This window comes from Catenovulum agarivorans DS-2 (assembly GCF_000568405.1).
GTDB classification, from domain to species: Bacteria; Pseudomonadota; Gammaproteobacteria; order Enterobacterales; family Alteromonadaceae; genus Catenovulum; species Catenovulum agarivorans_A.
On sequence record NZ_ARZY01000024.1, the window covers coordinates 1 to 57671 of the forward strand.

A 57671-nucleotide genomic window follows, 5' to 3' on the forward strand; every position below is an offset into this window, starting at 1 on the left:
CAATCGATGGTACAGCAGCGGTTACGCAAATCACTGACACAATAAATGACACCACATTAGATTTAGCGGTCGACAAGTCGACACTGACAGAAGCGGGCGGCACCCTGGTGTATACGGCAACCCTGTCGAATGCAGCGGGTAGTGATGTCTCCATACAACTCAGCAATGGACAAATCATTACAATTGATGCAGGTGAAACACAAAGCAGCGTTGAATTCACAGTTGCAGGGGATGAAGATGCAATATTAGATGCTAGCAGTGTCACAGCATCGATAGCGTCATTGGATTCAGTCACGGGCGGCAATTTCGAAAACCTTGTATTAGGCACTTCTGAAGCGACAACGCAAATCACCGATACAATCGACACAACCGAATTAGGTATGTCAGTTGACACGAGTAATTTATTGTTTGGAATTGTTACGGTTGACTTTAACCTTACGAATGCTGGTGACTCAGATGTTGTAATCACACTTGCAAGTGGCGAGGAAATCACAATTGAAGCCGGTGAGCAATCGGCGAGCACCACAATTCAAGTCAACACAGGAAATGACTACTTCACAGCTCAAATCGTTTCAATATCTGGTGGAAATTTCGAAAATCTACAATTGCCTGAAGCAATCGAAGTTAGATTGCATGATGCGCCAATTATTCAAGTTAGTGATGAGAACTCTGAAGCAAGTGGTCATATCACTGTAGATGAAGCTGGTATTGGAAACGAGAGTTCTTCCAATATAGCTAGCGGTAGCATAACCATTTCTACCACTGCAAACATAGCGAATATTACCATAGGTGACGAAAGTGTAAGCTTATTAGAGCTAGTCGGACTAACACTAAATCCAATTAGTATTGAGTTGCCAAACGGACAAATGACATTAACCAATTACAATGCGGTTACTGGTGAGTTGTCATACGAATACCAGCTGACAAGTTCGTTAGATCATGAAGATGCTGATAGCTTGATTGAAAATGTACAAATTAATGTTACAGATATAAATCAACAAGCCAGTTCAGCTGATTTGGCAATACAGGTACTAGACGATCAGCCTAGCTTTACCATCAATCAGCCCGATACAATTGACTTCAAAACTATGGACCATAATATCATTTTTGCGATTGATATATCGGGGTCTATGGATAGTGAACTAGGTGACACCACTATTTTACAAGCGACTATTGATGGTATTACTCAGCTGTTAAATAAATACGAAAAGATGGGAAATGTGCAAGTTAAACTTGTACCGTTTTCAACAAATGCAACAGAATCTGAATGGGCTAATATCAACGAAGCGACTTCCTTGTTAGAAGGTTTAAATGCTGGCGGCACGACTGACTATGATGATCCATTAGCAGCAATTGTTGATAACTACAGTACTCCTCAAGATGCTAATACCAAGGTCTACTTTATTTCAGATGGTAACCCATATGGTGCAAGCGAAAATGAGGACAACGTCAGTGCAATAACGAATTACCAACAAACTTGGAAAGATTTTATTGAAACGAACAATGTTGATGTTGAAGTGATAGGTATTGGTTCTGCAGTACAATACCAATACCTAAATATGGTTGGTGCACCAACAGAAACTTTGACAAATGACAGTGGTAATTATGTTGCAGCAGAAAATGTTGTTTCGGTTGATACGGCTAATGAGCTTGTTGATGCTTTATTAGCCACTGTTGGTGGCAAATCTGTCGGCGAAATCGGCTCATTACAAAATAATGTAGGCGTAATTGATTTTGGCGCTGATAGTGAAGGCAGTATTTCATTTGTAACAATCGATGGTGTTGACTATTCACCCGAAAGTGAGCAAGTGACAGATAATATTCTTACAGTTACAACTGAAAATGGCGCAACTGTTAAATTTAACTTTGCTACTGGTCAATATGAATACGACGTGTCGATTTCTGCTGAAGAAAATGCGGATGAAAGCTCCACAAGCTGGAGTAAAGTCGAACTAGGAGATGATGTAACTCAGTGGGTCTTAACAGAGAGCATCACTATTACAGTTAAAGATGGTGATGGTGATACAGCATCTGGCCAGTTAACTTTAACAACTCGATTCCCTGAAAATGCGCCAGAAATACTACCTGAATTACAAGATGATTTAGCTCAAATTGATGAATTAGACGGTACGGTAGCCAGTTATATGTCTAAGGCTCAAATAACAGGCAATGTAATAGACAACGATACCTTGACGCAAACTAACAAACCAATTGTTGGTGTAACAACAGGAAATGGCATTGTTAGTGAAGGAAATGTCGGTCTTGTTTTAACAGGCTTATATGGCAGTCTCGTTCTTCAGGACAACGGCAGTTATGTCTATACTTTGGATAACACCAATAATGCAGTTAATAGCCTAAATGATGGAGATTCATTATCCGAAACCTTCAGTTATTTGGTACAAGACGCTAATGGCAACTATGATAGTGCGGTTCTGAATATTCAGATTAATGGTGTAACTGACGAGTTGCCTGATTTGTCCGAAAATGCTGCATATGGATTTAATGGTAATGATATTATCTACGCATTTTTAGATCGTATGGTAATTGGAAGCTTTGGTTCGTACAAAGATCCTTTGGATCCAGATGGAATACAAGGTTTCCATACCTTCAACAAAGACGAAATTGCAGATGCTGGATTCGGACTTTCTAGAATAGCGGGTAGCACAATGGTTGCGACAGGTTACACTGCCTATAATGTAAATGAGGGGGCAACTTTGATTGGTGGCGAAGGTGCTGACTTTATTGCGGGCGGTTCCGGAGATGATGTCATTATTGGCGGCAGCAACGGCAATGGCGAATCGGGCTTAGTATCCAATGTTTATGCCGGTGATGTTATGTCTGGTGGTGAAGGTGACGATATGTTTGTATGGTTAGCAGGGGATGATATTGATAAAGGATTTGCAGATCCAATTAACAGCCCTGATGTTGCAACTGACTACATAACCGACTTTAGTGGTGGAGACTCATTAAACCTTGCAGATCTGCTTCAAGGAGAAAACCACGACAACTTAGACAGTTATTTAAACTTTGAAGTTGTAGATGGTGATACCATCATTTCCGTTTCAAAAGATGGTGATTTCACAGGAGACAGTTCAGACCAACACAAAGCAGATATGAAAATAGTATTAGAGAATACAGACCTGACCATAGAAACTAACGGTACAGACGCTGATATTATTCGCAAACTGCTAGAGGACAACCAATTAATCACCAACAACAATAACAACTTTTAACATAAAAATGCCTTATCGCCTGCAACAATCGCGGTAAGGCATTTTATTATGTTTAAATACACTATAAACTTAAACAATACAGCTGCTTAACTAAAAGGCCCCTTATGCAGGAGCATGCGCGAAAACAAAAACAAAACGAGAACTTGCAGTTAGCCGCCGAGCAAACAGATCAACTATTAGGTTGCTTAAGTTTTATTAGTAAATATTATGGCAAACCCTTTTCTGCACAATCCATGAGCGCTGGGTTGCCGTTAGTTAATGGATACTTAACGCCTCAATTATTGCCAAGAGCCGCGAGCCGAGCCGGTTTAGACGCCAAAATCGTCAAAAAACCACTGAACGATGTCTCTAGTCTGCTGTTACCCTGTATTTTATTGTTAGACGACAACCGAGCATGTGTACTGATCAGCTACAAAGATAACCAAGCTGAAGTGGCGTGGCCTGAATTACCTGATGGGGTCGACGAAATTTCGTTAGACGACATAGCCCCACAGTACACAGGATATTGTGTACTATTGAAAAAACGTTATCGATTTGATGCGCGCTCGCCAGAGGTTTTAAAAACCAAAGATGGTCATTGGTTTTGGGGAACACTAAAACAAAATATTCCGTTATATCGCGACGCGTTGTTTGCCGCCTTTTTTATTAACCTAATAGCGGTTGCGACTCCACTGTTTGTTATGAATGTATACGACCGAGTGGTTCCCAACTCAGCGCTCGATACATTATGGGTCATGACCATAGGCATGATAGTCGTGATGGTGTTTGATTTTGCACTTAAACAATCAAGGTCATATTTGCTCGACTTAGCCGCGAAAAAATCAGATGTATTGCTATCAAGCCGCATATTTGAAAAAGTACTTGGTATGAATATGTCCGCAAAACCTCAGTCTGTCGGAGCATTTGCGCGAAATATACAAGAGTTTGACTCAATTAGAGATTTTATAACATCCGCAACGATTGCCACAGTAATAGATATTCCTTTCTCGTTGATTATACTCACCGTTGTCGCCATTATCGCAGGTCCTATTGCGATAGCACCATTGGTTGCAATTATTGTCATGCTGGCATATTCAGCATGGGTTAAACACAAAATGCGCTTGTTAGTCGAGCAGGGCGGTCGCTATACCACAATGAAAAATGCGCACCTAATCGAATCTTTAAGCGGCTTAGAAAACTTAAAGCTCAACTGCGCAGAAAGCCAATTCCAGCAAAAATGGGAAGAGGTTAACGGTAACATCTCAAGCTGGAATTTAGGAATCAAAAAACTAGCAACGACAGTGTCCTCGTTTAGTGCGTTTATGCAGCAACTTTCTTCCGTGGTTGTCATTGTTATTGGTGTGTATTTAATTATTGAAGGTGAAATTAGCATGGGGGCGCTTATTGCCGCCGTAATGTTGAGCAACCGAATTATGCAGCCATTTAGCCAAATATCCTTATTAGCAACACGCTACAATCAGGCAGAATCTGCACTAAAAACGCTGGATGAGATCATGCAATTGCCTGATGAATCCGTCGAACAATATCTACATCGTCCATATCTAGACGGGCAAGTGGAATTTAACCAAGTGTCATTTGTTTATCCAAACAGTGAAAATAAGGTGGTTAAAAACCTAAGCTTTAATATTAAAGCCAAAGAAAAAGTTGCCATAATAGGTCGCATTGGCGCTGGGAAATCGACAATCGAAAAATTGCTTATGGGATTTTATAAGCCAAATGAGGGTGCAATTCGGGTTGATGGCATCGACATAAATCAAATCAGCCCAGCTGACTTGCGTTCAAAAATTGGTTGTTTGCCCCAAGACATCAACCTATTTTACGGCTCAATTAGAGACAACATCACCTTAGGTGTTCCCCACGTTGAAGACGAACGTATTTTAAGAGCGGCGCGTTTAGCAGGTGTCACGTCATTTACCGATACCGACCCTGATGGCTTAGACCGTCAAGTGGGTGAGCGTGGCGCATTTTTATCAGGTGGGCAACGTCAAGCAGTTGCACTTGCTAGAGCTTTGCTGTTTAACCCGCCAGTCTTAGTATTAGACGAACCAACATCCAATATGGATAATTTTTCCGAGCATAAAGTAAAACAGCAATTAGCAATCTTGGCGCAAGACAAAACCTTCGTGCTCATCACGCACAAAATGTCTATGCTCGAGTTGGTAGACCGAGTCATTGTGGTAGAGCGAGGGCAAATTGTTATCGATGGTCCTACAAAGCAGGTTATGCAGCAATTGCGTAGCGGTAACGTTAAAGCACCGCAGGCATAAACATGAACAACACAATAAAAGAAAACGAAATTAATTATATTAACGATATAAATGCCGCATTGTTATTAAGTTCACCAAAACGAACTCGTCAAGCATTATATCTAATATGCGGCTTTTTAGCTTCGCTACTACTGTGGGCAGCATTTGCTAAAGTTGATGAAGTAACAGTTGGCGCAGGCAAAGTAATACCGTCACAACAAGTGCAAGTTATTCAAAATTTAGAAGGCGGGATATTAAAAGAAGTATTTGTCAAAGAAGGGGATATCGTTAATCCAGGTGATAAATTACTCAGTATAGATGAAACCCGATTCTTATCAGAGTTTCGCGAGCAGCAGGCACATGCATATGGGTTAAGAGCTGAAATTACGCGCCTGCGCTCAGAGCTTGATAGTTTAGAAGCCGTTGGAAGCCAATTTAATATTGAACCGGTAGAATTGAAATTTGCCAATGAAAAAGCCTACCCTGAGCTGATTAATCGGCAAAAAGCACTATACGCAGAGCGAATGCGCAACCTAGCGAATCAAGTGAAAATTTTAGACCAACAAGTGATGCAAAAGCAGCAGCAACTAACTGAGCTAGCATCTAAAATTGAACATGCTCAGCGCAGCTATCAATTAGTGAGCAAAGAGCTCGACTTAACCCGACCATTGGCCAACAGTGGTGTGGTGTCAGAAGTTGAATTAATTAAATTAGAACGTGCAGCAAATGACGTAAAAGGAGAGCTCTCAAGCTTGAGATTACTACGGCCGAAAATTAAAGCCGAAGTAGAGGAAATGGAAAACAAGCGCACCGAAGTTGTGCTAAAGTTTAGAAGCGAAGTGCAAAAAGAGCTCGCCAAAGCGGAAAACGAATTAACCCCATTAGACGAAGCGTTAGTTTCTAGCCAAGACAGGCTAACTAGAACCAATGTTTTTTCGCCAGTGCGAGGCACAATAAAAACCATTAATATCAATACAGTCGGTGGTGTTATCCAACCAGGAATGGACTTAATTGAAATTGTTCCACTAGCCGACAGTTTATTAGTTGAAGCGAAAATACTGCCAAAAGACATTGCGTTTTTACGCCCAGGCTTACCGGCGGTTATCAAGCTAACGGCGTACGACTTTACCATCTACGGAGGTTTAAAAGGTACAGTAGAGCACATAAGTGCCGATACCATACAAGACGAAAAAGAAAACAGCTTTTACCTAATTAGAGTGCGCACTGAAGACAGTTATTTAGACAAAAATAATAACCCTTTACCCATAATTCCTGGTATGACGGCAAGCGTAGATGTATTGACTGGTAAAAAAACCGTGTTAGATTACCTACTTAAACCTATAGTTAGAGCAAAACAAAACGCAATGCGAGAAAGATAAAATTGTGGAGACGAATAAACATAAATGAATAATTTTATCAAAAGCGTTGTTTCTACAGTATTTGCAGGCACATGCCTTAGCTTGCCTGTTACTGCTAAATCGCTAGAAGAAGCCGTTGCAACGGCGTTTAATACAAACCCCGAACTCAAAGCGGCTTACCATAGGTATAAAAGTGCATATCATGCTCACGAGGGCAGCCAAGGCGCTTGGTTACCGAGCATTGATTTGCGTGCAAATATTGGCCAAGGCAAACAAAATACGCCCGAATCACGCGCTGGTATCGAAAAAGAACAAATCAAACCAATAGAATACAATTTGTCACTACAACAAATTTTATTCGATGGTTTTTTCTCATCTAATGAAATAGAGCGAAACGAACAAGAAATGCGCTCTGAATTTTTTGCACTAAAAGAAACCGCAGAAAACAAGGCGCTCGACACCGCGAATGCATACATTGGTGTATTACGTGAGCAACAACTTTACGAACTTGCGCAAAGGAACTTACAATCGCACCAAGATATATTTGAGCAAATTAAAGTCAGAGCAGACAGTGGATTAGGCTCAAACTCCGAGCTTTCACAAGCAACGGGTCGACTGGCCAGAGCACAAGCAAACGCACTTGCGGCTGAAAACAACCTGCAAGATGCCATCGCACTTTACCAAACGGTTGTGGGTGAATATCCGACTGACTTAATTGAACCAAAAGTCAATATCGTAAAAATACCCAATACACTGGCAGACGTGCTGCGGATCTCAAGAAGCAGTCACCCAACATTGTTTTTAGCCAATGCTGATATTTCAGCTACCCAAGCACAACTCAAATCGAGCCGCTCAGGTTACTACCCAAGGGTCACGCTCGAAGTGTCAAAATCACGAATAGACGATAGAGGTTCAAATTCAGCACTACGCGACGAGCTAAGAGCCGATATCGTGGTATCGTACAACTTATTTCGTGGTGGTCGCGACAAACACAATGAGTTAAATGCAGCATACCAACTCGAGCAAGCAAAAGACATTCGAGAAAAAGCCCTACGAGAAGTAATAGAAGGTGCAAAACTGTCATGGCAGGCAAAAGAGTCGCTAGAAAAGCAACTGGGTTTTTTGCAAATTCACGTAGAACAAAGTTATTTAACTCAACAAGCATACAAGAAACAATTTGATTTGGGCCGCAGAACCTTGCTGGACTTATTAGACACAGAAAACGAATTATTTGAAGCGAGAAAATCGCACGTTAACGCCAAAAGCAGTCATATCGTGGCGCAATATCGCGTACTAAATGCGATGGGCAGGTTACTCAATAGCCTAGAGATTAACCCTCAAGAATATTGGCAGGTTAATCATGATTAAAAAGCACTTAGCATGGTCAAGCTCAATCGCGACTATATTGATAAGTGGCTGTAGCAGCTTAAACTTGCCAGACAGCTCAGAAACAGTGGCTTGGCAGCACATCTCTGAAACAGGTTATAAGCGTCTACACGATGCCGACAAAGACGGCGTAATTGCCGCCAGAGAATTGTGTAAAGGCACATTGGCAAATAGAGAAGTCAGCAACTATGGCTGTTCAGAGCAAGAAGAAAAAGAGCATCAACGTCAAAGTCGCATATATTTTGGTTATCAAGAAGTTGACCTAAACGATGTGGCCAAATTAGCCTTAGATGAATTTTTACAAGGGCTTGACAGTAACAATACTTGGGCCATAAAGCTCAATTCAGAGCAAGCACAAAACCCGTACTTCATAGAACGAACCGATAAAATTGTCGCATATATAAACAACAATTACCCACAGTTGTATCACGAGCTAACCTTAAGTCAAGCCGGTGAAGTACTAAAAAAAGTGACAGACACAGGGGAAGTAGAAACCCCAAGCGAACAAGCACACATATTGTACTTTGATCACGACAGTTCAGTTATACCAATTGCAGAGCAAGAAAAAATAGCGCAATTTATACGTCAATATAAAGCCAACCACGGAGAAGTCATTTATATTGGCGGTCATGCATCACAAAGTGGTGAAGACGACTACAATTTAAAGCTGAGTCAGCGACGAGCAGACGCGATACTGCACCTACTTACGCGTATTTTAGAGCTACCTAAAAGTAAAATAAAATTAACGGCATTAGGGGAAAAGTCACCGCTCGTTTCACCTATGTCACCACAAGCTGAAAATAAAAATAGGCGGGTAGAGCTGGTATATCAATACACACAGCAGCAAGCTGCAAATGAAGATGACACAAGAATCGAAATAACTGCGCAAACACTATTAACACAGGCTAAACTGAAGTGGCATATATACATCATGGAAGAAGCCGAGCTTGAGACCACGCCTACATCTACACAAGATCATGAAGCCTTGGGTTGGTAGTCGCCTACAACAAACCCTCATTGTATTGTTCGCTGCGCTCAGTGTTATATACGCAAGCGCAGTTGAACAACTCAACGTTGCCAAGCTTGTTGGAAAAATGCAATCTGAATATGGCGAAGCTGCAGGTAAACGCGCCAGAGCTTGGCGCAATATCATTCAGCAACAACAAAACGCAACAGACCAGCAAAAGCTCCAATCAGTTAATCGATTTTTTAACCTTTTCGACTTTGTAGACGACATAAAATTGTGGAAACAAGAAGACTATTGGGCGACGCCGTTAGAGTTTATCGGTCATAAAGCAGGCGATTGCGAAGACTTCACCATAGCTAAATATTTCACCTTATTAGAGCTGGGTGTCGACATCAATAAACTAAGATTAACCTATGTAAAAGCGGTTAAACTAAACCAATTTCATATGGTGTTGGCATACTACGAAACACCAAAATCAATGCCACTTATATTGGACAATTTAGATGGCGAAATTAAGCCTGCGATAAAACGCCGCGACCTAATTCCGATTTTCTCGTTTAATGGTCAACAACTATGGCTTAACAAACAAAAAGGTAAAGGTCAGCTTGTGGGGAGCTCGGAGCGCCTAGATCATTGGGATAACTTAAGTAAACGCTACCAGTTAGCAGAATTTAAATAAAAGTGGGTACACTATGACTTTGTTTCGACAAATACTACTGGTGATAATTGTATGTTTTTCGGTTAATTTAATCGGCGTACTTTGGTTAGAGTTTCAATCGACACGAAACTACTTAGCTAACCAGCTAGAGTCAGACTTAAACAACACATCAACTTCGATGAGTATGGCACTGCAACCACACTTGCAAGCGCAAGACAAAGTGATGATAGACAGTACCATAAACACCTATTTTGATGGTGGTTTTTACGAACGTATCGAACTAGAAATTTACCAAGACGACAGCAAGATAGTAAAAACCAATCCAGTTGCGGTCAAAGGCGTGCCAAGCTGGTTTATCAACCTCGACTTACTAAAAATACCCGAACAAGAAACCATAATTACAGATGGGTGGATGCAGGCAGCAACGCTCAAAATAGCAGGGCATCCAGGTTTTGCTTATTTACAACTATGGAATGCCTTTCTTGCCATGTGTTGGTGGATAGGTGGATTATCAGTGGCGGTCATATTGGTTTCAGCATTTGGCATTCGAATCTTATTGCAACCATTACAACGGATTCAGCTTAAAGCACAACAAATTCAAGAACGCAATTTTGGTCAACCATTAGCTTTACCAAAAACGCTAGAACTGCGCCAAGTGACAGAAGCAATCAATCGGATGACCGACAAACTACGCGACCAGTTTAACGAAGAAGCACAGCTGCACGACAAGCTCAAGCAACAAGCATTTCAAGACGCCACCACGGGTTTAGGGAATCGGTCGTTTTTTAATCGACAATTGCGGGCGTGGCTTGAAGACACACCGCACGGCGCAGTATTTTTGCTTGAACTTAATGGCTTGGAAACGATAAAAAAACGCGATGGTTTCACCAAAAGAGACGAAATAGTCAAAGCCGCAGCACAACGGGTACAAAACACCTTTAACCCAGACAATGGCCATGTAACCTGCAGATTATCAGCAAATGAATTTGCAGTACTGGTGCAAGGCGTCGACGAACCAGCACTAAAAGAAAAACTGGCGCAGCTCAGTGAAACGCTCACCTCACCCCATTTCACGCAAAACTTCTACGAAAAGCCGGTATATCATATAGGGGCAGTGGTTGTGCAGCATACAATGGAAACCCCACAATTAATGGGTTTAGTGGATAACGCATTGCAACAAGCTCGTCAAGCGGTCAACCACCAACACGTATGCAAACAAACCCTAGCAAACAAACAAGCACCCATACTCAAAACTGAACTTAGAGACAAAATGGTTGAAGCAATTAACACCGCAAGTTTAGGTTTTTCACGCCAACCCGTGTTTGAATTTGAAAACAAAGGCAATGCCTATCACTTCGAAGCATTTGCTCAACTTAAACTAGCACAAATGGGCTCAATAAACGCTGCATCCTTTATATCAGTATTAGATGAATACGAATTAGGACAAGCATTTGATAAAAAAGTAATCGACATGATTATAGGGCACATACACGCCAACCCAACGCATAAATACGCAATCAACTTAACCGCCAGCGCGTTAAAAAGTGATGACTTTATCCAATGGCTCGTTAGTCAAATGAATCAAAACAAAGACATAACAGACAACGTTTGTTTTGAATTCAGCGAAGAAAGCGTTATATACAATAAAGAGCGTATCGAAATCTTGTGTGAACAGTTTAAACTATTAGGTGTGCAGTTTGGGGTAGATAGAGTTGGACGAAACTTTTCATCACTGAGCTACCTACAATCAATTCATCCAAATTATGTAAAAATTGACCACGCCTACACACAAATGGCACTCAGCAACAAAGATGATGCCTATTTTGTCGGCTCTTTATGTACCACAATACATAATTTAGACGTTGCAGTTATTGCAACTCGTGTTGAAAATGAAGCACAATTGGAAGTTTTAAAAGAATACAACTTCGATGGATACCAAGGCTTTATATACAAGCCAGAATTCTTCGATATTTAGACAGAACAAAAGGTTTTACACATGGCCGTAAATTTTAACGAAGTAATAGACAGAAAGCCCACGCATTCATTCAAATGGGACAAATATGCAGGCCAAGACATCATCCCTGTATGGGTGGCAGACGCAGAATTTAAGCCACCACAACAAGTAATAGATGCAATAAAACAAAGAACCGACCATGGTATTTTGGGTTACACCTTACCATACGACAGCCTAAATCAGTCGGTATGTGAATGGGTCGCAAAAGAACACGATTGGCACATACTGCCAGACTGGATAGTATGGACCCCAGGCGTAGTACCCGCTTTTAACGTAGCGTGTAAAGCCTACTGCCAACCAGGTGACAAAGTAATGGTGCAAGTGCCAAACTACCCACCACTGCTAAAAGCACCGTCGCTTAACCAATGTGAGCGAGTAGACATACCAAGTATACAAAAAGACGGCCGTTGGGAATTGGACATGCAAGCACTTGAACAACAAGCGGCTGATCCAAAAACCAAATTATTTATCATGTGTAATCCAATGAACCCATGTGGTTCAGTGATGACAGAAGCCGAACTGAAAAAAGTAGCGGAAATTTGTTTGCACCACAACGTAATATTGTGCTCAGACGAAATACACTGTGATCTTATTTTAGAGCCGGGTAAAAAGCACATACCCGCGCCAGCAATTGCAGAAATATCGAATAAATCTATCAGCCTTATGGCACCAAGCAAAACCTTTAATATTGCGGGTTTAGGTGCATCATTTGCCATTATTCCAGATAGCCGAATTCGTATGCAATTTCGCAACGCAGCACTAGGCATCGTACCTTGGGTACAAGTTCTAGGATTAGTCGCAACTGAAGCCGCATTCCGTGAAGGTGGCGACTGGCACAAAGAACTACTGGTATATTTAAAAGACAACCGCGACTATTTACACCAGCAAATCAGCCAACTAAAAGGCATGGAAATGGTTAAAGCGGACGCAACTTTCTTAGCATGGATCGACTGTAGCGGCTTAGGCCTAGAAGACGTACAAAAATTCTTTGAAAGTGCCGGCGTAGGCCCATCACCAGGTCGCGACTTTGGTGAACCGCAATATGCCCGCATAAACTTTGCATGCGCCCGAAGCCAACTAGAAGAAGTTGTACAACGTATTAAAAAAGCGCACGCACAGCTAAAGCTAGACTAAAAGGCTAAACTAAATAAGCCATAAGCTTGAGTCTTATGGCTTATTCGCTACAATCTTACAATTAGACCGAAGAATAAGCTCAATTGAGGAAAAAATGGTTACCGAATCTCAAGCATATATCGAATTGATCTCATACTTTACTGACAATATAGAACTATTTCAGCAAAACAAAGGTGAGACATTAGACAAGACGGTTCGCGACCTAATTGAAGAGCATATCGCGCAAAAAATTATGGCATTTTTTTCTCAGCATGAAAGCCTAGACCAAGACACCCGCCTAGACGTTGTACGTGAAGCCGACGCCATAGTGACAGATTTAGAAGAATTTTTATCTCGCCGCTTAGACGAAAAAGCCACAAGTCAACAAGAAGCCTTTATTGTCGAATTTTCAGGTTTAATCAAAAACTTATTTGATTCAGAATTTATAAAATAACAGACTGGTTGCAAATTGGACGGCACTAAAAAGCTTAACTTACATGGGTTTAACAACCTAACCAAAAGTTTGAGTTTCTCACTTTATGACATTAGTTGGGCAAAATCTGACACACACAGAAACGACTATCTCAAATATATAGACCAACAATACAACGCAGATCGCTTAACCAATATTTTGCGAGAAGTCGTTGAAATTATTGATGCAAATATCCTAAACATAGCGCGACAAGACTACGAGCCGCAAGGGGCAAGTGTCACAATGTTAATTAGTGAACGAACCCAAACAATTGCAGCCCACTTAGATAAAAGCCATATATGTGTGCACACCTATCCAGAAAGCCACCCTCACAATGGCATAAGCACCTTCAGAGCAGATATTGAAGTATCTACTTGTGGGATAATCTCGCCGCTAAAAGCGCTCAACTTCTTAATTCACTCATTCGACTCTGACGTGGTAACGCTAGACTACCGCGTAAGAGGCTTTACCCGAGATATACGCGGGGCTAAACACTACATTGACCACGATATTTCATCTATTCAAAACTTCGTGTCGGAAGATGTTCACAACCGCTACGAAATGGTGGATGTGAACGTATACCAAGAAAACATCTTTCACACCAAAATGATGTTAAAAGAACTTAATATTCAAAGGCACGTGTTTGGCTTAGGCGTTGGTTCGTTAAGTCAATTTGAACAAAACCAAGCAAAGCAAATGCTAAGCAAAGAAATAAAAGAAATATTCTATGGCCGCAATCTAGATTGAAAACAATGAAACTAAACTAGGTGCAGAATTAATAGGCTGAAATAAAGACGACTATTGGCAAGTTAATAGCTAAAATTCCAATTTACAAATCCACTCCAACTGGGTAATGTTCATACCAAGATACTTATAGTAAAAGTACAGATATGGACATTAAACAAGAACAATATATACATTCAAATTTATATTGGTTAGGGCAAATTACTGCTAGCCCCATGCATACGCCGAATTGAGAGTTAGGGCTAATGTTTTTCCTTTTCTGAAAGGTTATAATTATCGATATCACTGCATTGAAAGTAAGAACATGGTTTATTTAGATACCGCTGCATCATATCCACTTCTACCTGAAGTGAAAGAAGTGCTTATCGAAGCTTTTGATAATTTATACGCCAACTCAGCCTCTAGTCACACTCTAGGCGAGGAAGTTTCTCATCAGATTAATAAAGTGCGAGAGCTTTTGGCAAATGAAATAGGCGCTTACCCTAGTGAAATCATTTTTACCTCTGGGGCAACGGAGTCAAATAATATTGCTATTAAGAGCATTTTGTTAACCGCAGCAGCGACAAATAATAAAAAACATATTGTAACCACACAGATTGAGCACAAGTGCATATTTGCCATTACAGAGTATTTAGTAACTCTGGGGTATGAAATTTCTTATGTTAAACCTAATTCAGACGGATTGATCACAGCTCAATCTGTAAAAGACGCTATCAGACCCGATACCGCATTAGTTTCAGTGATGCATGTAAATAATGAATTAGGGACCGTAAATCCTATTGAAGAGATTGGACAGTTGTGTTTTGAAAACGAGATCATATTTCACTCAGATGCTGCCCAAAGCTTTCAAAAAGTTGAGATTGATGTTGATGACCTGAATGTTGATGTTATGTCTTTTTCTGCTCACAAAATTGGCGGTCCTAAGGGGATTGGAGCTGTTTATATTAGAGACTTAAGGCATAGGGAGCTTACGCCTGTAATTCACGGAGCGGGGCAGGAAGGGAGTGTGCGAGGCGGAACTGTAGCCGCTCCTCTAATTATAGGATTTGGAAAGGCTATTGAGGTATTTAAATCATATTACTCTGATTTTTCAGCCAACCAAATTAAGAGAAAATTCTTAGAAAAATTGAATTTCCTAGATGTTCAATACATAGAAAATGGCATCAATACATTGCCCCATTGTATCTCGGTCACACTCCCGAATGTTGATACTGAAACATTGGTTCGAGGCAATGAAAGTGAGCTTTGCCTTGCTCAAGGCTCAGCTTGTTCATCTAAAGAGGTTGAACCATCTCACGTATTAACATCCATCGGTTTATCAAGAGAAATGGCTGATAAAACTTTTAGAATAAGCTTTCCATTAGATTTCACGAACAGTGATTTAGAGTTTCTATGCAATCAGATAAAAAGACACAGCTAAATTTGCTAGTTAAATGAAATAGAGTCTGCTAGTAAAAAGCTATTTTTTATTCAAATTCAAACTTCAATTGGTCTTTATTAAAAGGTGATTCCTGGTCTTCAAAAATATCTTCGGGGCTGGCATCAAACTGAATATTAGTAAGAGCATCTTCTATAGGAATGTCGATATAAGACCAAGAAAATATAGGGAAGTCATCATGCAAGTCTATAATTGCTAGAGTCTGGATTGTAAGCAGAACTAATCTAGTGATACTATGAATTATTTGACTATCTAAGTGAGACTCTTCTTCTTGCTGCGTTTCCGGAATACCTAACGAGCCATGAGCTAACAGGTTCCTCAATTTATAAGCTAGAAAGATACCTTTTCCGTATTCATTGACATGCTGAGGAATGTCAATATTCAAAAAAATTTCACTATAGAATGAATCTTCAATTAATAACTTTTCTAAGTTAGCTAACTCAATCAAGTAGGCTTCAAATTTGGGGTGAAAACCGCGGTTTTGCTTTAGATAAAGGCAGGCGTTACTGATTTTACCACGAATACTCTTGTCGAGTTTCGCCGGAACCGATATGTTTATCGTGGCTTCTAAAGCCGACCATATGAAATGAAACCTGCATAAAGATAAGGTAAGTATTGCTTCTAAATCATCTTGATAGCCAACACAAATGTCTCCATTGCCACACCAACCGAACGACGGATCAAATCTAACGGTATCGTATTCAATCGATTTCAATCCGCTCGCTAATTTGAGGCTCGCAAGCGGCTGTTGCCATTCACTACGTTCAATAAAATAATCTGTTCCTTGAACAATAAGGAGATATAACTCTCCACAGTGTTCATCTATAGTTCTGAGTTTCATATCTCTATTTATAACAAGTTACACAAGCTCCACCACCTTCAACTTCGTCATATATCTCATCCATACGATCTGTATCAGAAATCTTGACTTTCGCTCGCAGTAGGTTTGCTCTTCTATTCAGTTTTTTCTCTAATCGTTTAACTCTTAATTCATGGTTCTCAATGATTTCAATCTTACGTTCTTCAGTTTCAAGAGTGGATAAAGGAGTACCTTTCCCTAGCCAATAGAATGTACCATCGCCTCTATCGTCTTCGGCTTTTTTTTCGTATGACTTCGCTTCTTCAAAAGCTTGAGGATAAATCTCTTTTAGCCTTAGCCATTCGATCTTTTGTTGATAGAAGCAAAAGGTACAACCGCTTCTAGACCTCCAGCCGTAATAGCCCGGCTTACCTTGATCTTTTGCTTCAACTATCTTCAATAAAGTTTCGGGAGTTAAATTTGGCTGAATATCTTGTGAGTGCTCAGTCTGGTTCATTGAACGTTTCTTCAAAAGTTGCTCCATTAAAGCCATCTTATCTTCTTCCGAAGGCTCTAAAGGCTCACCAGTCATAGGATCAACGTATAATTTACGGTATTCGACAACTTCTTCTTCATTGCCCAGTAAATCAGCTTTTCTCAGAATTTCAAAAATATCATCTCTTTCTAAGCCATCTTCTCTGAATGGCATTTTAATGGTCAGGTATTCAGATGTGACAGTGTTAGTTAAAAAGCCTTCACGAGCTGGTTCATCAGCTCGAATTCCTACATAAGAAACGACTTTGGTATAGCCTTCTTTCTCCATTTTCATCTGAATCCATTTTTCAAATGGGATCAGTTTCATTTGGATGGTACACCATCTAGCCTGAGGGGAGGGTAAGTAGTTTTTATGTTGTCTTAAATGGTAATCAAAGTCTTTTTTCTCACGATTAGAACTAAATACTTCTTCGTATGGGTCAACAATTTTGCCAACATAGCCTTCTAAGCGGTTCACAAAGTCAATGACTTCAGGTAGCTCTTTACCCGTATCAGTGAAGTAATATTGAATATCCAAATCTGGATAGTTATCTCTCATATACATAGCAAGAGCTGCACTATCTTTTCCGCCAGAAAGACCTAATACATGTAACGTTTTATCCATTGTATTTCCTTTATACTTCCATCAAGTCATCTAACATTGTCATCAGAATTGCTTTTTTCTCATTGATTTCAAATTGATCTATTTTCTGGTCTATATCTTCAAGCTGTTGCTTAAAATTTTTCTTAATATTTTTATAATCAATATCCCCAAAATCAGACAGATACAGATCTTTCTTAAATCTTTCAATTATCTCAATCAATTCAGAATTTGCTTTAGCTAAGGCACTATCGTCCCAGTTTCTTTCTGCCTTACCTGACAGTAATGAAATTATTGACGGAACCCATTTATTAGAGCTAGCAAATTCAGATAGCCGTAATGCGAAAGTTTCAACTTTTGGGTGAGTAGTGAAAGCTGCAACTTTCTTACAGTTCTTAACTAAGTGGTGGTTAAACGTTATGTATTCTCTAATTCGACTCTCAAACTTTAACAGCTCTTTTCCATGTGCATTTTTGAGCTGTTCAAGAATACTCTTAAAATCTTCAGATTTGATATCCGAAAGCTTTGTGTTCTTTCCAAATATAGCTGGTAATTTATTGAATAAGTAATCATTTGGATCTGAAGCCACTTTGGTTTCGTCTTTAAACTTCAATAGTGTCTTATCCAATGAGCGAGTATTTCTTGTCCAAGGTGATAGTTCCGCATAAAAAGCCACTAATGATTGGGCAATAAGTAGCGGTGAGCACTCCCTTTCTGATAGTCCAATGGCTGAAGATAATTCATTCAAATAGCTAGTTGTGGAGTGATCTATTTTGACTAACTGAACGCCTAGCAATTCAGGTTGCTGGAATAGCTTCATAGCGAACTCTTCATCAGCGCCATCTATGAACGTCGGCTTACTGGTAACTCCGTTATAATCATAAAAAGCTAAATGATGAGTATTAGCTTGTAAAAATGCTAAAAGCCAAATTGGAATAACACCTTTCGCTATTCCAAACGGTTCCTTTTGCCACAGTTCAAAAATGTCTGATAACTTAACGATTCCACTTTTATCTGTTATGTAATTTAAAGTTGTTGCAAAAAGTTCTAATAAACGCTTTTGTTCATTAGAAGGCATTACAAACTTATATTGCCCTTTATATTCTGGATCTGGCACATGAAGGCCAACGTTATTTAGAGCAGAGTAGTACAGCCCTTTCTCCGCAGGAAAAGTCTTTTCAGGCATAGCTAAAACAGGTTCACATGGATCCTCAGACATAGCTCTAAGTAGTTTTTTAAGAGCCGCGTTTGCACTGCCGGATGGTTTATTTTTATTAATTAACTCATTAATAATGATTGGCGACTTATTAAAGACTTCATTTGCAACAAAAGATGCGATTGAAGAAACTGGTTGTTTCTTCAGCTCATTGTTTAAGTATAACCAATTCGCATTAGCGAAAACTCTATCTAATTCATGAGATAGCTGCTGCTTAAAAGAAATAATCCTAGAATCGAGCTCTTTCAGCGCGATCTTATCTCGCACTACGGCCGCGACTTCTTTCTTTGCTTTCTCCAGCGCGATTAGTTCGATAGATATATCTTTTAATCTATTAATTGTCGGTGATTTGCCAATAACAACACATTTATTTGAGGCTGTTTCTTTTACTAACTTGTTATAAGCCTTATCACTTACTGCTAAAACGAAATTTAAGAATACTTTACCGTGTCGCGGAGTTAAGTTGATAGACGCAAGTAACTTATTATCAACGCTATTAACCAATAACTTGTTAGCCCACCTCATTGCTCCAGTTTTGTGATAATGCGAGGTTGCTAAAACACCGTCAGTTAAATCACATACTGACGTCCAATCTATGCCTGACTCTAACTTTTCTTTTTGCTGCTTAATTAGTGTATTGATATCAATATCACTACCTTCAAATATGAAGTAGCCGTTGTGTGCTGGACGGAATATTATTACTGTCCACGATTCCAGATCCTTTATCGCCTTAGTGACTTCTGCTTTTTTAAAGCCTTTTCGTTGAAAATAATTTTCTAAAAAGTCTTTGGTTGAATGAAAGTGTTGATTGAAACCAAATAAAGTTAGTAAAGCAACAACTCTAGCTATCGACGCATGTAACTCATTACCTTTTTTTACAGCTCTATCTACAGCATCACAGCTTTCTAACCAAGCTTTACTATCTGATGAAGTAACAATTGTATGGTAGAGATTATGATGCAAGTAATTCCAAAGGTTATCTAATGTGTATAGTGAGTAATCTTTACTTTCTGCAGTGTAAAACTCAGAGAGAAATTCTCTGAAACCGTACTTTTCGTAAGATGCTATAAATCCAAATAAACTTCGTTCATTCTGTGAGAATCTGCGCTTAGATATAGGGCCTAAGAGTAAACTGACTAAAGGATCTAATGGTAGAGTTTTAAATAAGTCTGAGGTGTTTCTAGTCTTGCTTTTAAAAGAATCATTTACTATTTCAACTAAATTCTTGTATTGCTTTGATAACTTTTCGTCTAGCTGTTGTGAAGACTTACTTATAGCGTCTCCTAGCAAAAATAACGATTCATCTACTGACGGATTATATCCAAGATCTCTATATCTACCTTGTACTTTTGCCCAGTCTTCTTGCAGCTTAGATTCTTTGTTTTTAGCGTATTCAGTAAACGATTGGTGCAAAAAACCAACAATGACTATATTGTTGTCAGATTGCTGTGCGATATCGGCTAGCAGTTGGAATATATATAGATCTTTATTATTACTTGCACAGAAATCGAGTGCTTTGCCCATTTCGTCTAATAAAATTAATACACCATCTTCTTTTATTTTTTTAGAATTTAAATGTTCTTCTAATACTTCAAGGCATTCAACATCAGTAAAGTTCCTAATATCGTCTTTTTTTATTTTTATCTTTAGTGAATTTGCTACAGTGTAAAGTATTGAATGTGCAGGAGATTCCATCGCACATACATGCTTAATTGTTTTCCAGCCATTATTAATCTTAAAACGGTTAGGAAATTCTGATTTCAGTCCTTCTGCGCTATCTAGTGAGTCTTCTGCATAATCCCTTTCATCTTTATTAGTTGATAATAATAAAGATAAAAATAATGCCACTGTAGATTTACCTGAACCATACGGTCCTGTAATTGTATAAGCCCGTTGCTCACTACCCTCAAAGTCTCTACTGATAGTTTCAAGAACGTTTATAGCTGTGCCGTGAAGAATGAAATTATCAATAAATTGTTTACTATCTTCTAATTGACTATCGATTCGAGTAGAGCTTTTATATTTTTGTTTTACGTCTACTAACAAATTAGACATTGCTTGCTCCTTCGTAGTAACTGTCTAATACAACTTGCTCTTGATTAAGGTAGGCGCTATCAACGGAAACTTGTCGAAGTCCTGATGTATCTAGCCATGAAATACGGCCATTAGAATAATTTTGTGCCGCATCTAATTTTTCACCTAGTCCTTGTTCAGAAAGTCTAAATATTCTTCCAGGAGATAAAGGGTCAAGAAGTAAGGATTTAAAATTAACTTTTGAAACTTTAGATAATAACGATTCTTTCTGAACGAACTTGAGCAGAGCGTAAATGAATATTTCTATAGGCAGGTCCGACTTACTGTTTAAGTCACTTAAGTAATAATTTTTACCACTTTCCTGAATAAGCGAGAGTTCTGTTAAAGGCGACCTAAACTGTTCCTCATCCCCAGCTTTAGCTATATGCTTTTTACTGTAAGAGTTAAGGAATGTATCGATATCTTTTCGAATCGTAGAATTATTTACAGATGAATCACTAGGAGTAAGCTTTACTAAATCGTCAGACATATGAGCCAATAAAACTTGCTTTTCAAAATATTCACCATTAAAAATATTGAAAAAATACCTGTAAGATGTCATTTCGTCTTCATTAAAACATAGCCAAAAATGAACTAACCAAATTGAACCTAAATGCTCTAGGTACGGATCTTTGCCTGTTTTCTCATTAAATATGTAATTACCATTTTTAGAAGTAAAGTAATCAATATTTGATTGCTTTCTTTTACTATAAAGCAGTCCAGCGGACTCTGCCCAATAGCGAATTGCATTCACCATGTTTTTACCTACACCTAGCCGAATAATAGCTTGCTGAGTTTCATCTTCTTTACTTGTTTGTAATTTTCCACCTGAATTCAAATGGTTAACAGCTTTATATAGCCATCCATATCTAAGAGGGAAGGTATCATGCCCCGTTAACTTAGCTCTCATTCCTGTTGTACCTCATTCCTATAGCTTCGTCTGGAGAAAATCTCCAAAAGCGATCATATAACGGCATGCAAAAATAATAAAGTCAATTAATACATGCAAAGTCTGTATGCTTATACAGTTTTCTTATGATTTATTTTTTAAGTAAATATATTTATATAACTATCTGCTTTTAATAAATATTATGGTAATTTATATACGTTAACTACTGGAAAACATATAAATTAAAATTCGACTACATGTGGAAGGAGGCCTCTAATGACCTGGGTAGTAAACAAGTGGGTTAGGTATTTAGAAGGTTATTGCCAAGGACAAAACCAAATTCAAGACGAATATGTCAGAAAGGTTGCTTCTAATTTAGGATTAGAACAACCTTTGAATATAAAATTTGAATGGCAAAAACAAATCACTCAACAATTTGAATCTAAGGGTAGCCACGGAGTAATCATTCTTACAGGTACAGCTGGTGATGGAAAAACTAAGCTATGTAGGGATATCGTAAAGCAAATTGAAGGCGAGTCTTTCAATGAAGATAACTGGAATAGTAAAAGCTTCTTTAGAAGTAACGAAAAAACTATAGTTAAAGACTTTTCGGAACTGTCGCCAGAAAATACTTCAGTTATTATTACCGAACTTATAAATGTGTTACGTAGTGGGTTCTCTAGTAAGCCTATCTTAATCGCAGTAAATGATGGTATTTTAGTTGATGAAATTGACAAATTTATCACACCGAACAATGATTACGACTTAATTGGGAAAGCAAAACAATTAAAAGAAATAATCGAAGATAAAATTAATTTAGGCTTTAGCTCTTGCCATCAGCAAGAACTCATCAAACTTGTCAATCTTTCAAAATTAAATGCTAAAGAAAACTTTTCCCTAATCATTGATGAAATATTGAATCATTCTGGCTGGAGTTCATGTGATTCATGTGAGGGAAAGCAGTCTAACACTTGTCCAATTTATCAAAAATATAACCTTCTAAAATCGAACCCTCATATTAAAGAGAATCTAAGTAATATTATATTGCTACTGCAATTGAATAATGAGCACTTTACTATCCGAGAGCTTTTAAACCTGGCTACAAATACTATTTTAGCGTCTACACCTAAAGCTAAGCATTTAAAAGCGACTAAAAAGGAAACTAATTACCAAATATTCACGTGTAACCGAGTAAAAAGGTTAAATGATCGTGAGGGACTCAATTACGAATCGTCGATTGAGGTTGGCTTTTGGGGAATGAACCTTGGCCCTCATAAAATGCATAATGCTAGGCCATACTCTGAAATTAATAAGCTCAATTTCGGTGAATTGTCTACAAACTATTGGGACAACTTGTTAAAGCACAAAGATAGTAGAGATATAGAAATCCCTCTCGATGATTTTAATGAATTATTAAGTTCCAAAAAAACTCTAGAGTCAGGGCTTAACCCAGAGCTTTGGGGCGCAATTGTAAGACGCTCAAGAATGCAGCTTTATTGCTATCAAAAAAATGATACAAGGTCGTATGAACTTCAGAAGTATTCTAGCTTCACTTATTTCAAAAGTAATGTATATCAAAACCTCTTGGGAAAGGATGTCTGTGATGATATTGAACTAATTTCTCTTATTGTATTGGCCTTGAATAGAGTCTTTCATGGTAGGTATATATCTGAAGAGACAGGGAAAGATCGATTATATGTGCCAGAAAAAGATCAAGGTTCTATTACACCTATATCAATATTTCACGGTGATGACATAAGAGATAGAGATATCTTTATTAGTAAAGTTAAAGGAGATTTTGAGTTAACAGGTTCTAGAATAGAACCTGTTATAGAGTTTTATGTTGATCGTGACATTGCTCTGAAATTAACTTTGACTGTAGAACTATTCGACTTCTTATATCAAATTGCCAAAGGTTCTCCACCAAATACGACTAACCCTAGACTTTATAAAAAACTATTAATTTTCAGATCTAAGTTAGCTTCTCAAATAAGCAAAAATTCGAGAGCTTCGGGAAAGCGAATAGATACGTATACGATTAACAGTGGTGAGTTTAGACCTTCAGCTTTAAAGGTAAATCATGGATAGCTTACATAATTATTCTTCTGAATTAAAAAAACAATACTCATTAAAACATATCCCTATTATTGAAAATATCTGGGGTCATAGGTTTAGGCAAGATCAAACTCCGTCAATTTTATTTTTTGAGCTGTTATGCATTATTGAGAGTCAGCTTCGTGCTAAAGAAGCTGGATTAATTGACGCTATTTTTGCTCCTGAAAATGACACTTTATACTTTAAACATAGGCAATTTTTTAAGCTTAGAATTCTTATTTATCAAAATGAAATTTTAGAGACGGTTATTAATTCTGAACTAAGTGAAGCGAAAAAGTGGCAAAGACAGTTTGAATATCTTAAAGCAATAGAAGGTGATTTATTCAAATTTTCCGACGACGATATTGAGCATATTAAGAAAAATTTTGACTCATTCGATAGTTTTTACAATGCAATAAAAATCCTAAGTTCTCTGACTTTTGACCCGTTATCTAAAAAAAGGTGGACGTCAAAATTTATTTACCCGATATCATCAGATTATGTTTGGTGTGATTTTGATAATAAAAAAGGCACTGAAGATCGCAGGTTTTTTTGTCGAGGTGGTGAATTAGTATATCTCATGTTGTGCCGAGCTGACCAAAATACTCGAATTGAACTTGAGCAATACTTCGAGTCATGGTTAGAGACACAAAATACCTCATTCTCAACAATCGCCAAATTATTAGTACGAGAAGAAGAGCGTATTCAGTTGCCTGAATCTAACCGTAAACGTCTCGGTTACTTGCCATATAACTATCTAAATCTATTTGATGAGCTTGCAAATGACCTAAAACAGGTGTTGTCGCTAGATTTAGAGAGGTTAGATAAAGTTAAGGTTATGATAGACCTTATTGGATATCACATAGGTAATTATATTCTAGCTGTTGGAGAAACCTACCATAACAGCTCTGAACCCAAAAAGTTAAAGCAGCCGACCTATATTGCTGAAGTCTTATCTAAGGTAACCAACAGTATAAGAAAAACTTCAATTCAAAGTATCTCAGCCCAACGAAACAAATTGAAACGGTGTTTAGAAACGAGAGTTACGGATGTAATGGAGTTATACGTTTCTGAGCTTGAAAATGTTGAAGAGAGTGAGCGTGTAAATTTCAAAGAATCAGAAATTAAAAGCGCTCACAAATACTTAGCAGACCATATTTCGAATTACCCTAATGTCTGTTTTAGAGAAATAGGTTTTTTGTCTAAAAAGAACACAAGGAGCTACAGGTATGTTCTTAACGAAGACTTTCTTCATTCTCTAGTTGTTACGATACTTGGTAACAACAAACGTCTTGAATTTAACAAGTTCATTAAAGAGTTAAAAGATAAATACTCAATATTTATAGATACCGCACCCGATACGCAAAATGAATTAATTCAAAGAGATCTAAATCGAAATTCTAAAAATCTTGCTTCTTTGTTATACCAAATGGGAATGTTAAGGCATTTATCAGATGCCTGTAGCTATGTCATAAACCCGTATAGGGAGGATTCAGTATGAGATCTCTTGCTAAGTATTTTTATGAGATTATCAAAAAAGAATACCAAGATTGGTGTGATTCAAATAAAGGAAATAGGATACCAGGTCGTTTTGTTTTAAAAGAGTTTGATGCAAGGTTAGTAGAAGAGATTATCGAAAACATTAATTCAAACGATGATTTTCCAATCAAACCTATTGGTTCGGATGATGGGTTTATAGTCGTTGTTGAAGAACATGAACAATATAAAAATGTTGCTATAGAAAAGCATACTTTTTCTGAGATGGCTCATGAAAGAAATAGAGAGGGCAATTTCTTTTGTTTGATGTTGATGGCAGAAATTAAGCCGACAATGGAACAAGTTCGAGGAATTGATCAAAGTACGGTATTTGAGCAAACAGAAATAACAAAATGGATTGAGTTAGCAAAGCGACAGTATACAGAACAGGCTTTCTTTATTGACGAATATGTGGCTGAACTTTCTAAGTTTGTGTCTGAGCTAACTAACTCCAAATGGAATGCTAGACCTTTCATTGAAATAGATAAAATTAATGCTTTTATCGATGGAGTAATCGAAGAAACTATTAAGGATGGTAAATTTTATTATGCTTTAGGGAAAAGTTGTGTTCACTTGGGCGGCATAAATAGACTAGAGGAGTTCTTGCCATTAAAAAACTCTGGTGCATCATATCGTCGAACATTTAGAGCAATAGTTACTAAAACTTTATTTAAAGATATAAATTTTTGGCGTGCTATTAATAAAGATAAAGAAGTAGAGCTTTCTGAGATTAAAAGTAATATCGACATTATTAAACAATTTGGAAGTGATTATGATGAGTTTTGTGCAGATATTTCTAAATATTTTTCAGCTTTCTATCAAGAGGATAGAAAATTAGCTTCTTCTCAAAAGGAAGAATTACAAAAGCTATATGACAGTTCATATCCATATTCTTCAGTATTGCAGGCCAAAAGTGCTAAGCCAAAGTTTTTATTGGGTGCTGAAACTCAAGTATTCTTATCCGACAATGACATAGACTTACCAGAAGACTATATTGAATTACTTGGATTGGTAGACAACCCACCGTCTCAAAAGCCAGAAATTAATGACCTTAGGAAATTTTACTTTAGCTATGCAAAGGAAATTTCTGAAAACTCCAAACTAGATAAAGCATGGTTAAAGGAAATAACAGACTCAAAAGCTACTGAATGTAGCAATTTAATTACTGGTCTTTTAGAGGTTTTGTCAAAGTCTGTTTTACTAAAAGACTTAGGTGATGATGAAATAGTTCTTAGTCTAGCGAAAGATCGGACACGAAGGAGTTTAGAGCGAAAAAACTGGTATGCACTTAACTACTTCAATAATGAATATCGAGATCTAGCTGCTTTCTGGTCTCATTTCGGTGAAAACTTTAAAATTGAGTTTGGTAAAGTTTTCAATGAAAAATTTGCCTCGTCAGTTGATTCCAAAAATAGAAAAAGCGGTGAGTCAAAAGCTGCAAATGAGCTTTCATTTAGGGTTATAAGGCGAGAAAAAGGAAATGATACACCTATAGATAGTTGGGAACTCAAATGGATTTTTAACCCATTTGGGTTTGAATCCTCTAAATACTTAGATTTCACTAAGATTCGAGATCGAAAAGGCTTTTTTCACAAATACGACTTATCACTAGATCCGTTATTCATCAAGAGAGCTGAAAGCACCCCAACAATTTCTAACATTCACATGTTCTTGGCTGTAAGTACGAGCATGAAAAAAGGTGCTGTTGTTAAGAAGTCAGACAAAGAAATACGAGTTTTTGCAAAGTTATTGGAAGACTTAAGAAGCCATAATCACCTTACTCAGGACAGCTATAATCAAGTAATAGAGTCGTTCAATGACTTTTTCGAGTGTTGGAAAAATACAGTAGAATTATTCTTTCAAAGCCCTTTGTGTTCGATAAATGATGAGCTTGAAATAAAATTAAGAGCGCTGATTAAGCTTATATATTCTTTAAGTTCAAATAAAGAAATCAATAGTGCTTTAGTTTATGAGTTATTGAGCGCGCATACGATTAACGTTACAGAAAATGCGAATTACTGTATATATCTCCCGTGGTCACCTTATAGTCTGTTAATGCAATCTCAAAGAAACTATATGTTAAATAGCATTAGCTCGAAGTTTGCTAATAACACTTTAAATATAGCCAATAAAAGCGATGGCGTATTAGCAAAACTTTTCAGAGAGCTTTTTGAAAATCATGGTAAAACAATCTACCTTAAGAAGCTTGAAGATAATAGCTATTTGGATTTGGTATCAACTAATTCAAGCTCTGGTTACTATGAATTTGGACAATTAAGCACTTCCAAAAATGCTATAAATGACTCTGAAATTAAGTCAGTCATAAATGCAACAGCAACAAAGTTCTTAGAAACATATCCTAACGAACGCCACCATTTACAGATTCTGTGTATAGGACTCACATCCTATGAGCATTTACTTTCTGTATATGATGAGTTGTTAAAAATAGCAGACAATCATGAAGAGCAACTATCAATTTCTTTGGCGTTTAATTGTAGTGAAAGGAAAGCTTTAGACTGTGTATATCAAACAATATGTGAAAGTTTCGACACTAACAGAGTTGATTCTAATATTACCATTCGAATTGTTAATGATATTAGTGAAGTTGAAGACGGTGAAATAGATCTTATCTATAACTTTGATCCTTTGTTTGCCCATAACAAGGTAGCAGAAGTTGCACCTAACTATATTCAACGAGAATTTGACGGAGTGAATTGGGAGTATTGTGCTTCAAGGAAAGTACCTTCTGACCCTATTGCTCGCAAAACACAATTTTCGATGAATAATCACGTTCAAGATAGTAAAGGGCAACTTTTCCTTTCTACATTTTTAAAAATAAACAATCGCGGAGAATCAACATCGTTCTGTAGAGAAGTAAGTCAAATAGGCTTAAAAGATGAAATATCAAAAGGGTTAAGCAAGTGTAACTGGCTGATTATCTATGATTATCTACTAAGTAAAGAAACATTAAACGCATGTAGTGAGGATTCTTCAGAAGATGGTTCTGCTACCAACAGAAGAGTTTTACGATATATACAAGGTGAAGGCAGCAAACGATCCTTAGCGATTATTACAGATAAAGAAACGCAATATATTACACAGAACTTAAGCTCTGATATTCGAGCTTGGCAATTAGTTCATCCCGAAAAAGTAGAGAACTTAGTAGAGAAAATATTCACGATGTCTAATTCATTTAGCAGTGATACGCTTCTAAGATCTGTTGGTAATGGTAGGTTTTCTCACGATCTTGTCGGGACAGCGGGAGCTGCTTCGTTGCTTGAAAGTATTTATGACAAAGATTCGAAGATATCTGATATTTTTTGGGTTCACTTAGATGATTACTTGAGCTGGTTTAAATCGTCAATTGAAGATGACGCCTTTAAGTCTATTGGCCGAACCGTAAATTATATTTCTGATTTATTAGGGGTTTATATTTCTCAAGATAGTTTTGGGGTAACTACAATCAACTTAATTGTCAGTGAGTCAAAATTAACAAACGGCTCTACTGAGCAGTCAGTGAAGTCTTGCAAACAAGTTAAATCTACTGTTGATTTAATTGCATCAATGTTGCGTTCATATGAAGATATTGACTTTGAGTATTGGTTAAATAAATTCTACGAGTTTATCGTTGGACACTTTAAATTCGACCCTAGTAGGTTTAAGTTCAATGACCTTATTGCATTAGATAAACATGCCGTAAATATTAATGTTTCAGGCTTATCAGTTGTGTTTCATTATGATAATGCCCAAGCGGAGACATCTTCAGATACAGTTTTCGACTCTGATTATTTATATCAACTGAAGTTAAGTTCAGCAGATACTAAAAAAGTATTTCAGTCTTTAGTAGATGAAAGCTCATTGGAGCTATTCGAGAGTTTTAACTTTGAAAAGCTGGCTTTAAATCAATCTTGCACAGTTGAACTTCCCTCTAATGAGGTAGGGAATAACGCAACTGAAAGTGTTGATTTGATTGAAAATGCGGTAGAGCCTAGAAATAAATTGGTAGAAACTTTATCAAGTGTTGAGAATAACGAACCCATTACTGTAGAAAATGAATCTCCACCTAGCATTGAAACCAAAAAGTTTTCAGGCAATAGGTCTTCCCTTGAACTAATTAGTCATTGCATTGACTACTTAGAGACGCATATTGGTGAAGTACAAGAAGATGAAATAAATGTTGATTTAGTAAAAGCCAATATTCGTAAAATCTTTGGGCACGCAAATTTACCTTCAAATTTTGCAGAGAGCTTAGTCACTCCAAATTCGATAGTTATTAAATTGCATGGTGATGTGAATTTAAGTCCAACTAAAGTTTTAAAACTTAAAGATAACTTCTTATCAGTAGTAGGGTTATCACTTCGCCGTGTTTATCCAGACAAAGGTGTTATGGTACTGGTTTTTGATCGAGACAAGCGAGCTACAGTTTATTTCGGTAAGTTACTAAATAATACTTTAGATTCACGTCGAGCGACCATAGAGCAAGATTTTAATAACAAAATTATGCTTGGTCAGGATGAATTTAGTGAAAACAGTGTTTTCTTTAAATTAGATGGTGCAAGCCCTCATGCTTTGATCGGCGGCCAAACGAAGTCTGGTAAGTCTATTTTAATGAATAATATGATTATTGACTTATTGATGACTAATTCTCCAGATAATTTGAAATTAAGATTGTTTGATCCTAAGCAGGTTGAGTTTGCCGCTTACTCAAAAGCGCCTCATTTAGCTCACCCTGTAGTCTTGAATAAAGAAGAGGCTGTTGAGAGATTAAAAGAGCTAGAAATTTTGATGAATGAGCGTTATACGCATCTCATGACATTAAACGTTAAAGACTTTGAAGCATATAATCGTAAATATCCTAGTGAGCGAATGTCTAGAGAAGTGATCTTTTTTGATGAGCTTGCAGATTGGATATTAGATAGTGAATTTAAGGCCGAAGCTAAAGACATTATTGTCCGACTTTCTTCAAAAGGCCGTGCTGCTGGTATACATCTAGTTTTGGCGACACAGCGGCCTAGTGCAGATGTTGTCTTTCCGCTTTTGAGAGCAAATCTTGATACTAAAATTGCTTTAAAGGTAGATAGGGATCAGAACTCCGAGATTATTCTAGGAGAATCTGGTGCTGAAAACTTATTGGGTTACGGGCACGGAATTGTAAAAAGTGAAGGGGAAACTCATTCAATTCAGGTTGGCTTTACAGAGCCTCATATTTTTGATGAGCTAGTCGAACTAGTCATTAATTATTGGAATGATAGAAACTATAACCTTTCAGTGACACATGACTCTTCTTTAAAATTGAATACAGACTAGTTCGATTTAAAAAAAATTCTGCATTGTTGGAGTTGCTGAGCACTAATTGAAGGCGTTTATTAAACGCCTTTTGTTTTTTATAATCATCGAAAGTTTCATCAATATAATCAATCTTATTTAAAAGTAACGGGCGTTTCTCGGCAACAATATAATCGAAAAAGTCTACACCTTGCTCAGCCATTTTGATTTTTACACGCTCTTTCAATTGAGGTAGCGGGGTGCTATCAAAATCTTCATAACCTAATAGAGTGACTTTACCCGATGTGAGGTGAATTTTAACCAGCTGAATATCGTCTAATTCTCCGTATAGTTGCAGCGCGGCGAGCACATAAATACGGAGTAAAGGTGATAAGTCGTCTAAAAATTTTTTGTGAAACGTAAGAGAGTGAGCAATATCATTTTCATACTCGAGTTTAGACGCTGGTAAGTAATTATTTGCAAGCAGGGCCTCTTCCGTTATTTTTTTTGTATCGGCAATTTGAAATAACAAATCTTTCGATTCGATTTGGGCTATTTTATAAGTTCCAAAAAATGCCTTAATATCCCGCTTGAGGTCATTACTTTGTTGGGTGTATGGTTTGCGTTTATCAAACATCGCTAACGCAAAATAGATCAGTAAGTCTTCCTTGCGCATTTTTGCAGCCAGCTCAAATTCTTCTAACCCAAACCAATTTGAAACTAAGTTAAACGCTTTCCTGTGAGTGCCAATGATTTCTTTAATCTTTGATGACTCTGTGAATTCGCTTTCAGCCGGTATTCTACCGTATGCAAGACAGCACAGCCAAAAGCTTTCAAATAACTCTGTGTGTTTGGTAAATAAAATACGAGCATTATCTGTGTTAGTCGGTTTTGGTGCTGTTAGATGTTTCCACTGATAATGCCTCTTATGTCTATTTTGAAGAAATTCTTGTTCAAGTTGTTTATCCTTGAAAATATAGAAAATTCCCGGAGAGATAGCTACAGGCTCTTCTTGCAGTACTCTTTCTAAATAGCCTTTTAACTCCGCTTGGCTGTAGTATTTTTGAAAGGTATTTCGCGAGGTAATTACTCCGTCTTTGTATGGTGTAAACTGGGCGAGGTAACTTTCGTTGGCTAACATTGCCGATACTACGAGTAATTTATCTGCAAGCTCCCAAGCACCTAAAACAGCATCTATTCGCTCATCTTGGTCTTCTATAACATTTATTACAAAACCAAGGTTTACAATGTCGGAATGTATTTTGTCATGGTCTGGTGCAAAGTTTGGATCCCAGCCTAGTGCATCTAGCCCATGGGCTTCAAGTTCACGTAAATCATCACCTCGGCCACAACCGTAATCAAATATAGAGTAATCTCCGTTTAAAAATCCGTGTTTAGCCAAGTTTTTCATCGGGGCTGAGAGCTCATGCCTAACTAATGCTGTTTTGTGTCGGTCGATCTGTTGTTCTTCTGTATCGTGTGATGTTAACGCTGAGTTTCTAAATAACCGCCCATCTACTAATTCGTACCCATGTTTAGCTATCAGTCTTTCCCAAGTTTGTTTAAAGCCTATTAATCTTGGGTTTGCGTATAAACCTGCCGCTTCGCCTTCTTGTGTTATTAAACTAAATTCCTCAACTTTTGGGTGATTTTCTGGCAACATGGTTTCTTTTCTGTGAAGTATTGGAGGGTTGCCTTGCCCTTGGTAATTGGTTATTCGGTGGCTTAACTTCACTAAGTCTACATTTACACTTTGTTCTAAGGCTGGGTAAGCATCTTGATAAAATTTGGGGTAGTTGAGTAATGACAGCCTAAAGTCTTTTTTAAATACTTTTACCAAGTTCCATTGGCTTTCTTCAATTTTTAGTGCTTTAGCAACTGTTTTTATAAAGTTACAAAGTGGCTTTGGTGCTTCGTCAAAGGCATCTTTATGAAAGTAAATTGCGTCGGGTAGTTTTTTTCCAACTTTTAATTGTGCTACCAGTTGTTTAAATTGTTCAGCATCCATTATTGTAACCTTTCTGCCAAAAATTTTGCTTGCTCGCCGTAAGCTTTTCGCCCTGGCACGCGTCTGCCATTTTCGCTCTCAAGCATAAGTTGTAGGTGGTGCTGCGGTGAACTACTTACGCTTACATGCACTGGCCTAGAGCAGCCATAAAAATATATTTTGTCGAAGTTTAGCTTGTTGGTTATAAACTTAACGACTTCTCCCATTTTTTGTTCATAGCCTTTTACGTAAAAGTCGCATGCGAAACCATCGTTTTCCGATATGCGGTTTCCTAACGAGTTAACTTCAAAGCTTGAGTGTTGGTCTAATTTGGGGCTTGTGCCGTTTGGGTTATTTGCTTGAATGTAGGTATTTAGTTTCGCTGAGTTAAAGCCATACGTTATTGTTACTTCGCCGAGATGTTTTTCTATAGGAAGTAATATGTCTTTTATTATGCGCATTATTTCTATTTGACTGGCGCGTTGTTGTGGCGCATTGTTGAGGTCCATGGGGTGTTTGTTTTCAAACCAGTTGATTAATTTGCAGTATAGTGGATGTTTGAGCAATGCGTGGTCAAGAGGGATCTCGTATAGGTACGCGTTCCCTTTTTTTGAGTAATTTAGTTTTCCTGCCAGTCTTTGGTGCATTAATTCACAGCCGGAAATTTTTAGTATCTTTTGTATTTCTTTTGACGTGAAGTACATTACTTTGTGTTTTGCTTTTTTTTTGTAGACTTATTATTGTCTATTAATGCGATATCCAAAAGTGCTGAGAGGGGTTATTTTGAAAAAATTAGCGATTAAACCAAGCACATTAACAGCTAACGCTAAATCGTATAACGAGCGTTTGGGCGGGGATAAGTCTGTGAAAGCCTCAGATAAAACACGCGCTTTACTACAAAGCGATTTTATTGGTTGTGGTAAGGCTGAGAGCGACTTGTCTGAAAACTTTAAGTTTATGTTATTCAAAAATAAATAAGGATTGTCATGGGGGTTGCTTGGCTGAAACGATTTATAATCGTGAAATATTTTCGTGATCGTTATTATACACGTAAAGCTGAATCAATTTTAAATACGTTAGGTGATCCTTATTACGATCGATTAGGTGTGTCGAATATTGAACAACCAACTAGTCCGATAAATAGTTTTAAGCGAGATTAATTAACGGGGCGAGCAATGTCCAGCTTGTCGGTATATTGATTCATAAAAGTAATTTAAATTTAACTTTTATGGCCAAGCGCACGGGTATGAAGTTGTCGTTGGTGGATGTTTCAACACGTTTGTCTATTTCAAAGCCCACGCTGATTAAAATTGAAAAGGGATACGTTAACGTTAAGTTGGTTACTGTGTTGCGCGTTATGGAATTTTTGAGCTTACGCCAGATGAGGCTGCGCATATAGATTTGTGCATATTTCCAAGCATTATTAACACTTGTAGGCATTCCGCGTAGTTTGCAGCTATACTAAATTACAACCAACCTTGAATATCACTAACCTTTGTCATGCAAAATCAAGTTGCTTTGCTGGAAGAAAAAATCAAGAAGCTTGAAGCCGAGCTTGAAGTGGCCAATGCCGAACGGCTGAAATATAAAAAGCTGTTTGATGTATCGGGTGATGCTTTATCCATTTTAGATCTTTCAACAGGTAAGTTTGTTGAGTGCAATCAGTCAGCTATTGATATGCATGGGGTTGAAAGTGAAGACAATTTTTTACATTTGTCGCCATCGCAATTATCGCCAGAATTCCAGCCTTGCGGCCGCTCGTCTGAAGAAATGGCAATTGAGTATATTCAAAATACCTTTACCCAAGGGCCGCAGCTATTTCAGTGGGAGCATTCTAAGTTAGACGGTTCTACCTTTCCATGTTTAGTATCGCTTACTGCCTTGCCACTGGATGGACAAAATTTGGTGTTGGCAATTGGTCGTGATATTTCTGAGCTGGCTAAGGCGCAGCAGGAGTTACAAACGGCGCTAAATGACATGCAGCATTATCAATCAGCCTATTTGTACGAGAAAGAAAAATTTGAGCAGTTTGTTAATTTAGCGCCTATTGGTATTGCTATTAACCGCATGGAAGACGGTGCGTTTGAGTACGTTAATACAGAGTTTAGCCGCTTTACTGGTTACGATGTAGCCGAGCTCAATAATATGGACTATTGGCAGTTAACGCCGCAAAAATACGAGCAACAAGAGTTCGAGCAAATTCAGTCTTTAATGAATAAAGGCCGTTATGGCCCGTATCAAAAGGAATATATCAAGAAAAGCGGTGAGGTTTTTCCGGTACTACTGTCAGGTGTAAAGATAGCGCGAGATGATGGTAAAGCTTATACCTGGTCTGTCGTGCAAGATATTTCTCAACAAAAGCGCATTGAGCAGCAGCTGCAGGATGCAAAAACATCGGCTGAGCAGGCTAGCAAAGCTAAAAGTGATTTTTTAGCCAATATGAGCCACGAAATTCGTACACCTATGAATGCTATTTTAGGTGGTCTACAGTTACTGAAAACTGAACATTTAAGTCGCGATTTACAAATTATTTTAGACAATGCGTCTTCATCGGCTAAATCGTTATTGACCATTATTAATGACATTTTAGATTATTCTAAAATTGAAGATAACAAACTTGATTTAGAGCAACAGCCATTTTCACTTATTGAAGTGGTTGAGTCAGTTAAGTTTGATGTTGACTCTATTGCCAGCAATAAAGGCATTAATTTTAACTGCATAGTTGATGATAATTTTGCAGATGGTTGGGTTGGCGACATCGTGCGGGTTAAACAAATATTACTTAATTTGGTGTCGAATGCGCTTAAGTTTACGCAACAAGGAAACGTAACTATCTCGCTTAGTTGTAAGCAGGGTGCGTCAACTCGGCTTGTGTGTATAGAAGTGAAAGACTCAGGTATTGGTATGAGCGAACAAGCTCAAAAACGTATATTTGAACGCTTTGTGCAGGCTGATAATTCAACTACTCGCAAGTTTGGCGGCACTGGGTTAGGCATGTCTATTACATTAAGTTTAATTAATATGATGGGCGGTAACATAGGTATAACCAGCGTTGAGAATGAGGGAACAACTATTTTGGTTGAGCTGCCCCTGCCAAAAGCGACTCATTTTAAAAAGTCAGAGCAGCTTACTTCGGTTGCAGCTCCTATTTTACACGGGCAAAAAATCCTGATTGCCGAAGATAACGAAATTAATCAGGTCATTATTGAATCTATGATGGCGGCAACCAAAGCTGATTTAACGGTTGTTGCCAATGGCAAACAAGCCGTTGCTGCTGTCGAAAGCGAGGATTTTGATTTAATTTTAATGGATATTCAAATGCCCGAAATGGATGGCGTTGAGGCTCAACATATTATTAAGCAAAGTAAGGGGTATATTCCTGTAGTTGCGTTAACGGCCAATGTAATGGTTGATGATGTTAAACTGTATTTGCAACAAGGATTTGTTGAGCATGTTAGTAAACCTGTTGATGTAAACAAACTATACGCAGTATTGTCCCGCTTATTATCTTGATCTTTTTTATTGCTCCTTTCGTAGATTACACCATGTTTTAGCAACTAAGTTTTTGTATGCAATTAGGTGTATTTCCGTTGCCTTTGGTTTTGTTTCCTAAAGGCATTACTCAATTAAAAATATTTGAGCCTAGGTATGTGCGTTTGGTTAAGCAGGCGGCAAGTGGGCAAGGGTTTGTGTTGTCTACTTATTTGCCCGATGCTGGTTTTAGTACTTCTAGCATTGGCGCTTGGGTTGATATTATTGATTTTGAAAAAACAGCGGATGGTTTACTCATAATCGACATTTATGCGCGTGAACTGGTTGAAATTTCTAATGTGAAAGTTGAAAGCGATGGTTTACGCGTTGCTGACGTAACACCTGTGAAGCATTGGCCAGATGCGATTCCGTGCGCAAATGCCCGCCGCTTGTCTGCCGCGCTCAAAGAAATTCATTCGAGCATGCCTGAGTACGCAAAAATGTACCCTCAGCCTGAGTTTGATAATCCTAGTTGGGTGTGCGCGCGTTTTATTGAGTTATTGCCGCTCCCAGTTGAGAAAAAGCTCGAATTTTTGTCGCCCAGCAGTTATAACGAGTGTATTGAGTTTTTGGCTACTATAATTAGTGGTGAAAACAAAAGTGATCCAATTATCGAGCACTCGCGTAGATACAGCTAAACGTAAGTTAATTGGTGATTATTTTTATGCTGCAAACATCGAATGGCACTATGAATCAAAGCCAAGTGGAAAATAAGCGGTCGATGCTGACGCCGGAACAGTCAGCTGAGCTGAAAAAATGGTTAATCGCAGTTGCGTTAAAACGCGACAAGCAGGCTTTTGCTTTTTTGTTTAAGTCGTTTGCGCCCAAAATTAAGAGTTTTGGTTACAAGCAGTTTAACTCTGAAGCGCTTGCGAGCGATTTATTGCAAGAAACCATGAGTTTAGTTTGGCGCAAAGCGCATTTGTACAATGCCGATAAAGGTGCGGTAACCACTTGGGTTTATACCATTATGCGTAATTTGTCGTTTGATATGTTGCGTAAAATGCAAACCAGTAAAGAAGATTGTTTAAGTGATGATATTTGGCCGATTGTTGATGCCCATGCTGCCGACTCTGACACTGAAGCGTTTTCTGATCATTTATTAAAACAGCAGCTTGCGAAGTATGCCGATGCTCTGCCCGAAGCGCAAAAACAGGTAGTGCATGGCATGTATTTTAATGAACTTACTCAAGAAGAATTAGCTCATCAGCTGAATATCCCTTTAGGTACGGTTAAATCGCGCCTGCGTTTAGCCTTAGGTAAACTTAAACAACAGATGGAGAAAAACTCATGATCAAGCACCATCCAAAACATGAGTTGCTCACCGCTTTTGTAGCAGGTGAATTACCAGCAGCACTGAATATTGCGATCTCTGCTCACGTAGAGATGTGTGAACAATGTCAACATGCTCTAGCGGCGTTAACCGAGGCGAAAGCTGAAGAGGTTTTTTCTGTTGAAGATTTTTCAGTTTTTGAAAGCTTAAATTCGGATTTAGCAGACGAGTTAGATGAGTTGATGATAGCTAACATTACCAGCCAAAAAGGTGAATATACTGACGAGCTGGTTGATGTTCGCTCCGTTGATTATGCTGGCAAGCAGGTTGTTTTGCCACGGGCTTTGAATTCGGTGGATTGGGCAAAATTTCAAGGTGTTGGTAAGTTATCACGCGCACGTTTAGACCTAGATGAAGGTTCAGTTCGTAGTTATTTATTGCAAATTGCTGCGGGCGGTAGTGTGCCTATGCATACGCACAAGGGCTATGAAGTCACTGTTTTATTAGATGGCACGTTTGAAGATGAAATGTGTACCTACAATAAAGGTGATTTTATTTGGTTGGATGAAAGTTTTACCCATAGTCCCGTGTCTAATAATGGGTGTTTATGTTTAACTGTTGCAGATGATGCGCCAGTATTTACTGAAGGGTTGTCGAAGTTGTTGAACCCGATTGGAAGGTTTATTTATTAGGCCCTAGGGCGCTCAGGTTTGCCTTAGGCCATGACTCAAACTTAGGTGATTTATGGACAAGAACTTGGTTGAGAATTTTGTAAAAGTTTATCAGTCATTATCCAAGGATAATCTGGAAACCTTAGCGCATATTTACGATTCTGATATTGTGTTTCAAGACCCCCTGCACACTATTGCAGGGCTTGATAACTTAACCCAATATATGGCAAACATGTATGAAAATGTGCAAGAGTGCTTTTTTGACATACATGAGCATCATTTTGCCGATCAACAGATATTTTTGTATTGGACCATGCATTTTATTCATCCTAAGTTGAATAAAGGTGAGACGATTCTAGTTGAGGGTCATTCTCGGCTGAAGTTTATTGGCAATAAGGTGATCTGCCACCGTGATTATTTTGATGTCGGTGCTATGTTGTACGAACATGTACCATTAGTGGGTGGTGTTGTCAGTTTAATTAAAAATAGAGCATCTGGCTGACTTTTATTGTGATCTAACTTTTTAGCCAGCCCGTACCATAGGTTATTCTAGTTGTTTGGGTTGGTGTGGTATGAAATCAATTTTAATCACAGGCGCGTCGTCGGGTATTGGTAAAGCGGTTGCTGAACTATACGCGCGTAACGGATTCCAAGTGTTTGCTGGTGGCCGCAATAAGCGCCGTCTAGATCAATTGTGTGCTCAACATGCCAATATTAAACCTTTTGTTTGTGACCTATCCAACCGCTCTGAGCTTGCTGCAGCCGCGGCTTCTTTGCCCAAATTAGATATTGTGGTATTGAATGCTGGTACTTGCGAGTACATAGATAACCCGATGCAGTTTGACGGCGATATGTTTGCAAGGGTTATTCAAACCAATGTTGTGTCAGTAGGGTATTGTTTGCAGCATTTATTGCCACTGATTAAAAAAGGTGGTCAGTTAGCCTTGGTTAGTTCTAGTGCGCAGTTTTTACCTTTCCCCCGAGCGACCGCTTATGGCAGTTCAAAGGCGGCAATCAGTTATTTGGCTCGAACGCTGGCCATTGAGTTAAAACCGCATGATATTGCGGTCAGTCTAGTTCATCCTGGGTTTGTCGAAACACCGTTAACTGATAAAAATAATTTCGATATGCCAGGGATTATTTCTGCACAACAAGCGGCACAAGCTATATTTAAAGGTATAACCAAACGCAAGGCTGAAATTAATTTTCCATTCTCGTTTATTTGTTTTCTTAAATTATTCACTTTGTTGCCACGTTGCGTTTGGAACAAGGTCGCTCAAAGGATGACTGTGTAATGAATACGCTTGTACAAGAATCACCACGTAAAAAAGTAGCAATTATTGGCTCGGGGATTTCTGGGCTCACTGCGGCTTATTTGATTAGCCAAAAACACCAAGTAACCTTGTTCGAACAAAACGATTACATAGGTGGGCATACTGCCACCAAAGAAATTGACTACCAAGGCGAGAAACACGCCATTGATACGGGGTTTATTGTTTTTAATAACCGAACGTATCCAAATTTTTTAAAGTTATTAAGTCAGCTAGGGGTTGGTAAACAGCCAACAGAAATGAGCTTTAGTGTGACTAATCATTTTAATGGTTTAGAGTACAACGGCAATAATTTAAATAGTTTATTTGCCCAGCGCAGAAATATTGTTAACCCAAAGTTTTGGGGACTGCTTAAACAGATTGTTCGTTTTAATAAACAGTGTAAACAGCTATACGAAGGGATAAATCAAGGAGATGATTTACCACTAGACCACACTTTAGGGCAGTTCTTACAAGAAAATCAGTTTTCAGATTATTTTAAACAAAATTACATTCTGCCTATGGGGGCTGCTATTTGGTCAACTAGTTTAGTGAAAATGGAGGCATTTCCACTGCGCTTCTTTGTGCAATTTTTTTATAACCACGGTTTGCTGAACATTCAAGACCGACCGCAGTGGTATGTTGTACCAGGCGGCTCGTACAAGTATATCCAGCCGCTCATTCAAGGTTTTAAAGATAATATTCAGTTAAATGCGGATATTAAAGAGGTCGAGCGTTCTGATGTGGCCGTTACTATCCGGTTTAATTCGGGCGCGGTTGAGATTTTTGATGAGGTGGTGTTTGCGTGCCATTCAGACCAAGCGCTCGCGCTATTGGCAGACCCAACCGACGCTGAGCAACAAATTTTATCAGACATTCCTTACAGCGCGAATCAAGTGGTATTGCACACAGACACATCGCTATTGCCAAAACGTAAACTCGCCTGGGCCAGTTGGAATTATCAAATTGGGTTATCGAGCATAGAAAGTGAGTTTAATCGTCCTGCTTGCGTTACCTACAATATGAATATTTTGCAGGGGTTGCAGTCGAAACATACTTTTTGTGTCACGCTTAACCAAACAGAGCAAATTGACCCGAATAAGATTATTCAGCAGTTTGTTTATCACCACCCCGTGTTTAATCAAACCAGTATTGCAGCGCAAGCGCGTCGTGGTGAAATTTGTGGGCAAAACCATAGCCATTTTGTCGGCGCGTATTGGTTTAATGGTTTTCATGAAGATGGCGTTAAAAGTGCGTTGGCTGTTGCCGAACGCTTTGGTGTGAGCTTATAGCTCGCTTTTTGATGACAAGCTAGGGAGTTTAATATGTTGCAATCTGGCTTATTCAGTGGGTATGTACGGCATAGGCGTTTTAACAAAGCCAACCATGCATTTGGCTACAATTTGTCTATGTTTGTTTTTGACCTTGACCAGCCACTGTCTGCGGTTTGCAATAAGTCGATGTTTTTTGGTGATAAGTGGTACAACCCAGTTCGTTTTAATCAAGCTGATTATGTGAACCAGTTATCAGCAGTAACTAACTCAAGTGGTGAACCTTTGTCGCTAAAACAACGTATTCAGTTAAAAGTGTCAGAGTTAGGTGGCGATTGGTCGGGTGACAAAGTGGTGATGGTGGGCCAGTGCCGCGGTTTAGGTTTGTATTTTAGCCCTGTTAATTTTTACTTTTGTTATCAAAACGAGCAATTGCAGTATATGTTGGCTGAGGTCAGTAATACACCTTGGAATGAGCGCCACTTTTATTTGGTCGATATGCAGCATACTCAAACGACCGAAAAAGTGTTTCATGTATCACCGTTTATGACTCTAAATATGAACTACGTTTGGCGAATTAATGTTAAGCACAATAAAGTTTTGGTGCATATAGAAAACCATGCAGTCAATCACCCAGACGTGGCAGATGGCACCAAGTTATTTGATGCCACGCTAAATTTAAAACAAACGCAAGTTTCGTCAACAAAACTGGTTAAAGAGGCGTTTTTAGTGCCACTGATGCCGTTAAAGGTTGTTGCCGCTATTTATTGGCAAGCCGTTAAATTGTTTTTTAAACGAGTACCTTTTGTACCTTATCAAACCAAAGGAGAAGCACGTGGAGCGAGCGCACAATCTAAATATTAAAAATGATAGCTTAACTGGGTTAGCAGGGTTGTCTTGGTTTAACGTAAAGTGCCGCAAGTTGGTGATGGATTCGTTAAACAAAATGCAAGCTGCAGGTTTGGTGATAGAAGAAGGCGCCGAGCGTATTTGTTTGGGCAATCAGTCGAGCGATTTAGTTGCAAGTATTCGTATTTTGGATGCCACTTGTTATATCGACTTTGTTACGGGTGGCAGTATTGGCGCGTCGGAAGCTTTCATTGACCACAAGTGGACAACTGCAGATTTAACTAAAGTTATACAGGTTTTTGCTCGCTGCCAGCAAGAATTAGATGAAATAGAGGGACAATCATCGTTGTTAAATAAGCTGCAAAATAAACTGCTAAGTTGGAAAAATGCCAATACCAAAGCGGGCTCTAAGCGCAATATCTTAGCGCATTATGATTTAGGCAACGATTTATATACACGCTTTTTAGATGACAAAATGATGTATTCAGCGGCAATTTACCCGTCTGCCGAAACCAGTTTAGCTGAGGCGCAAAACATTAAGCTCAAAACAATTTGCGATAAGCTAGCGTTAACTGAATCTGATCATTTAATTGAAATTGGTACAGGTTGGGGCGGTTTAGCCATTTTTGCTGCGCAAAACTATGGGTGTAAGGTTACCACAACGACAATTTCTGATGCCCAATATGAGTATGCTTGTGCCAAGGTTGAGCAATTGGGTTTGTCGCAACAAATTACTTTGCTCAAACAAGATTATCGGTTGTTGCAAGGGCAGTTTGATAAATTGGTGTCAATTGAAATGATTGAGGCTGTCGGTCATGAATTTTTACCTACTTTTTTCAAAAAGTGTAATTCGCTGGTTAAGCCTAAAGGTAAAATGTTGTTACAAGCTATTACCATAGCCGACCAAAGATATGACCACTACCGCAAGAATGTCGATTTTATTCAAAAATACATTTTCCCTGGCGGGTGTTTGCCTTCAGTTTCGGTGATTGCCGAGCAGTTTGCTAAGTCAACCAATATGGTTATCGACAATGTGCAAGATATAGGGTTGGATTATGCGAAAACCCTGGCCGATTGGCGCAATAATTTTGAGGACAACTGGCAAGAAATTGAACAGTTTGGTTTCGACAATAAATTTAAACGTTTGTGGGTGTATTACCTTTCCTATTGTGAAGGCGCATTTTTACAACGGGTTATTTCTACCCACCATATTGTTGCCAATCAGCGTGGTTTTTGACGTGCTAATTAGTTAATCCACGATGCACTATTTAATTAAAAAATTCTGGTTGGTAAACCTAGTTCTATTTCAACTTTGTTGGCTGCTAGCTGCTTTTTACCAGCAGCAAGCCACATGGGTTATGCTGCTGGTTGTCGCTATTCACTTTGTGTTATCTCCCATTAAAAAGCTGGATTTGAAAGTACTCCCACTTGCCTTTGTTGGTATTGTACTTGACCAAGTTTTTACCTTCTTTGATGTATTGATTTTCGCCAATAGCCCCGCTGTGTTGCCTGTTTGGCTAATGTTGTTATGGGTTAGCTTTAGTTGGTGTTTAAACCATAGTTTAAATTGGCTGATCCATATTCCAATTGCTTACGTAATGTTATTAGGAGCAATTTTTGGCCCAATCAGCTATTTTGGTGGTTTATCGCTTGGCACATTTGAGACTGGCACATCTCAAGCCTTGTTTGTAACCATCTACTCTTTAGCTTGGGCCGTTTTTTTACCTTTGTCGCGATTGTACTGTCAGCGGGTGGTTAAGCTGTAACATTGCAAGCAAATATTGGGGTTGGAAATATGGCCGTTTTAAACGCTTTAATTAGACGTTTTATTTGCACAACTTTACTGCTGATGAGTAGCGCATTGATGTCGGTAGGAGCAAGTCAATCTTCGCCTTTGTCAGGTCTGATAAAACAAGGTGAGGGCACTATGAGTGTGTTGTTTTGGGATTTATATTCTGCTGAATATTATCTGCCAAGCAAAACCGACAGCGCGGTTGCACTTCCGCAAGTGCTTAAAATTACCTATTTGCGTGATATTGAAAAAGACGATTTAGTTAAAGCAACGCTTGAGCAATGGCAGCATATTGAGCTAAACCATGCTAACCAAACTAACTGGTTACAGAAACTGACGCAAATCTGGCCAGATATCAGCAAAAAAGACACTTTACTGTTGCGCATTGAACAAGACGGGAGCAGTCATTTTTATCATCAATCAGCCAACGACCGACAACTAAAAAAGATAGGCAGCATAACCGACACTGAGTTCGGTACAAGCTTTCTAGCTATTTGGCTGTCGCCTAAAACCTCAAGGCCAGATCTGCGCGCGCAGTTATTAGGCTTAAATTTATAATTCGGAGGATTTATGAGCTTTACTCGTGTGAACCTTGTTAAAGGTGCAGTTGCGTTGTTATTTGCGCTGGTATCTGTTTCGTGTTCTAGCCCAAACATTCAGGACTACGCTAACTCTCAGCCGCTTCTTAAGTTAGAACAGTTTTTTGATGGCGAGTTAAAAGCTTATGGTGTGTTGTTTGATAGGCAAGGCCAATTATCTCGTCGCTTTAAGGTCGATTTACAAGCCAGTTGGCAAGGCAACAAGGGAACAATTAATGAATGGTTTGAGTTTGATGACGGCGAAAAACAAACTCGAATTTGGCAGTTAGAGAAGTTAGCTGATAACCAATACGTGGGTACAGCTGGTGATGTGGTTGGCAAGGCGTTTGGCACAACTAGTGGCTCAGTATTGCATTGGCGCTATGTTTTGGAAATTCCTTACGATGGCGACACTATGCAAGTCAACCTTGATGATTGGATGTATTTGGTTGACGAAAGACGCCTATTCAACAAAACAGATATCATCAAGTTTGGCTTTAAAGTCGGCGAAATTGTGCTGTTTATAGAGAAAGTGTAGGCGATTTGAACTCACGTGGTCAAAGTAGAAATTGGCTTTTAAACCAATCCCAAATACCAAATGAGAAATGTTCAAACACGTTTATACCCAAAGCTGATTTGATTATATAGAGGGTAAGCAAGCTGATTAATAAAACAAAGGTGACAAAGCCTGTTAGGAAAATGGTGTTAATTAGCTTTGCCATTCTCAGTTCGGCACTTGAAAGTGTTCGTTTATTTTTACCTATTAACACAACATAGTAATACCGCCATTTAAAAATCGATACAGTACCCCTAACGTCTACCGAGTGCTCACCCCCTCGGTTGTTAATGGCGCTCCTTAGGTGTGTGATTTGTTCAGGGGTAAATGATTTGGCGACATTTGCTGGTATGCGTTGGAACAATCGCTTTATTTCAGGCGATTGCTCAACACTCTGGTTGCTTTGGTGTTTATGTTCAAGCTGAGTTTCCGTGCTATCTTCCATAGGTTCACCTAAGCTTTTGCTACTTTAGTAGGGTATGCTTCGTAGCTGGTGTAGCTATAGTGCCTTTCGAAGAAGCTATTTTTCATATTTACCTCGTTGAGTACGACTCCTGCGATTTGCACGTCCGCATCGTTTAAACGCCCAAGACCTTTATTGACGACATTTAGTTTACTTGAATCAGCTCTAAGTACATAAACAACAGAGTCAACTAATTGAGCTAATACTAGGCTGTCGCTAACTGGTAAAACAGGTGGTGTGTCTATAACGATTTTGTCGTAGCGAGTTGCTAGTTCATCCAATAAGCTTTTAAATTTGTTTGAACTTAATAGTTCTAACGGATTTGGTGCGATGTAGCCTGCAAGTAAAACGTCTAGCTTACTATCACAGTGTCTGATTATAGCTTGGTCAATACTGCAATTTGTTGCGAGTACATCAGATAGCCCTGAATTGAGGTCCTTTAAGTCTAAGGCGGATGACAGGCTAGGTCGGCGTAGGTCGGCTTCTAACAACAATGTTTTACCCATTGGTGCGTAGGCTAGCGCTAAGTTGAGCGCAATCGACGATTTTCCCTCACCTTGGATTGCTGAGGTTACGGCAATTGTTTTCGGCTGCTGATCGACATTGTATAGTGCGATTCCTGTGCGTAATGAGCGTATAGATTCTGCAAAAGCCCTACATTTTGAGTTCGTAAACCAACTGCCGGGTTTACTTGTCCGATACTTAGATTTTAATCTAGGTGTGAAGCACAACAATTTTTGTGATAGCGCTGTTTCAGCTTCTTCTGGTGTTTTAATTTGTTGGTTTATTGCTTGCTTAGTTATGACGACCATAATAGATAGGATAAGTGTAGCAATAGCAGATATACCAACATACAGCATTTTATTGGGTGAGCTTGGAAGCAGCGGTACCTCTGCTGGATCTAACACTTGCACTAATCCGGCATTAAAGTCGCTGGCTATATCTGTTTCTTTCAGCCTAGCCAAAAATATGTCGTAAAGTTTCCGATTGGCTTCTACCTCATGTTGTAATTTTAAGTATGATAGTTCTTTATTGCTAATGAGCTGAAAATTTTGCTTGGCTTTCTCTAGCTGTTGGTAAAGTTGTTTTTCATTTTCTTTAGCGGTCGTTAAGTCTTTTTCTATCCCTTGACTGAGCTTAACTATTTCAATTGCGAGTTTGTCTCTTAGCGCATTAAGCTGAGCGTTCGCGGCGATAATTTTTGGGTGTTTCGGTCCATATCGCTGAGCTAACAAAGTTAGATTTTTCTCTGCATCGATTTCAGCGCGTTTTACTTCTCGAATCACTGGGTGATTGCTTATTTCAGCTAAGCTACCAGTAGCTTCAATGTTATCACGTGAACTTGTACTGACTAATAACGCGGTACTTTCAATCGATAAGCGTTTTTCTTGTGCTTTAAGGTAGCTCGCAGTTAGACTTTCAAGTTCGTCTGCTGCAATGCTTTTTACGCCTTCAATATCCAATAGGTTTTCGTTTTGCCTAAAGTTTTGGAGTTTGAATTCAGAGTTGTCTAAGTCTTGTCTTAGTTGGTTTAATCGATCTTTTAGCCATACAATTGCGTTGTCAGTCACTTCTAGCTGCTTACTAATTTGTTGTTGAATAAACACGTCGGCTATTTTATTGGCAATTTTAGCACTGAGTGCGGCAGACTTACTTTTAAATGAAATTTTTACCACATGGGTGTTATTAACCGGTGTGATTGAAATTCGCTTTTGAAAATTTTCAATTAATTTTGCTTTTTTGGCTTGAGTCAACTGCGCTTCTGTTAGTTCATCTTTCTTATTTGCAGCAGGTAGCAAGGGTCTGAATGTTGTTTTTAGTTGACTTAATACCCCGCCGCCATTTAGTTGGAATTCAGGGTCGTTTGCCAAATCGAGTTGGTCTATTACTTCCTCAGCAATTGCTTTAGAGCGTAAAATTTCAAATTGAGTGAGCAAGTATTCCTTTTTACTGGCATCTAGAATGTACACGTCGTCTATGGAAATTGCTTTGTCTTTTTCCGGTTTTATTAATAACGAAGTTGTTGCTTGATACTGAGGGGGAAGCCCTGCAATGTAATGTGCTGACAATACGGTTATCGTGAGTACAACTAGACTGATCCACCACTTGTTTTTTAACACTGCACGGGTGTAGGCTTTTAAATTAATGATGGGTTCACTAGGTGAAATTTCTAATTTTTGCATATCCATTTCCCGCCTTGTTTAGAAAAAACTTTGGTTTATTATTACGGTGTCGCCCGGTGATATTGCGCTAGACAACTTACCTGCTTGGTTTTCTATTTGCCCTTGCAACTCAGACTTTATCGTAATCTTTTTTTCTGATGCTCTATCGGTTAAACCGCCAGCCAAAGCTATTGCTTGGTCGATATTTAATCCTGGCTGGTAGGGATACGCGCCTGGTCTTTTCACTTCTCCGTGAATATAAAAAGGTCGGTAGCTAATAACTGAAACGTTAATTACTGGGTGAAGTAGGTAATCACCTTTGAGTCCATTGCCGATTAGCCTTTGAACCTGTTGTGGGGTTTTACCAACAACTAGGATGTTGCCCAAAAATGGAAAGTTAATCTGACCATTGTCGTTGATGGTTGTTTCTATAGTAAGGTCTGCTTCGTCGTAAACGAGAATTTGAATTTGATCACCAACGCCTAGTTTGTAATCGTTCGCCATACAGTTCAACTGCCAGCAGAGAAGCGATAATAGTAGTCCGATTCTCACAATAACACCTCCAAGGTTACACTGAATATGTTTTTGTTATATTCAATCTGGTTTAAGGTTGAGTCCTTTACATCTATTTGGTTACTTGCGGTTAACCGAATTGTTTTAGTTGGCAAATAACTGAGACCCAGTTTTACGTGTCGGCTATGGTCAATTCTATCTAAGCCAACATAGTCTTCATTTGAGTAGCCGACTTGGATTTGGCTTTTAAAAAAAGCTGACCACGCATGTTCCCAAGCAAGTTCCGTGCTACTTTCTGCAATGTAGTCACCATTTGAATAAGATTCTTTAGTTGCTTTTCCTAAAGTCAATTTAAATTCTGAGTAGCTGGTTGCTTGCCAATTTAGGTTTATGTCTACTGCTAATCCATTAAAATTGGCTCTGGTTGCTGCATCAAACGTTTTGTTCTGAAAGCCGAATTTTATTTGACCCGTTAGGTGTGATTTGCCAGACCACTTTGCGCCTACGAGTAACCTGCTTTCTGTACTGTCTCGACTAGCTAAATTGCTATCACTATGTTTATAAACAATTTTTGTCTGATTTAAATCAATGGATAATGCGGTTACTTTGCCAATCTTGTAATCAAACTCGCTAAATACACGGTATTTTGCGTACTCATTGTTTTTCGTTAGCTGTTTAAAATTACCATAGTCTAGTTGGCTTAAATTTATGCCTATGGCCAGTTTTCCTTTCGCACCTTGGCTGCCATATTCGTAGCGGCTATCAATCTGATATTGGTTAAATTTAATTGCACGACTGGTTATATTGGCGTCGAATTCTGTTAAACCCGTTCCGCGGGGTTGGTGACCTTGTACAATTTTTGCTCCAATTTGGACATTATGTTTGGAATGTGCACTGTTTGAGAGCTTTGCTGCTAATCCTTGGTCGTAATAATCAGGCTCTTGGATATTTAGGTAGTGCCCGTATTTACCCACATAATCAATCTGGCTCGTGTAATTTTCGTTATGGATAGTCAATTTTAATTGAGGGGTAGTTTGGAGCACACTGCCTGTTTCACGGTTGCTCTCGGCATAGTATATGTTGTTGTCGTGACGGTAATTAATTGTGACTGCGGGAATTAGCTCAACGCCTTCTGCTAGCCGGATAGGCTGCTGTTGGGCGTGACTCGAGTAACTGGTTAGCATAAGGTAAGCTGTTGCTATTGGTTTGACTGTTTTATGCATATTCACCCCACTTTAGTTAAGCGGTTAATGAAAATTCTGGAAAAAAATAACGGAATACCAATGATGTAGCGCGCAAATAATCGTTTAGGTTCTTTGATTAATCTATACAGCCATTCACAGCCGATTTGCCTTAATATTTTAGGTGCACGAGTGAATCTGTTGGCGTAAAAATCGACAACTGCTCCACCACATATTATCAACCATGGCCCAGTTAGTTGTGTCGTTAATAATTGGCAGACTTGCTCCTGCTTTGGCATACCCATAGCTAAAATGACGATATTGAGTTGAGCTTGAGGCTGCACAGTGAGCTTGCCAACATATTGTTGTGCGGGGGCAAATCCATGGTGTGTTGTACATGTCGCGCCATTTAATAGTTGAGTTGCGCCAGTTGTTAACCAAGGTTCTTCAGTACCGAATACATAGTACTTAATTGTGCCTTGATGCGAGGTTGTTATATGGTTGATTAGTCTTGGAATAAAGTCTGTACCATTTAAGTTTGCCCCGCTTGGACATTTATTGAGTTTGCAGCACATCGCCATGCCTGAGCCGTCGCGCAGTCTGTAGGTTAGCTGGTTGAAATTAAGTTGGGTTTGGCTATCTTGTTGCATTAGGTTGTATGCATGTTGGTTAATAAACCCCAACGAGGTGGGTTGCTCAATTTGAGTTAACTGCTGTAAAAAGATATCAACTTGATGCTCTTCAAGTAGATGCATGCTTTTTAAAATTGGATCCTGTACTTCTTGAGTATTAATAAACATCTAAGTACCTCTGATTCACTTTTTTCCAGTTAAATTGATTGGCGTATTCTTTGGCTAACTGTGCTTTTGATTCATCCCATTCTTTTATGAGCTGTTTCGTTCTAAGGGCGAAATCTTGTTGGGTAACCTGAAAAGTTGCTCCAGTGTTTGACTCGGTAACAAACCGCTTGAACGATGGCACTGTTTCGTTTAGCAGTGGTATTAAGCCATAAGACATAAGCTCGACTACGCTTAAGCCGAATCCTTCATAGTTAGATGCACTAATGACGAATTTAGCTTGCGATAAGATGTCGATTATTTGTTCATCTGATTGGTCTAGCTTTAACTCGACGTTTGAGTGGAGCGATGAAAAATTGTATTGTTTGCAAAGTTGTGTACCACCAGCTTTTGATTGGCCAATTAAGTAGAGTTTCGAATTGTTGGGGGCATGTTTTTCAAACAGCTCTATTAACAGCTCTATTTGCTTGTTGCTACTAAAGCGGCCCAAATACACATAGCTATCCTGCTTGTGGGTGTGTTTTGCTGGACCAAATTTTTCTATGCTCACACCATTTTCAATCAAATAGGTTTTATTGTGTAGCGGTTTAAACATTTTATAGTCGTGGATACCACAGCAGGTTACAACTTCGCATTGGCTCAAGCTAAAAGGGGTGATGGTTTTAAAAAACACTTGCTTCAATTTGGCATTTTTATTTGTATGAAAAAAGCCGCCATGCGTTGTTAACACTAACTTACTGTTTATCAGTTTTAGTCGTTTTAGCAGGCTGATGTAATCAATAAAAAAGTCGACAGCGTGTACATGCACAATGTCATATTGGTTGAGTTGGCTAGGCGGTAAAAAACAAATAGGATAGCGCGATGAACCGAACCAGTTAAAGCGGTATATTTTGAGTGATTGGTAGTCTTGATATTTTGCTAGTGCGCTGCCAGTTTGATAGTTGCTATTTAAAGTAAAGATTGCGACTTGGTGGCCTGCTTGCTGTTGTGTTAAAGCTAAATTGAAAACCACGTCTTCTAACCCACCAACACTTGGATAAAATTGACGAACAACATGCACTATTTTCATGACGGCTCCTTTATCACATACATTTTTGCCAAGCTTGGCGAGAAACTAACGTTGCGTAACAAAATAAGGTTAAATTTATCCAGCAAATTGGCATTCTTATCATGTTGTTTGCTTGGCATTCGACCAAAAAATAGATATTGCCTAGGAAGATAAATTTTAAGAAATAGCTGATCTCAGCTTGACCAAATCGGGCGTACCAGTAGCTGGTGAAGATAAGTTTCCAAAGTAAAAGCATTAAAACAAGTAGACCAAAAATACCGGCATCAAACAGGGCGGTTAGAAATATATTTGTGCCACCTCTGCCTGAATTTATGCCTCCGCCGTATGCGTATTTTTGTCTGATTTCTTCATTGTATGCTAGGTAATTGAGCGAACCTGCGCCATTACCACTAAAGGGGTTTTGTTGAATAAAGTCTAGGGTCATGTTGATCGCGAAAAGTCGTGAGTTGATAGCGCCTGCGTCTAACTCTGGGTTCTCTAAGTTTGAAAATATGTCAAAACGAGTGATTACTGATTCGGGCGCTAGTAATAGCGCTAAGAATATGATTGGGATGCCAACAACACAGAAGCGAATGAGTTGTGATAGGTTCTGTTGAAAGCTTTGCAAGCTAATTTTGTATAATACAAATGCGACAATGACGCCCAAAATTGCAGTGCGTCCAAAGGAGGTGATTAAGGCAATTGCCAGTGTCCACAAGATGTACTTTTTATGGGCGTAAAAGCGCGAGTGGGGCGGAATAAAATACGCTGCCAGCAAACAATAACCAACAAACATTGCATGCCAATCAGTTTCTGAAAAGAAGCTTTCCGCTCGTGGTACACCTATATCGTCAAAATGACTCACCCCTATGTTTATGCCTACGGCAAATAGTAGCAGCTGTAAAATGCCGACAATTGCACATATCAAACCAAGCCATACTATGGCGTCAAACATATCAATTAGTTTAAATTGTTTGTATATAACAAAGTTATATGCAGATAGTAAAAAAACTGTCAGTAAGGCGTGGCCAGTCAGAATAACCAGGTATTGCGACCAAGATAAGACACTGCCGAATAACAAAGGTATAAATAAAGAGGCGTACCAAAGAACAAAGTAGCCGAAATGAATCGGGATTAAGATTCTTTTACTGGCCATCCATCCAAGTAATAAAAAGCAGATCAATAAGAATGGCTTTATTGAAAATGTTGTGCCCACCATAATTCGATAGCCATCGAAGATGATTAATCCAAAAAACAATACTAAGAAAATAAACTGTTTTTTCCTCAGTAGGGGTGGGGTGGTTATGTTCTTCATGTTTTTACCCTCTGGTGCATCGACACAAACAGGTTAATTAGTAAGAGGTTGAGCAGGGCTCCAAACACGCTCACTTGTAAAAACAACAAAAAGTCGCCATACCATTGTGCTGTTATGATGCCAATTGAAAGTGCGGTCAGGTAAAAGTATTGGCTTGTCAGTACTGGCCTTAAGTTGCCAAAAATTATGAAATTTTGACTCGAGATTCGACTAGCGGAGTCTAGGAATACTCTTAAAAATAGATAATTGGCTATAGTTGCAGCGTCGCTAAATTCGTCACCAAACAGTAACGGAATAAGGTAAGGCAACAACAGCACACACAACAATAGTCCTATCAAGCCTAAGACTATGTATATCGAGATAAATTTATAGGTCGCGCGGATAAACTCAGTTTCAGTCACTGACTTAAATTTGGCTAAAAAAATTGATATTACATTTTGAGTTGCGTGCTGAAGATTTAGCGCTAATGCGGCAGCTACGGCAAATAAACCAACTTCCGATTTAGTTGCAATAAAAGCAATGAGTACTTTGTCTATGTTATTAAAAACTAGCGTGTTGAGTTGCTCATACCAAGAGTTTTTACGATATTGCTTTTCAGACTCGCTTAGCCGTGTATGAATCGTATATTGCTGTTTACGAAATAAATTATTGAATAAGCGCAACACTAATGCCAGCTCAACAGCCCTTGTGATAATTTGCAGTAAAAATACCCATGCGGCATTTTCTACCTGTAAATAGTAGGCAATTGATAAGCCAATTAAGTTTAAGCTAGGCGTTAGAAATTTTACTATGTCGGCTATAACAAATTTTTCGTCTAGGGCGTTAAGACCACTTAAAAAAACAGTTACAGAAAAGGTGGCGCAAGCGAGTACAGTTAGGAATAGATAGAGATAAAATTCAATGTCTAAAACCTTACCTAAGGTGTAGTAGAATAGCCCACTCCATATCAAACCAAAGATCAAGCTAGCCATTAATGTATGTAACGAATACAAGCGAATGTTTTGTTTTTGATGTTGGCTTGCCAACATCAAACTGAGTTTTGCATAACCAAAGCTACACAGTTGTGGACAAATACTTAATGGTAAAAATAGGTAATAAAACTCTGCTCTACCTTCTAAGCCTAACAAGCGAGCTAATAAAACAGAATTTAGCGTGGCGATGCCGATACTTGTCAGCAAGATAAAGCTACTTCTTAATAATAGCTTAATCATTTTGCTCTCCGGCCTAGCTTTTGAATAAAAGTAACAGGGTCATATCTAGCTCCTTGAAGATGTTCAATAAACACCTGAAAGCGTCCGTTGACGACAATGATTCGCCTGCATTAAACGTACCAGTGCAAGTACGATTAGGTTATTTTTTGGAAATTTTGTATTTTATTTAATCTTTTCAAGCATTTAATTTAGATGTTTTTATTTATTTAACTATATGTCCTTTTGTTGGTGTTTTTTAGTGCATTTGTATTGGTATATTTTTGTGCGCTTCGCTCTGTTTTGGTGAAAAACCTTTATTGTCAGTATGTTAAATCTGTTTTTTTAATGTTATCTAAAAAATTAGACACGGTTTTTTGCTATTTATATCTCATTGATTAATAGATGAATCAGCGATTTTTGCTGTGTTATGAAATTGTTTTTTTGACTTTTTGGAGTGCTTTTTGCAGGTTTTTTAATCAACTGGAGTTGGTGCAACCAGCCTTGATAGTTTGACTGGCCATCCAAGCAGTATTCAGTGTGTAGTACTCACTCAATCATTACAACATTCTGAATGACAAGTGGAGACTTTTATGGATAGTATCTCTGTTCGCAATCGCAGTCATAAAGGCATTATTCAATCTAATGTAAATAGCTTCTCAACTTTCTATCGCATTATCGACATCTCTTTGTTGATCGCCAGCTATCTACTGCTCGTTAGTCTATTTGAAATGCAAGTAGAGCAATTAGATATATTGACCGAGTTGGCAATATATATCACTGTTTATCAGCTGGTTGCTGAATCATTTGATATTTATAGGTCGTGGCGTGCAGCATCATTGTTTTTAATGATGAAGTATGTTTCTTTGGCTTGCGGTGGTAGCGCTCTTAGTTTAATTACGGCTTCTTTTTTCCTACCTCAATGGATCAATTTTGAGCACACTTTTTTCGTATCTTGGATGGGAGCAAGCTTTGTTCTCTTGCTGGGTTGGCGCTTACTGCTAAGGGAAATGTTATTTTATTGCCGTAAGAGTGGTCTGAATTCTCGAACGGCAATCATAATCGGTGCAAATCAATTAGGCTATAGCTTAGCAAACCAATTGTTGGCAAATGACCAGCTGGGCATTCAGCTTCAAGGGGTTTTTGATGATAGGGATGAATCTAGGCTGGCTCACGAGTTTCGTAATCAAGTAACCGGTACTGTAGCAGATGCGTTGATCAAAGCTAAGAATAATGAGGTCGATTACATTTATATCGCGATGCCAATGAGTGCTGAAAAGCGAATCATGGAAATACTCAATTTATGTAGTGATACCACTGCAACTGTTTTTATTATTCCAAACTTTTTTATATATAACTTGCTAAATGCACGTTGGCAGAACATTGGTTCAATTCAAACGCTGAGCGTTTTTGATACGCCATTTCAGGGGGCGAGTGAGTTGTTAAAAAGGTTGGAAGATATTGTGCTCGCTTCAGGAATCTTAGCGGTAATTAGTATACCCATGTTGGTTATTGCTGTTGCCGTAAAGCTTACTTCAAAAGGTCCTATCATCTTTAAGCAGCGACGTTATGGCTTAGATGGTAAACCGATAACTGTGTACAAATTTCGCTCTATGTCGGTACAAGAAAATGGCAGTAAAGTCACTCAAGTAACTAAAAATGACCCTAGAGTGACGCCGTTGGGGGCATTCTTACGTCGCACATCTTTAGATGAGTTACCGCAATTTATTAATGTATTGCAAGGCAGGATGTCTGTTGTGGGGCCCAGACCTCATGCGGTTGCGCATAATGAGCAGTATCGCAAGTTAATTGAAGGGTACATGCTTAGGCATAAAGTCCGCCCTGGTATTACAGGTCTTGCTCAGGTAAATGGATTTAGAGGTGAAACTGAGACTATTAACAAAATGGTGCAAAGAGTTGAATATGATTTGGACTATATCCATAGATGGTCGGTTTGGTTGGATATTCAGATCGTATTAGCAACGGTTTTTAAGGGCGTTGTGAACAAAAACGCCTATTGATTTTACGTTCATTTAGGCTGCATGGGTTTTATTTTTTGTGGGTATCAATTATGAAAATTGTCATTCTTAATGTCAAATACAGTCCAAACTTAGGTGATGGTGCAATCGCTGAATGTTTAGAAATGCAAATAGCTTCGTCTGTAATAAATTCACAAGTGAGCTCTATAGATATTGGTGGTATGGAAGACTATGGGGTTGGCGGTAGTATCGTAAGTCAGAAATTATCATTAACACGGTTGCTCGATTGTTTGCCAGATAAATTGAGTTCATGGGTTAAGACTTATACTATGCCAACACTAGTTTCGTTAAAGTACGGTAAAATTTGGCGAGAAAAGCTTCAAAACTGTGATGCTATCATAATTGGTGGTGGTCATCTGTTCATGGATATAGACAACTACTTTCCATCTAGGCTGATGACAGCTGTTAAATCTGCCCCAGTTGGAGTTAAAATTTATGTTCACGCTGTAGGTGTTTCCCAACGTTGGACTAAACGCGGACGTAAGTTTTTTGAACGCGCATTTTCTCATGGCGAATTGTCGGGTGTTTCTGTACGAGATGCACAGTCGTTGGAAAACTGGAAAGAGGTTTTTCCTTTTATTCCCGCAGAAATTTGTCGAGACCCGGCAATTTTGGCAAGTGAGCTATACATTGATCACAAACAAGTTGTAAAGCGAAGAGGCAAGCATGTTGTTGGTCTTGGTATTGCTGATATGGAAAATATGAAACAGCATGCGGATCAGGATACCAAGGTTATTTGCGGTAATTTTGAAAGTTACATTACTATTATAGAAAAGTTAAGTAAAGCCAACTTTGATATCGTTTTATTTACGAACGGCGGCGACGATGTTTATCTAACAAAGTTGGCTAATTTTATTAAATTAAAACACCAAGAGTTGTACTCGGTGCTCTCCATTGCCCCTAAACCCAATAAGCCCGTTGAATTGGTTAACTTGATTCGTTCTTTTGATGCTGTAATAGCACATAGGTTGCACGCCAATATATTAGCTTATTCTTTCGCTGTTCCCTCTATTGGTCTAGGTTGGGACAGAAAGCTTGAAAGCTTTATGCACGCCGCAGGTAGAGAGGAGTTTTTGGTTAAGTCAGATAATGAAGCCAGTAATATTTTAAGTATGCTAGAGATGATATTTTCCAATAAACATAACTTTAGTGATCAAGTTAGATTAGAAGCTCAGGCGGGAGCAAATAGACTTGCGGCTTCTCTGTCGACGCATGGTGACATATTATGAAGATATTAGTTATTTCATCTATATTTCCTCCAAACATATTTGGAGGGGCGGAGGTTGCTGCTCATAGTTTGGCGTGTCTGCTGGTTAGACGGGGGCATGATGTCAGCGTAGCAACTTTAAAAGAAAGAGGCGAAGCTGAAACCTGGGGGGAAATACAGCCAGATGGCTACAGGTTATATAGAGTGAATTCGCCCAGAGGTTACACTTTGTTTGCGAGAAACAAACAAAAAAATCCGCTAAAAAAACTGTGGTGGCATTTTTTAGACTTGTTTGACCCCCGGAATAAAATATTGATGAATAAACTTCTGAAAATTGAGCAGCCCGATTGTGTCGATGTACATAATATTATAGGGTTTGGTTTTAACGTACTAAAAACTATCTCGCAGCGTGGCATACCTATAAAGTATTTTTTGCATGATTTCTCTTTGAGTTGTTTTCATGCATCTATGTTTTGCAATGGCGTAAATTGCCATAAGCAATGTTCGAAATGCGTTGTTGTGGGCCAACTTAGACAAAATGCATTTAAAGGCGTTCAAAATCTAGCGTTTGTTGCACCATCATCAGTTCCATACGAGAAGATGAATGTCTTGGTACCGTTGTTGAGTGCTTACCCTACTGAGGTGATTAAAAATTCACCAGAACGGGTGAGTTATATGAAACATTTGTATGCAAGTGGGCCAATACGTTTGGTTTACGTTGGGCGACTTGATCCAGTTAAAGGGATTGATTTTTTGTTGGATGTTCTTGAATCATTATCTGTTGAATATTCATTTGTATTAGATGTGCTTGGCAGTGGTCCGTTAGAAGGTGAACTTAAAAGCCGTTTTGGCACATTTCCATGGTGTAAATTCCATGGTTTTGTTTCGTCATCAGTTGTTTCTTCGTACATCTCTTCGGCTGATATATTTTGCATGCCATCTCAATGGGCTGAGGTGTACGGTTTAGGGACAGCACTTGCTTTACAGTTTGGTGTACCTGTTGTGGGCAGTGACATTGGTGGAACTTCGAGTTTGGTTCGACATGATGTTACAGGTATTTTAGTCGAACCAAATAATAAACAACAATGGCGTGATGCTTTCAGAAAGCTATTCTCTGATAGCCCAACCATGGAGAGATTGCGCCAGGGGGCACAAAAGCATCAGAGTGAGTTTAGTGACGATTACATCGCGGATAAATACGATAAGCTTTCTGCTTTGTTGCTTGGAGCCTAGTTCTCTTTTAGGCTAACAACCAATTCTATCTTTACGTGGTGCCAACAAGATTGGAGTGTAAACCACTACAAA

Annotated in this window: 47 protein-coding genes and 1 pseudogene (1 of these 48 running past the window's edge); 33 read left to right on the top strand and 15 right to left on the bottom strand. The window is 38.7% G+C overall.

Annotated elements, in window-relative coordinates:
• The 11 genes from DS2_RS12590 to DS2_RS12640 all read left to right on the top strand — a co-directional run.
• Positions 1–3233, top strand: a 3233-nt coding sequence (locus DS2_RS12590; RefSeq protein WP_035015176.1) for an immunoglobulin-like domain-containing protein, incomplete at its 5' end; no start/stop codon positions are given.
• Between the two features lie 104 nt (positions 3234–3337).
• Entirely contained in the window at positions 3338–5500 is a 2163-nt protein-coding gene (locus DS2_RS12595; protein ID WP_051479848.1) for a type I secretion system permease/ATPase, read from the top strand.
• Between the two features lie 2 nt (positions 5501–5502).
• Complete coding sequence (locus DS2_RS12600; RefSeq protein WP_035015177.1) at positions 5503–6858, top strand: HlyD family type I secretion periplasmic adaptor subunit; 1356 nt, start codon at positions 5503–5505, stop codon at positions 6856–6858.
• A 24-nt stretch (positions 6859–6882) separates the two neighbouring features.
• Positions 6883–8205: a TolC family outer membrane protein gene (locus DS2_RS12605; protein ID WP_035015178.1), complete on the top strand. Its 1323-nt coding sequence runs from the start codon at positions 6883–6885 to the stop codon at positions 8203–8205.
• On the top strand, positions 8198–9220 hold the full coding sequence (locus tag DS2_RS12610) for an OmpA family protein (protein WP_035015179.1): 1023 nt from the start codon (positions 8198–8200) through the stop codon (positions 9218–9220). Before DS2_RS12605 ends, DS2_RS12610 begins: the two co-directional genes overlap by 8 nt.
• On the top strand, positions 9201–9869 hold the full coding sequence (locus DS2_RS12615) for a transglutaminase-like cysteine peptidase (protein ID WP_035015180.1): 669 nt from the start codon (positions 9201–9203) through the stop codon (positions 9867–9869). Before DS2_RS12610 ends, DS2_RS12615 begins: the two co-directional genes overlap by 20 nt.
• Positions 9870–9882: 13 nt before the next feature.
• The gene (locus DS2_RS12620) at positions 9883–11823 is read left to right on the top strand and encodes an EAL domain-containing protein (RefSeq protein ID WP_035015181.1); all 1941 of its coding nucleotides are present in this window, start codon (positions 9883–9885) and stop codon (positions 11821–11823) included.
• A 21-nt stretch (positions 11824–11844) separates the two neighbouring features.
• Positions 11845–12996, top strand: a complete 1152-nt coding sequence (locus tag DS2_RS12625) for a MalY/PatB family protein (protein WP_035015182.1) — start codon at positions 11845–11847, stop codon at positions 12994–12996.
• 94 nt (positions 12997–13090) lie between these two features.
• Positions 13091–13429 (top strand): DUF3802 family protein, encoded by a 339-nt coding sequence (locus tag DS2_RS12630; protein WP_035015183.1) that lies wholly within the window; start codon positions 13091–13093, stop codon positions 13427–13429.
• Between the two features lie 15 nt (positions 13430–13444).
• A complete protein-coding gene (speD, locus tag DS2_RS12635; RefSeq protein WP_035015184.1) occupies positions 13445–14194 on the top strand; it encodes an adenosylmethionine decarboxylase in 750 nt (249 codons plus the stop codon).
• Positions 14195–14495: 301 nt separating this feature from the next.
• A complete protein-coding gene (locus DS2_RS12640; RefSeq protein ID WP_035015185.1) occupies positions 14496–15611 on the top strand; it encodes a cysteine desulfurase family protein in 1116 nt (371 codons plus the stop codon).
• Between the two features lie 46 nt (positions 15612–15657).
• Here the strand turns inward: DS2_RS12640 and DS2_RS12645 are convergent, their stop codons facing one another.
• The 4 genes from DS2_RS12645 to DS2_RS12660 are packed head-to-tail and all read right to left on the bottom strand — an operon-like array spanning position 15658 to position 21762.
• On the bottom strand, positions 15658–16470 hold the full coding sequence (locus tag DS2_RS12645) for a hypothetical protein (RefSeq protein WP_035015186.1): 813 nt from the start codon (positions 16468–16470) through the stop codon (positions 15658–15660).
• 4 nt (positions 16471–16474) lie between these two features.
• Positions 16475–17587 carry a phosphoadenosine phosphosulfate reductase family protein gene (locus DS2_RS12650; RefSeq protein WP_035015187.1) on the bottom strand — a complete coding sequence of 371 codons (1113 nt, stop codon included), beginning with the start codon at positions 17585–17587 and terminating at the stop codon, positions 16475–16477.
• A 10-nt stretch (positions 17588–17597) separates the two neighbouring features.
• On the bottom strand, positions 17598–20834 hold the full coding sequence (locus DS2_RS12655) for a hypothetical protein (RefSeq protein WP_051479849.1): 3237 nt from the start codon (positions 20832–20834) through the stop codon (positions 17598–17600).
• Positions 20827–21762, bottom strand: coding sequence for a DUF4007 family protein (locus DS2_RS12660; protein WP_035015188.1), 936 nt, complete (start codon positions 21760–21762; stop codon positions 20827–20829). Before DS2_RS12660 ends, DS2_RS12655 begins: the two co-directional genes overlap by 8 nt.
• Before the next feature lie 255 nt (positions 21763–22017).
• Between DS2_RS12660 and DS2_RS12665 the strand changes: the two genes are divergently transcribed.
• From DS2_RS12665 to DS2_RS12675, 3 genes are read left to right on the top strand one after another with little or no spacing between them, the layout of a single operon-like run.
• Positions 22018–23829 (top strand): hypothetical protein, encoded by a 1812-nt coding sequence (locus tag DS2_RS12665; protein WP_035015189.1) that lies wholly within the window; start codon positions 22018–22020, stop codon positions 23827–23829.
• Positions 23822–25336: a hypothetical protein gene (locus tag DS2_RS12670; RefSeq protein ID WP_035015191.1), complete on the top strand. Its 1515-nt coding sequence runs from the start codon at positions 23822–23824 to the stop codon at positions 25334–25336. Before DS2_RS12665 ends, DS2_RS12670 begins: the two co-directional genes overlap by 8 nt.
• The gene (locus tag DS2_RS12675; protein ID WP_051479850.1) at positions 25333–30678 is read left to right on the top strand and encodes an FtsK/SpoIIIE domain-containing protein; all 5346 of its coding nucleotides are present in this window, start codon (positions 25333–25335) and stop codon (positions 30676–30678) included. Before DS2_RS12670 ends, DS2_RS12675 begins: the two co-directional genes overlap by 4 nt.
• Here the strand turns inward: DS2_RS12675 and DS2_RS12680 are convergent.
• Positions 30605–32644, bottom strand: a complete 2040-nt coding sequence (locus tag DS2_RS12680) for a DNA phosphorothioation-associated putative methyltransferase (RefSeq protein ID WP_035015192.1) — start codon at positions 32642–32644, stop codon at positions 30605–30607. The two genes, DS2_RS12675 and DS2_RS12680, sit on opposite strands and share 74 nt — an antisense overlap.
• Entirely contained in the window at positions 32644–33270 is a 627-nt protein-coding gene (locus DS2_RS12685) for a hypothetical protein (protein ID WP_152537602.1), read from the bottom strand. The genes DS2_RS12680 and DS2_RS12685 overlap by 1 nt, the downstream gene beginning before the upstream one ends.
• Positions 33271–33406: 136 nt before the next feature.
• Between DS2_RS12685 and DS2_RS12690 the strand changes: the two genes are divergently transcribed.
• The 15 genes from DS2_RS12690 (at position 33407) to DS2_RS12755 (ending at position 44436) form a co-directional block, all read left to right on the top strand.
• Positions 33407–33601 carry a hypothetical protein gene (locus tag DS2_RS12690; protein WP_035015193.1) on the top strand — a complete coding sequence of 65 codons (195 nt, stop codon included), beginning with the start codon at positions 33407–33409 and terminating at the stop codon, positions 33599–33601.
• 41 nt (positions 33602–33642) lie between these two features.
• Entirely contained in the window at positions 33643–33783 is a 141-nt protein-coding gene (locus tag DS2_RS20580; protein ID WP_160168568.1) for a hypothetical protein, read from the top strand.
• 68 nt (positions 33784–33851) lie between these two features.
• A complete protein-coding gene (locus tag DS2_RS20305) occupies positions 33852–34022 on the top strand; it encodes a helix-turn-helix domain-containing protein (protein WP_152537603.1) in 171 nt (56 codons plus the stop codon).
• 101 nt (positions 34023–34123) lie between these two features.
• The gene (locus DS2_RS12700) at positions 34124–36136 is read left to right on the top strand and encodes an ATP-binding protein (RefSeq protein WP_035015195.1); all 2013 of its coding nucleotides are present in this window, start codon (positions 34124–34126) and stop codon (positions 36134–36136) included.
• 56 nt (positions 36137–36192) lie between these two features.
• Positions 36193–36792, top strand: a complete 600-nt coding sequence (locus tag DS2_RS12705) for an LON peptidase substrate-binding domain-containing protein (protein ID WP_035015196.1) — start codon at positions 36193–36195, stop codon at positions 36790–36792.
• A 26-nt stretch (positions 36793–36818) separates the two neighbouring features.
• Positions 36819–37448 carry a sigma-70 family RNA polymerase sigma factor gene (locus DS2_RS12710; RefSeq protein WP_035015197.1) on the top strand — a complete coding sequence of 210 codons (630 nt, stop codon included), beginning with the start codon at positions 36819–36821 and terminating at the stop codon, positions 37446–37448.
• Entirely contained in the window at positions 37445–38119 is a 675-nt protein-coding gene (locus DS2_RS12715) for a ChrR family anti-sigma-E factor (RefSeq protein ID WP_035015198.1), read from the top strand. Before DS2_RS12710 ends, DS2_RS12715 begins: the two co-directional genes overlap by 4 nt.
• Before the next feature lie 52 nt (positions 38120–38171).
• The gene (locus DS2_RS12720) at positions 38172–38600 is read left to right on the top strand and encodes a nuclear transport factor 2 family protein (protein WP_035015199.1); all 429 of its coding nucleotides are present in this window, start codon (positions 38172–38174) and stop codon (positions 38598–38600) included.
• A 70-nt stretch (positions 38601–38670) separates the two neighbouring features.
• On the top strand, positions 38671–39393 hold the full coding sequence (locus tag DS2_RS12725; RefSeq protein ID WP_035015200.1) for an SDR family NAD(P)-dependent oxidoreductase: 723 nt from the start codon (positions 38671–38673) through the stop codon (positions 39391–39393).
• On the top strand, positions 39393–40700 hold the full coding sequence (locus DS2_RS12730) for an NAD(P)/FAD-dependent oxidoreductase (RefSeq protein ID WP_035015201.1): 1308 nt from the start codon (positions 39393–39395) through the stop codon (positions 40698–40700). The genes DS2_RS12725 and DS2_RS12730 overlap by 1 nt, the downstream gene beginning before the upstream one ends.
• Before the next feature lie 33 nt (positions 40701–40733).
• Complete coding sequence (locus DS2_RS12735) at positions 40734–41543, top strand: DUF1365 domain-containing protein (RefSeq protein ID WP_035015202.1); 810 nt, start codon at positions 40734–40736, stop codon at positions 41541–41543.
• The gene (locus DS2_RS12740) at positions 41515–42765 is read left to right on the top strand and encodes an SAM-dependent methyltransferase (protein ID WP_051479852.1); all 1251 of its coding nucleotides are present in this window, start codon (positions 41515–41517) and stop codon (positions 42763–42765) included. The genes DS2_RS12735 and DS2_RS12740 overlap by 29 nt, the downstream gene beginning before the upstream one ends.
• A gap of 22 nt (positions 42766–42787) precedes the next feature.
• Positions 42788–43294 carry a DUF2878 domain-containing protein gene (locus tag DS2_RS12745; RefSeq protein WP_051479853.1) on the top strand — a complete coding sequence of 169 codons (507 nt, stop codon included), beginning with the start codon at positions 42788–42790 and terminating at the stop codon, positions 43292–43294.
• Positions 43295–43323: 29 nt separating this feature from the next.
• Positions 43324–43878 carry a chalcone isomerase family protein gene (locus tag DS2_RS12750; RefSeq protein WP_235188600.1) on the top strand — a complete coding sequence of 185 codons (555 nt, stop codon included), beginning with the start codon at positions 43324–43326 and terminating at the stop codon, positions 43876–43878.
• Positions 43879–43890: 12 nt separating this feature from the next.
• Positions 43891–44436 carry a DUF3833 domain-containing protein gene (locus DS2_RS12755; protein WP_035015203.1) on the top strand — a complete coding sequence of 182 codons (546 nt, stop codon included), beginning with the start codon at positions 43891–43893 and terminating at the stop codon, positions 44434–44436.
• Positions 44437–44455: 19 nt separating this feature from the next.
• Here DS2_RS12755 and DS2_RS12760 read toward each other — a convergent pair whose 3' ends face one another.
• From DS2_RS12760 to DS2_RS12795, 8 genes are read right to left on the bottom strand one after another with little or no spacing between them, the layout of a single operon-like run.
• Positions 44456–44899, bottom strand: a complete 444-nt coding sequence (locus DS2_RS12760) for a hypothetical protein (RefSeq protein WP_035015204.1) — start codon at positions 44897–44899, stop codon at positions 44456–44458.
• Positions 44900–44907: 8 nt separating this feature from the next.
• The gene (locus DS2_RS12765; protein ID WP_035015205.1) at positions 44908–47106 is read right to left on the bottom strand and encodes a GumC family protein; all 2199 of its coding nucleotides are present in this window, start codon (positions 47104–47106) and stop codon (positions 44908–44910) included.
• Positions 47107–47118: 12 nt separating this feature from the next.
• The gene (locus DS2_RS12770; RefSeq protein WP_051479854.1) at positions 47119–47583 is read right to left on the bottom strand and encodes a polysaccharide biosynthesis/export family protein; all 465 of its coding nucleotides are present in this window, start codon (positions 47581–47583) and stop codon (positions 47119–47121) included.
• Positions 47584–47627: 44 nt separating this feature from the next.
• Positions 47628–48815, bottom strand: coding sequence for an outer membrane beta-barrel protein (locus DS2_RS12775; RefSeq protein ID WP_035015207.1), 1188 nt, complete (start codon positions 48813–48815; stop codon positions 47628–47630).
• Between the two features lie 2 nt (positions 48816–48817).
• Complete coding sequence (locus DS2_RS12780; RefSeq protein WP_051479855.1) at positions 48818–49573, bottom strand: WecB/TagA/CpsF family glycosyltransferase; 756 nt, start codon at positions 49571–49573, stop codon at positions 48818–48820.
• On the bottom strand, positions 49563–50639 hold the full coding sequence (locus DS2_RS12785) for a glycosyltransferase family 4 protein (RefSeq protein WP_035015208.1): 1077 nt from the start codon (positions 50637–50639) through the stop codon (positions 49563–49565). The genes DS2_RS12780 and DS2_RS12785 overlap by 11 nt, the downstream gene beginning before the upstream one ends.
• 13 nt (positions 50640–50652) lie before the next feature.
• A complete protein-coding gene (locus DS2_RS12790) occupies positions 50653–51933 on the bottom strand; it encodes an O-antigen ligase family protein (RefSeq protein WP_081754267.1) in 1281 nt (426 codons plus the stop codon).
• On the bottom strand, positions 51930–53144 hold the full coding sequence (locus tag DS2_RS12795; protein WP_035015210.1) for a hypothetical protein: 1215 nt from the start codon (positions 53142–53144) through the stop codon (positions 51930–51932). The genes DS2_RS12790 and DS2_RS12795 overlap by 4 nt, the downstream gene beginning before the upstream one ends.
• A 569-nt stretch (positions 53145–53713) precedes the next feature.
• Here DS2_RS12795 and DS2_RS12800 point away from each other — a divergent pair.
• The 4 genes and pseudogenes from DS2_RS12800 (at position 53714) to DS2_RS20865 (ending at position 57599) form a co-directional block, all read left to right on the top strand.
• A complete protein-coding gene (locus DS2_RS12800; RefSeq protein WP_035015211.1) occupies positions 53714–55141 on the top strand; it encodes an undecaprenyl-phosphate glucose phosphotransferase in 1428 nt (475 codons plus the stop codon).
• A gap of 50 nt (positions 55142–55191) precedes the next feature.
• The gene (locus DS2_RS12805) at positions 55192–56388 is read left to right on the top strand and encodes a polysaccharide pyruvyl transferase family protein (protein ID WP_035015212.1); all 1197 of its coding nucleotides are present in this window, start codon (positions 55192–55194) and stop codon (positions 56386–56388) included.
• Positions 56385–56801, top strand: a pseudogene (locus DS2_RS21055) (glycosyltransferase); the annotation flags it as partial. The gene DS2_RS12805 and the pseudogene DS2_RS21055, both read left to right, overlap by 4 nt.
• An 84-nt stretch (positions 56802–56885) precedes the next feature.
• Positions 56886–57599: a glycosyltransferase gene (locus tag DS2_RS20865; protein WP_235188601.1), complete on the top strand. Its 714-nt coding sequence runs from the start codon at positions 56886–56888 to the stop codon at positions 57597–57599.
• Positions 57600–57611: 12 nt separating this feature from the next.
• Here the strand turns inward: DS2_RS20865 and DS2_RS12815 are convergent, their stop codons facing one another.
• Positions 57612–57671, bottom strand: the end of a protein-coding gene (locus DS2_RS12815; protein ID WP_051479856.1) for an NnrS family protein. The gene runs 1173 nt beyond the window's last position; the window shows 60 of its 1233 coding nt (coding positions 1174–1233); the start codon falls outside the window, past its right edge — the gene reads right to left on this strand; the stop codon is at positions 57612–57614.

What these genes read in the sequence shown, in the direction of transcription:
- DS2_RS12790 (WP_081754267.1), bottom strand. Translation starts at nt 51,933, where the DNA reads ATGAAGAACATAACCACCCCACCCCTACTGAGGAAAAAACAGTTTATT.
- DS2_RS12735 (WP_035015202.1), top strand. Translation starts at nt 40,734, where the DNA reads ATGTTGCAATCTGGCTTATTCAGTGGGTATGTACGGCATAGGCGTTTT.
- DS2_RS12805 (WP_035015212.1), top strand. Translation starts at nt 55,192, where the DNA reads ATGAAAATTGTCATTCTTAATGTCAAATACAGTCCAAACTTAGGTGAT.
- DS2_RS12795 (WP_035015210.1), bottom strand. Translation starts at nt 53,144, where the DNA reads ATGATTAAGCTATTATTAAGAAGTAGCTTTATCTTGCTGACAAGTATC.
- DS2_RS12595 (WP_051479848.1), top strand. Translation starts at nt 3,338, where the DNA reads ATGCAGGAGCATGCGCGAAAACAAAAACAAAACGAGAACTTGCAGTTA.
- DS2_RS12750 (WP_235188600.1), top strand. Translation starts at nt 43,324, where the DNA reads ATGGCCGTTTTAAACGCTTTAATTAGACGTTTTATTTGCACAACTTTA.
- DS2_RS12775 (WP_035015207.1), bottom strand. Translation starts at nt 48,815, where the DNA reads ATGCATAAAACAGTCAAACCAATAGCAACAGCTTACCTTATGCTAACC.
- DS2_RS12610 (WP_035015179.1), top strand. Translation starts at nt 8,198, where the DNA reads ATGATTAAAAAGCACTTAGCATGGTCAAGCTCAATCGCGACTATATTG.
- DS2_RS12605 (WP_035015178.1), top strand. Translation starts at nt 6,883, where the DNA reads ATGAATAATTTTATCAAAAGCGTTGTTTCTACAGTATTTGCAGGCACA.
- DS2_RS12700 (WP_035015195.1), top strand. Translation starts at nt 34,124, where the DNA reads ATGCAAAATCAAGTTGCTTTGCTGGAAGAAAAAATCAAGAAGCTTGAA.
- DS2_RS20305 (WP_152537603.1), top strand. Translation starts at nt 33,852, where the DNA reads ATGGCCAAGCGCACGGGTATGAAGTTGTCGTTGGTGGATGTTTCAACA.
- DS2_RS12715 (WP_035015198.1), top strand. Translation starts at nt 37,445, where the DNA reads ATGATCAAGCACCATCCAAAACATGAGTTGCTCACCGCTTTTGTAGCA.
- DS2_RS12800 (WP_035015211.1), top strand. Translation starts at nt 53,714, where the DNA reads ATGGATAGTATCTCTGTTCGCAATCGCAGTCATAAAGGCATTATTCAA.
- DS2_RS12615 (WP_035015180.1), top strand. Translation starts at nt 9,201, where the DNA reads ATGAAGCCTTGGGTTGGTAGTCGCCTACAACAAACCCTCATTGTATTG.
- DS2_RS12770 (WP_051479854.1), bottom strand. Translation starts at nt 47,583, where the DNA reads ATGGCGAACGATTACAAACTAGGCGTTGGTGATCAAATTCAAATTCTC.
- DS2_RS12640 (WP_035015185.1), top strand. Translation starts at nt 14,496, where the DNA reads ATGGTTTATTTAGATACCGCTGCATCATATCCACTTCTACCTGAAGTG.
- DS2_RS12755 (WP_035015203.1), top strand. Translation starts at nt 43,891, where the DNA reads ATGAGCTTTACTCGTGTGAACCTTGTTAAAGGTGCAGTTGCGTTGTTA.
- DS2_RS12625 (WP_035015182.1), top strand. Translation starts at nt 11,845, where the DNA reads ATGGCCGTAAATTTTAACGAAGTAATAGACAGAAAGCCCACGCATTCA.
- DS2_RS12630 (WP_035015183.1), top strand. Translation starts at nt 13,091, where the DNA reads ATGGTTACCGAATCTCAAGCATATATCGAATTGATCTCATACTTTACT.
- DS2_RS12680 (WP_035015192.1), bottom strand. Translation starts at nt 32,644, where the DNA reads ATGGATGCTGAACAATTTAAACAACTGGTAGCACAATTAAAAGTTGGA.
- DS2_RS12600 (WP_035015177.1), top strand. Translation starts at nt 5,503, where the DNA reads ATGAACAACACAATAAAAGAAAACGAAATTAATTATATTAACGATATA.
- DS2_RS12725 (WP_035015200.1), top strand. Translation starts at nt 38,671, where the DNA reads ATGAAATCAATTTTAATCACAGGCGCGTCGTCGGGTATTGGTAAAGCG.
- DS2_RS12650 (WP_035015187.1), bottom strand. Translation starts at nt 17,587, where the DNA reads ATGGATAAAACGTTACATGTATTAGGTCTTTCTGGCGGAAAAGATAGT.
- DS2_RS12785 (WP_035015208.1), bottom strand. Translation starts at nt 50,639, where the DNA reads ATGAAAATAGTGCATGTTGTTCGTCAATTTTATCCAAGTGTTGGTGGG.
- DS2_RS12670 (WP_035015191.1), top strand. Translation starts at nt 23,822, where the DNA reads ATGGATAGCTTACATAATTATTCTTCTGAATTAAAAAAACAATACTCA.
- DS2_RS12655 (WP_051479849.1), bottom strand. Translation starts at nt 20,834, where the DNA reads ATGTCTAATTTGTTAGTAGACGTAAAACAAAAATATAAAAGCTCTACT.
- DS2_RS12730 (WP_035015201.1), top strand. Translation starts at nt 39,393, where the DNA reads ATGAATACGCTTGTACAAGAATCACCACGTAAAAAAGTAGCAATTATT.
- DS2_RS12645 (WP_035015186.1), bottom strand. Translation starts at nt 16,470, where the DNA reads ATGAAACTCAGAACTATAGATGAACACTGTGGAGAGTTATATCTCCTT.
- DS2_RS12720 (WP_035015199.1), top strand. Translation starts at nt 38,172, where the DNA reads ATGGACAAGAACTTGGTTGAGAATTTTGTAAAAGTTTATCAGTCATTA.
- DS2_RS12685 (WP_152537602.1), bottom strand. Translation starts at nt 33,270, where the DNA reads ATGCACCAAAGACTGGCAGGAAAACTAAATTACTCAAAAAAAGGGAAC.
- DS2_RS12765 (WP_035015205.1), bottom strand. Translation starts at nt 47,106, where the DNA reads ATGGATATGCAAAAATTAGAAATTTCACCTAGTGAACCCATCATTAAT.
- DS2_RS12745 (WP_051479853.1), top strand. Translation starts at nt 42,788, where the DNA reads ATGCACTATTTAATTAAAAAATTCTGGTTGGTAAACCTAGTTCTATTT.
- DS2_RS12620 (WP_035015181.1), top strand. Translation starts at nt 9,883, where the DNA reads ATGACTTTGTTTCGACAAATACTACTGGTGATAATTGTATGTTTTTCG.
- DS2_RS12760 (WP_035015204.1), bottom strand. Translation starts at nt 44,899, where the DNA reads ATGGAAGATAGCACGGAAACTCAGCTTGAACATAAACACCAAAGCAAC.
- DS2_RS12780 (WP_051479855.1), bottom strand. Translation starts at nt 49,573, where the DNA reads ATGTTTATTAATACTCAAGAAGTACAGGATCCAATTTTAAAAAGCATG.
- DS2_RS12675 (WP_051479850.1), top strand. Translation starts at nt 25,333, where the DNA reads ATGAGATCTCTTGCTAAGTATTTTTATGAGATTATCAAAAAAGAATAC.
- DS2_RS12705 (WP_035015196.1), top strand. Translation starts at nt 36,193, where the DNA reads ATGCAATTAGGTGTATTTCCGTTGCCTTTGGTTTTGTTTCCTAAAGGC.
- DS2_RS12660 (WP_035015188.1), bottom strand. Translation starts at nt 21,762, where the DNA reads ATGAGAGCTAAGTTAACGGGGCATGATACCTTCCCTCTTAGATATGGA.
- DS2_RS12665 (WP_035015189.1), top strand. Translation starts at nt 22,018, where the DNA reads ATGACCTGGGTAGTAAACAAGTGGGTTAGGTATTTAGAAGGTTATTGC.
- DS2_RS12710 (WP_035015197.1), top strand. Translation starts at nt 36,819, where the DNA reads ATGCTGCAAACATCGAATGGCACTATGAATCAAAGCCAAGTGGAAAAT.